Annotated in this window: 65 protein-coding genes (2 of these 65 only partly in view); 47 read left to right on the top strand and 18 right to left on the bottom strand. The window is 70.2% G+C overall.

What is annotated here, in order from left to right:
* The 8 genes from rpsE to ABD709_RS01960 form a co-directional block, all read left to right on the top strand.
* On the top strand, positions 1–265 hold the 3' end of the coding sequence (gene rpsE, locus ABD709_RS01925) for a 30S ribosomal protein S5 (protein ID WP_344772099.1). 383 nt of this gene lie to the left of the window's left edge; 265 of the gene's 648 nt are visible here — the last part of the coding sequence; its start codon lies beyond the left edge, outside the window; it ends in the stop codon at positions 263–265.
* Positions 265–453, top strand: a complete 189-nt coding sequence (gene rpmD / locus ABD709_RS01930) for a 50S ribosomal protein L30 (protein WP_344772100.1) — start codon at positions 265–267, stop codon at positions 451–453. Before rpsE ends, rpmD begins: the two co-directional genes overlap by 1 nt.
* Before the next feature lie 4 nt (positions 454–457).
* A complete protein-coding gene (rplO, locus tag ABD709_RS01935; RefSeq protein ID WP_344772101.1) occupies positions 458–898 on the top strand; it encodes a 50S ribosomal protein L15 in 441 nt (146 codons plus the stop codon).
* Positions 899–1,026: 128 nt separating this feature from the next.
* On the top strand, positions 1,027–2,331 hold the full coding sequence (gene secY / locus ABD709_RS01940) for a preprotein translocase subunit SecY (protein WP_344772102.1): 1,305 nt from the start codon (positions 1,027–1,029) through the stop codon (positions 2,329–2,331).
* Positions 2,328–2,903, top strand: a complete 576-nt coding sequence (locus ABD709_RS01945) for an adenylate kinase (protein ID WP_344772103.1) — start codon at positions 2,328–2,330, stop codon at positions 2,901–2,903. The genes secY and ABD709_RS01945 overlap by 4 nt, the downstream gene beginning before the upstream one ends.
* Positions 2,904–2,956: 53 nt before the next feature.
* On the top strand, positions 2,957–3,781 hold the full coding sequence (gene map, locus ABD709_RS01950; protein ID WP_344772104.1) for a type I methionyl aminopeptidase: 825 nt from the start codon (positions 2,957–2,959) through the stop codon (positions 3,779–3,781).
* Positions 3,782–3,967: 186 nt separating this feature from the next.
* Positions 3,968–4,996, top strand: coding sequence for a TerC family protein (locus ABD709_RS01955; RefSeq protein ID WP_344772105.1), 1,029 nt, complete (start codon positions 3,968–3,970; stop codon positions 4,994–4,996).
* A gap of 43 nt (positions 4,997–5,039) precedes the next feature.
* Complete coding sequence (locus ABD709_RS01960) at positions 5,040–7,499, top strand: FHA domain-containing protein (protein WP_344772106.1); 2,460 nt, start codon at positions 5,040–5,042, stop codon at positions 7,497–7,499.
* Between the two features lie 7 nt (positions 7,500–7,506).
* Here ABD709_RS01960 and ABD709_RS01965 read toward each other — a convergent pair whose 3' ends face one another.
* Entirely contained in the window at positions 7,507–8,307 is an 801-nt protein-coding gene (locus ABD709_RS01965; protein ID WP_344772107.1) for a MerR family transcriptional regulator, read from the bottom strand.
* Between the two features lie 79 nt (positions 8,308–8,386).
* Between ABD709_RS01965 and ABD709_RS01970 the strand changes: the two genes are divergently transcribed.
* The 12 genes from ABD709_RS01970 (at position 8,387) to ABD709_RS02025 (ending at position 17,228) form a co-directional block, all read left to right on the top strand.
* Positions 8,387–9,844: an MFS transporter gene (locus tag ABD709_RS01970; protein ID WP_344772108.1), complete on the top strand. Its 1,458-nt coding sequence runs from the start codon at positions 8,387–8,389 to the stop codon at positions 9,842–9,844.
* Positions 9,841–10,899 carry an LLM class flavin-dependent oxidoreductase gene (locus ABD709_RS01975; RefSeq protein ID WP_344772109.1) on the top strand — a complete coding sequence of 353 codons (1,059 nt, stop codon included), beginning with the start codon at positions 9,841–9,843 and terminating at the stop codon, positions 10,897–10,899. The genes ABD709_RS01970 and ABD709_RS01975 overlap by 4 nt, the downstream gene beginning before the upstream one ends.
* A 182-nt stretch (positions 10,900–11,081) precedes the next feature.
* Positions 11,082–11,303, top strand: coding sequence for a translation initiation factor IF-1 (infA, locus tag ABD709_RS01980; protein ID WP_028656368.1), 222 nt, complete (start codon positions 11,082–11,084; stop codon positions 11,301–11,303).
* A gap of 26 nt (positions 11,304–11,329) precedes the next feature.
* Positions 11,330–11,443 (top strand): 50S ribosomal protein L36, encoded by a 114-nt coding sequence (gene rpmJ, locus ABD709_RS01985; RefSeq protein ID WP_004008316.1) that lies wholly within the window; start codon positions 11,330–11,332, stop codon positions 11,441–11,443.
* 186 nt (positions 11,444–11,629) lie between these two features.
* Positions 11,630–12,004: a 30S ribosomal protein S13 gene (gene rpsM / locus ABD709_RS01990; protein ID WP_344772110.1), complete on the top strand. Its 375-nt coding sequence runs from the start codon at positions 11,630–11,632 to the stop codon at positions 12,002–12,004.
* Between the two features lie 89 nt (positions 12,005–12,093).
* Positions 12,094–12,498 carry a 30S ribosomal protein S11 gene (gene rpsK / locus ABD709_RS01995; RefSeq protein ID WP_344772111.1) on the top strand — a complete coding sequence of 135 codons (405 nt, stop codon included), beginning with the start codon at positions 12,094–12,096 and terminating at the stop codon, positions 12,496–12,498.
* Between the two features lie 29 nt (positions 12,499–12,527).
* Positions 12,528–13,136 (top strand): 30S ribosomal protein S4, encoded by a 609-nt coding sequence (rpsD, locus tag ABD709_RS02000; RefSeq protein WP_344772112.1) that lies wholly within the window; start codon positions 12,528–12,530, stop codon positions 13,134–13,136.
* A 74-nt stretch (positions 13,137–13,210) separates the two neighbouring features.
* A complete protein-coding gene (locus ABD709_RS02005) occupies positions 13,211–14,233 on the top strand; it encodes a DNA-directed RNA polymerase subunit alpha (protein ID WP_344772113.1) in 1,023 nt (340 codons plus the stop codon).
* A gap of 69 nt (positions 14,234–14,302) precedes the next feature.
* A complete protein-coding gene (gene rplQ, locus ABD709_RS02010) occupies positions 14,303–14,935 on the top strand; it encodes a 50S ribosomal protein L17 (RefSeq protein WP_344772114.1) in 633 nt (210 codons plus the stop codon).
* Positions 14,936–15,064: 129 nt separating this feature from the next.
* A complete protein-coding gene (locus tag ABD709_RS02015; protein ID WP_344772115.1) occupies positions 15,065–16,075 on the top strand; it encodes a 4-hydroxy-3-methylbut-2-enyl diphosphate reductase in 1,011 nt (336 codons plus the stop codon).
* Between the two features lie 10 nt (positions 16,076–16,085).
* Positions 16,086–16,712 carry an L-threonylcarbamoyladenylate synthase gene (locus ABD709_RS02020; protein ID WP_344772116.1) on the top strand — a complete coding sequence of 209 codons (627 nt, stop codon included), beginning with the start codon at positions 16,086–16,088 and terminating at the stop codon, positions 16,710–16,712.
* A gap of 105 nt (positions 16,713–16,817) precedes the next feature.
* Positions 16,818–17,228 (top strand): hypothetical protein, encoded by a 411-nt coding sequence (locus ABD709_RS02025; protein WP_344772117.1) that lies wholly within the window; start codon positions 16,818–16,820, stop codon positions 17,226–17,228.
* A gap of 8 nt (positions 17,229–17,236) precedes the next feature.
* Here ABD709_RS02025 and ABD709_RS02030 read toward each other — a convergent pair whose 3' ends face one another.
* Together ABD709_RS02030 and ABD709_RS02035 are read right to left on the bottom strand one after the other, a co-directional pair.
* Entirely contained in the window at positions 17,237–17,641 is a 405-nt protein-coding gene (locus ABD709_RS02030; RefSeq protein WP_344772118.1) for a DUF6542 domain-containing protein, read from the bottom strand.
* Between the two features lie 62 nt (positions 17,642–17,703).
* Positions 17,704–18,786 (bottom strand): ABC transporter ATP-binding protein, encoded by a 1,083-nt coding sequence (locus tag ABD709_RS02035; protein ID WP_344772119.1) that lies wholly within the window; start codon positions 18,784–18,786, stop codon positions 17,704–17,706.
* Between the two features lie 89 nt (positions 18,787–18,875).
* Here ABD709_RS02035 and ABD709_RS02040 point away from each other — a divergent pair, with 89 nt between their 5' ends.
* The 9 genes from ABD709_RS02040 to ABD709_RS02080 all read left to right on the top strand — a co-directional run bounded on the left by ABD709_RS02040 (position 18,876) and on the right by ABD709_RS02080 (position 28,312).
* Positions 18,876–20,003, top strand: a complete 1,128-nt coding sequence (locus ABD709_RS02040) for an ROK family transcriptional regulator (RefSeq protein ID WP_344772120.1) — start codon at positions 18,876–18,878, stop codon at positions 20,001–20,003.
* Positions 20,004–20,059: 56 nt separating this feature from the next.
* The gene (locus ABD709_RS02045) at positions 20,060–21,334 is read left to right on the top strand and encodes an extracellular solute-binding protein (protein WP_344772121.1); all 1,275 of its coding nucleotides are present in this window, start codon (positions 20,060–20,062) and stop codon (positions 21,332–21,334) included.
* Between the two features lie 4 nt (positions 21,335–21,338).
* A complete protein-coding gene (locus ABD709_RS02050; RefSeq protein ID WP_344772122.1) occupies positions 21,339–22,331 on the top strand; it encodes a carbohydrate ABC transporter permease in 993 nt (330 codons plus the stop codon).
* Positions 22,331–23,173, top strand: coding sequence for a carbohydrate ABC transporter permease (locus tag ABD709_RS02055; protein WP_344772123.1), 843 nt, complete (start codon positions 22,331–22,333; stop codon positions 23,171–23,173). The genes ABD709_RS02050 and ABD709_RS02055 overlap by 1 nt, the downstream gene beginning before the upstream one ends.
* Positions 23,170–24,594: a glycoside hydrolase family 3 protein gene (locus tag ABD709_RS02060; RefSeq protein WP_344772124.1), complete on the top strand. Its 1,425-nt coding sequence runs from the start codon at positions 23,170–23,172 to the stop codon at positions 24,592–24,594. The genes ABD709_RS02055 and ABD709_RS02060 overlap by 4 nt, the downstream gene beginning before the upstream one ends.
* Complete coding sequence (locus tag ABD709_RS02065) at positions 24,591–25,502, top strand: ROK family protein (protein WP_344772125.1); 912 nt, start codon at positions 24,591–24,593, stop codon at positions 25,500–25,502. The genes ABD709_RS02060 and ABD709_RS02065 overlap by 4 nt, the downstream gene beginning before the upstream one ends.
* On the top strand, positions 25,499–26,620 hold the full coding sequence (nagA, locus tag ABD709_RS02070) for an N-acetylglucosamine-6-phosphate deacetylase (protein ID WP_344772126.1): 1,122 nt from the start codon (positions 25,499–25,501) through the stop codon (positions 26,618–26,620). The genes ABD709_RS02065 and nagA overlap by 4 nt, the downstream gene beginning before the upstream one ends.
* Positions 26,620–27,405 (top strand): glucosamine-6-phosphate deaminase, encoded by a 786-nt coding sequence (locus ABD709_RS02075; RefSeq protein WP_344772127.1) that lies wholly within the window; start codon positions 26,620–26,622, stop codon positions 27,403–27,405. The genes nagA and ABD709_RS02075 overlap by 1 nt, the downstream gene beginning before the upstream one ends.
* Positions 27,406–27,487: 82 nt before the next feature.
* Positions 27,488–28,312: a formate/nitrite transporter family protein gene (locus ABD709_RS02080; RefSeq protein WP_344772128.1), complete on the top strand. Its 825-nt coding sequence runs from the start codon at positions 27,488–27,490 to the stop codon at positions 28,310–28,312.
* Positions 28,313–28,321: 9 nt separating this feature from the next.
* On the opposite strand, the gene ABD709_RS02085 is transcribed toward ABD709_RS02080, so the two are convergent.
* Both ABD709_RS02085 and ABD709_RS02090 read right to left on the bottom strand, forming a co-directional pair.
* Positions 28,322–29,110 carry an exodeoxyribonuclease III gene (locus ABD709_RS02085; RefSeq protein ID WP_344772129.1) on the bottom strand — a complete coding sequence of 263 codons (789 nt, stop codon included), beginning with the start codon at positions 29,108–29,110 and terminating at the stop codon, positions 28,322–28,324.
* A gap of 27 nt (positions 29,111–29,137) precedes the next feature.
* Positions 29,138–29,773, bottom strand: coding sequence for a hemerythrin domain-containing protein (locus ABD709_RS02090; protein ID WP_344772130.1), 636 nt, complete (start codon positions 29,771–29,773; stop codon positions 29,138–29,140).
* Positions 29,774–29,812: 39 nt separating this feature from the next.
* On the opposite strand from ABD709_RS02090, the gene ABD709_RS02095 reads away from it, so the two are divergent.
* Both ABD709_RS02095 and ychF read left to right on the top strand, forming a co-directional pair.
* On the top strand, positions 29,813–30,046 hold the full coding sequence (locus ABD709_RS02095; protein WP_344772131.1) for a hypothetical protein: 234 nt from the start codon (positions 29,813–29,815) through the stop codon (positions 30,044–30,046).
* Between the two features lie 49 nt (positions 30,047–30,095).
* Positions 30,096–31,172 (top strand): redox-regulated ATPase YchF, encoded by a 1,077-nt coding sequence (ychF, locus tag ABD709_RS02100; RefSeq protein WP_344772132.1) that lies wholly within the window; start codon positions 30,096–30,098, stop codon positions 31,170–31,172.
* Between the two features lie 240 nt (positions 31,173–31,412).
* Here ychF and ABD709_RS02105 read toward each other — a convergent pair whose 3' ends face one another.
* The 6 genes from ABD709_RS02105 to ABD709_RS02130 form a co-directional block, all read right to left on the bottom strand.
* Positions 31,413–31,739, bottom strand: coding sequence for a hypothetical protein (locus tag ABD709_RS02105; protein WP_344772133.1), 327 nt, complete (start codon positions 31,737–31,739; stop codon positions 31,413–31,415).
* Positions 31,740–31,939: 200 nt separating this feature from the next.
* Positions 31,940–33,421: a type I restriction-modification system subunit M gene (locus tag ABD709_RS02110; protein WP_344772134.1), complete on the bottom strand. Its 1,482-nt coding sequence runs from the start codon at positions 33,419–33,421 to the stop codon at positions 31,940–31,942.
* Between the two features lie 5 nt (positions 33,422–33,426).
* Complete coding sequence (locus ABD709_RS02115) at positions 33,427–33,861, bottom strand: PIN domain-containing protein (protein WP_344772135.1); 435 nt, start codon at positions 33,859–33,861, stop codon at positions 33,427–33,429.
* The gene (locus tag ABD709_RS02120) at positions 33,862–34,806 is read right to left on the bottom strand and encodes a hypothetical protein (RefSeq protein WP_344772136.1); all 945 of its coding nucleotides are present in this window, start codon (positions 34,804–34,806) and stop codon (positions 33,862–33,864) included. It lies immediately after the preceding gene.
* Positions 34,807–36,042, bottom strand: coding sequence for a restriction endonuclease subunit S (locus ABD709_RS02125; RefSeq protein WP_344772137.1), 1,236 nt, complete (start codon positions 36,040–36,042; stop codon positions 34,807–34,809).
* A complete protein-coding gene (locus tag ABD709_RS02130) occupies positions 36,039–38,828 on the bottom strand; it encodes a type I restriction endonuclease subunit R (protein WP_344772138.1) in 2,790 nt (929 codons plus the stop codon). The genes ABD709_RS02125 and ABD709_RS02130 overlap by 4 nt, the downstream gene beginning before the upstream one ends.
* Positions 38,829–38,863: 35 nt before the next feature.
* Here ABD709_RS02130 and ABD709_RS02135 point away from each other — a divergent pair, with 35 nt between their 5' ends.
* The 5 genes from ABD709_RS02135 (at position 38,864) to ABD709_RS02155 (ending at position 43,128) form a co-directional block, all read left to right on the top strand.
* Positions 38,864–39,196: a DUF3024 domain-containing protein gene (locus tag ABD709_RS02135; protein WP_344772139.1), complete on the top strand. Its 333-nt coding sequence runs from the start codon at positions 38,864–38,866 to the stop codon at positions 39,194–39,196.
* Positions 39,197–39,267: 71 nt separating this feature from the next.
* On the top strand, positions 39,268–39,897 hold the full coding sequence (locus tag ABD709_RS02140; protein ID WP_344772140.1) for a helix-turn-helix domain-containing protein: 630 nt from the start codon (positions 39,268–39,270) through the stop codon (positions 39,895–39,897).
* A gap of 19 nt (positions 39,898–39,916) precedes the next feature.
* Positions 39,917–40,612 (top strand): nucleotidyl transferase AbiEii/AbiGii toxin family protein, encoded by a 696-nt coding sequence (locus ABD709_RS02145; protein WP_344772141.1) that lies wholly within the window; start codon positions 39,917–39,919, stop codon positions 40,610–40,612.
* A 339-nt stretch (positions 40,613–40,951) separates the two neighbouring features.
* Positions 40,952–42,607, top strand: a complete 1,656-nt coding sequence (locus ABD709_RS02150) for a putative bifunctional diguanylate cyclase/phosphodiesterase (protein ID WP_344772142.1) — start codon at positions 40,952–40,954, stop codon at positions 42,605–42,607.
* Complete coding sequence (locus tag ABD709_RS02155) at positions 42,604–43,128, top strand: hypothetical protein (protein ID WP_344772143.1); 525 nt, start codon at positions 42,604–42,606, stop codon at positions 43,126–43,128. The genes ABD709_RS02150 and ABD709_RS02155 overlap by 4 nt, the downstream gene beginning before the upstream one ends.
* Here the strand turns inward: ABD709_RS02155 and ABD709_RS02160 are convergent.
* Together ABD709_RS02160 and ABD709_RS02165 are read right to left on the bottom strand one after the other, a co-directional pair.
* Entirely contained in the window at positions 43,094–43,345 is a 252-nt protein-coding gene (locus ABD709_RS02160; RefSeq protein WP_344772144.1) for a hypothetical protein, read from the bottom strand. The two genes, ABD709_RS02155 and ABD709_RS02160, sit on opposite strands and share 35 nt — an antisense overlap.
* A 216-nt stretch (positions 43,346–43,561) precedes the next feature.
* The gene (locus ABD709_RS02165) at positions 43,562–43,789 is read right to left on the bottom strand and encodes a hypothetical protein (protein WP_344772145.1); all 228 of its coding nucleotides are present in this window, start codon (positions 43,787–43,789) and stop codon (positions 43,562–43,564) included.
* A 251-nt stretch (positions 43,790–44,040) separates the two neighbouring features.
* Between ABD709_RS02165 and ABD709_RS02170 the strand changes: the two genes are divergently transcribed.
* Entirely contained in the window at positions 44,041–44,970 is a 930-nt protein-coding gene (locus ABD709_RS02170) for an EamA family transporter (RefSeq protein WP_344772146.1), read from the top strand.
* On the opposite strand, the gene ABD709_RS02175 is transcribed toward ABD709_RS02170, so the two are convergent.
* Entirely contained in the window at positions 44,967–45,596 is a 630-nt protein-coding gene (locus ABD709_RS02175; protein ID WP_344772147.1) for a TetR/AcrR family transcriptional regulator, read from the bottom strand. The two genes, ABD709_RS02170 and ABD709_RS02175, sit on opposite strands and share 4 nt — an antisense overlap.
* A gap of 103 nt (positions 45,597–45,699) precedes the next feature.
* On the opposite strand from ABD709_RS02175, the gene ABD709_RS02180 reads away from it, so the two are divergent.
* From ABD709_RS02180 to ABD709_RS02190, 3 genes are read left to right on the top strand one after another with little or no spacing between them, the layout of a single operon-like run.
* Complete coding sequence (locus tag ABD709_RS02180) at positions 45,700–46,758, top strand: oxygenase MpaB family protein (RefSeq protein WP_344772148.1); 1,059 nt, start codon at positions 45,700–45,702, stop codon at positions 46,756–46,758.
* Entirely contained in the window at positions 46,755–46,964 is a 210-nt protein-coding gene (locus tag ABD709_RS02185; RefSeq protein WP_344772149.1) for a hypothetical protein, read from the top strand. The genes ABD709_RS02180 and ABD709_RS02185 overlap by 4 nt, the downstream gene beginning before the upstream one ends.
* Before the next feature lie 43 nt (positions 46,965–47,007).
* The gene (locus ABD709_RS02190) at positions 47,008–47,826 is read left to right on the top strand and encodes a thioesterase family protein (protein WP_344772150.1); all 819 of its coding nucleotides are present in this window, start codon (positions 47,008–47,010) and stop codon (positions 47,824–47,826) included.
* Positions 47,827–47,829: 3 nt separating this feature from the next.
* Here ABD709_RS02190 and ABD709_RS02195 read toward each other — a convergent pair whose 3' ends face one another.
* Positions 47,830–48,885, bottom strand: coding sequence for a hypothetical protein (locus ABD709_RS02195; RefSeq protein ID WP_344772151.1), 1,056 nt, complete (start codon positions 48,883–48,885; stop codon positions 47,830–47,832).
* Between the two features lie 18 nt (positions 48,886–48,903).
* On the opposite strand from ABD709_RS02195, the gene ABD709_RS02200 reads away from it, so the two are divergent.
* On the top strand, positions 48,904–49,110 hold the full coding sequence (locus ABD709_RS02200; RefSeq protein WP_344772152.1) for a hypothetical protein: 207 nt from the start codon (positions 48,904–48,906) through the stop codon (positions 49,108–49,110).
* Between the two features lie 3 nt (positions 49,111–49,113).
* On the opposite strand, the gene ABD709_RS02205 is transcribed toward ABD709_RS02200, so the two are convergent.
* On the bottom strand, positions 49,114–49,377 hold the full coding sequence (locus ABD709_RS02205; RefSeq protein ID WP_344772153.1) for a hypothetical protein: 264 nt from the start codon (positions 49,375–49,377) through the stop codon (positions 49,114–49,116).
* A gap of 116 nt (positions 49,378–49,493) precedes the next feature.
* On the opposite strand from ABD709_RS02205, the gene mshB reads away from it, so the two are divergent.
* From mshB to ABD709_RS02220, 3 genes are read left to right on the top strand one after another with little or no spacing between them, the layout of a single operon-like run.
* Positions 49,494–50,447 carry an N-acetyl-1-D-myo-inositol-2-amino-2-deoxy-alpha-D-glucopyranoside deacetylase gene (gene mshB / locus ABD709_RS02210; protein ID WP_344772154.1) on the top strand — a complete coding sequence of 318 codons (954 nt, stop codon included), beginning with the start codon at positions 49,494–49,496 and terminating at the stop codon, positions 50,445–50,447.
* A gap of 2 nt (positions 50,448–50,449) precedes the next feature.
* Positions 50,450–50,785 (top strand): hypothetical protein, encoded by a 336-nt coding sequence (locus tag ABD709_RS02215; protein ID WP_344772155.1) that lies wholly within the window; start codon positions 50,450–50,452, stop codon positions 50,783–50,785.
* Between the two features lie 9 nt (positions 50,786–50,794).
* Positions 50,795–51,883, top strand: a complete 1,089-nt coding sequence (locus ABD709_RS02220) for a peptidoglycan binding domain-containing protein (RefSeq protein WP_344772156.1) — start codon at positions 50,795–50,797, stop codon at positions 51,881–51,883.
* Between the two features lie 155 nt (positions 51,884–52,038).
* On the opposite strand, the gene ABD709_RS02225 is transcribed toward ABD709_RS02220, so the two are convergent.
* Positions 52,039–52,356, bottom strand: a complete 318-nt coding sequence (locus tag ABD709_RS02225; protein WP_344772157.1) for a GIY-YIG nuclease family protein — start codon at positions 52,354–52,356, stop codon at positions 52,039–52,041.
* 181 nt (positions 52,357–52,537) lie between these two features.
* On the opposite strand from ABD709_RS02225, the gene ABD709_RS02230 reads away from it, so the two are divergent.
* Positions 52,538–53,092: a 2'-5' RNA ligase family protein gene (locus ABD709_RS02230; protein WP_344772158.1), complete on the top strand. Its 555-nt coding sequence runs from the start codon at positions 52,538–52,540 to the stop codon at positions 53,090–53,092.
* Here ABD709_RS02230 and ABD709_RS02235 read toward each other — a convergent pair.
* Positions 53,089–53,598: a hypothetical protein gene (locus ABD709_RS02235; RefSeq protein ID WP_344772159.1), complete on the bottom strand. Its 510-nt coding sequence runs from the start codon at positions 53,596–53,598 to the stop codon at positions 53,089–53,091. The two genes, ABD709_RS02230 and ABD709_RS02235, sit on opposite strands and share 4 nt — an antisense overlap.
* A gap of 54 nt (positions 53,599–53,652) precedes the next feature.
* On the opposite strand from ABD709_RS02235, the gene ABD709_RS02240 reads away from it, so the two are divergent.
* Positions 53,653–54,072, top strand: coding sequence for a Zn-ribbon domain-containing OB-fold protein (locus tag ABD709_RS02240; protein ID WP_344772160.1), 420 nt, complete (start codon positions 53,653–53,655; stop codon positions 54,070–54,072).
* Positions 54,069–54,473 carry the start of a lipid-transfer protein gene (locus tag ABD709_RS02245; protein ID WP_344772161.1) on the top strand. Its footprint extends 783 nt past the window's final position, so the window shows 405 of its 1,188 coding nt (coding positions 1–405); its start codon is at positions 54,069–54,071; its stop codon lies off the right edge, out of view. The genes ABD709_RS02240 and ABD709_RS02245 overlap by 4 nt, the downstream gene beginning before the upstream one ends.

The following is a 54,473-nucleotide window of genomic DNA, read 5'->3' on the forward strand; positions in this document are numbered from 1 at the left end:
TGGCCCGGTGCGCGCCGTCCTGGAGTGCGCAGGCATCCACGACGTGCTCAGCAAGTCGCTGGGCTCGTCCAACCAGATCAACATCGTGCACGCGACCGTCGCGGCGCTCCAGATGCTGGAGCAGCCCGAGGCCGTCGCCGCGCGGCGCGGTCTGCCGGTCGAGGACGTCGCTCCGGCGGCCCTGCTCAAGGCGAAGGCCGAGGGCGAGGCCGAGGCGAAGGACAAGCGGGCCGACCAGGCCGCGCTGGCCGGAGGGAACGTCTGATGGCGCAGCTCAAGGTCCAGCAGAAGAAGTCGTCGATCGGGCGGAAGGCCAACCAGCGGGAGACCCTGCGCAGCCTCGGCCTGAAGAAGATCGGTGACGTCGTCGTCAAGGAGGACCGGCCCGAGATCCGCGGCATGGTCCACACCGTCCGTCACCTGGTGACGGTCGAGGTCGTCGGAGAGGAGTGACACGATGACGCTCAAGCTTCACCACCTGCGCCCGGCACCCGGTGCGAAGACCGCCAAGACCCGCGTGGGTCGCGGTGAGGGCTCGAAGGGCAAGACCTCGGGTCGTGGCACCAAGGGCACCAAGGCCCGTTACCAGGTCCCGGTGGCGTTCGAGGGTGGCCAGATGCCCATCCACATGCGCCTCCCGAAGCTCAAGGGCTTCAAGAACCCGTTCAAGGTGACTTACCAGGTCGTCAACCTCGACCGGATCAGCGAGCTGTTCCCCGACGGTGGCGACGTCACCCCGGCCGAGCTCGTCGCGCGCGGCGCGGTCCGCAAGGGCCAGCCCGTCAAGGTCCTCGGCCAGGGCGACCTGACCGTCAAGGTCGCGGTCAGCGCGGAAGCGTTCTCGACCTCCGCCAAGGAGAAGATCGAGGCGGCCGGCGGCTCCGTCACTGTCCTGTGACATCGCGGGCATGACCTTCGACAAGGGCGCGGTCCGGTCCCAGTGGCCGACCGCGCCCTTGTCACACCCCTGTTAGGCTTCCCGACGGCCCTGCTGCGTCGACCGGCCCTGTCAGAAAGAGGACCTGAGTGCTCACCGCGTTCGTGAACGCCTTCCGGACCCCGGACCTTCGGCGCAAGCTCCTGTTCGTCCTGATGATCATCGTGATCTTCCGGGCCGGCTCCCAGATCCCCGCACCGGGCGTCAACGTCTCCAACGTCCAGGGCTGCCTCAACGCGGCGCAGAACGGCGACAGCGCCGGGATCTACAACCTGATCAACCTGTTCTCCGGTGGCGCGCTGCTCCAGCTGACCATCTTCGCGCTGGGGATCATGCCCTACATCACCGCGAGCATCATCCTGCAGCTGCTGGTGGTGGTGATCCCGCGGCTGGAGGCCCTCAAGAAGGAGGGCCAGGCGGGCCAGACCAAGATCACCCAGTACACCCGCTACCTCACCCTGGGCCTCGCGCTGCTGCAGGCCACCGGCATCGTCGCGCTGGCCCGCTCGGGCAACCTGCTCCAGGGCTGCCAGGACCCGCTGCTGCACAGCAACGACACCAAGACGTTCCTCGTCATGGTCGTGACCATGACCGCCGGCACCGCCGTCATCATGTGGCTCGGTGAGCTGATCACCGAGCGCGGCATCGGCAACGGCATGTCGATCCTCATCTTCACCCAGGTCGTCGCGACCTTCCCCGTCACGCTCTGGCAGGTCGGCAAGACCCAGGGCTGGTGGACGTTCAGCATCGTGATCCTGATCGGCCTGGTGCTGGTCGCAGCGGTCATCTTCATCGAGCAGGCCCAGCGCCGGATCCCGGTGCAGTACGCCCGCCGGATGGTGGGCCGCAAGATGTTCGGCGGCAGCTCGACGTACATCCCGCTGAAGGTCAACCAGGCCGGCATCATCCCGGTCATCTTCGCTTCGTCGCTGCTCTACCTGCCGGCGATGGCGGTGCAGTTCAACCAGAACAGCAACGCCGCCTGGGTCAAGTGGATCTCCGACTACTTCGTCCGCGGCGAGCACCCGCTCTACATGGCGTCGTACTTCCTGCTCATCATCTTCTTCACCTACTTCTACGTGTCGATCACCTTCAACCCTGAAGAGGTGGCGGACAACATGAAGAAGTACGGCGGCTTCATCCCCGGGATCCGGGCGGGCAAGCCGACCCAGGACTACCTGTCCTACGTCCTTTCCCGCATCACGCTGCCGGGAGCTCTCTACCTGGGTCTGATCTCGCTCATCCCGCTGGTCGCACTGGTGCTGATCAACGTGAGCCAGAGGTTCCCGTTCGGCGGTACGTCCATCCTCATCATGGTCGGCGTCGCCCTCGACACGGTGAAGCAGATCGAGAGCCAGCTCCAGCAGCGCAACTACGAAGGATTCTTGCGATGAGGCTGCTGCTCATGGGCCCTCCGGGTGCCGGGAAGGGCACCCAAGCGAAGTTCGTCGCCGACCACTTCGGGATCCCCGCGATCTCGACCGGCGACATCTTCCGCGCCAACGTCTCCGAGGGCACCCCGCTGGGTGTCGAGGCGAAGAAGTACATGGACGCTGGCGAGTACGTCCCCGACGAGGTCACCAACCTGATGGTGCGCAACCGGATCGACGAGCCCGACGCCGAGCCCGGCTTCCTGCTCGACGGCTACCCGCGGACGCTCGCCCAGGTCGAGGAGCTCGACGGGATGATCAAGCACACCGGCCACCGCCTCGACGCGGTCGTCGTGATCGCCGCCGACTCCGAGGAGCTCGTCTCCCGGCTGCTGCACCGTGCGCAGACCGAGGGGCGTGCCGACGACACCGAGGACGTCATCCGGCGCCGCCAGGAGCTCTACCTCGAGGAGACCGAGCCCCTGATCGCGGTCTACCAGGAGCGCGGCCTGGTCCACGAGGTCGACGGCATGGGCGAGGTCGAGGACGTCACGAAGCGCATCTTCGACGCCCTCGACGTCGTCGCGCAGTCCTAAGGGCCGAGCGTGGCGCAGTGCCGGGTCTCCCGGCGGCAAGACCGTCCCGCCTGATGTTCGGGTCCGGGCTGGAGATCAAGACGCCCGACGAGGTCCTCGTCATGCGCGAGGCCGGTCTGGTCGTGGGTCGCACGCTCGAGCTGCTGCGGGGCGCCGTACGGCCTGGCATCACCACCGCCGAGCTGGATCGGCTCGCCGAGGAGCACATCCGCGACTGCGGCGCGGTCCCGTCGTTCCTCGGGTACGGCGATCCGCCCTTCCCCGCCACGATCTGCACCTCGGTGGACGACGAGGTCGTGCACGGCATCCCCGGCTCGCGCGAGCTGGTCGAGGGTGACGTGGTGTCGATCGACTGCGGTGCGATCGTCGACGGCTGGCACGGCGACGCGGCGATCACGGTGCCGGTCGGCGAGATCGCCGACGACGTCGCGGAGCTGCTCCGGGTGACCGAGGAGGCGCTGTGGCGCGGCCTCGCGGCCGCCCGCCTCGGCGGTCGGGTCGGCGACATCTCGCACGCCGTCGAGAGCCACGTCCGGTCCCAGGGCGGCTACGGCATCGTCGAGGGCTACACCGGGCACGGCATCGGCAGCGAGATGCACCTGAACCCCGACGTCCCCAACTACGGCAAGCCGGGCCGGGGGCCCCGCCTCCGGCGCGGCCTCGCGCTCGCCGTCGAGCCGATGATCACTCTCGGCAGCCCGGAGACCGATCTTCTCGACGACGACTGGACGGTCGTCTCCTCCGACGGCTCCTGGGCGGCGCACTTCGAGCACACCCTCGCGCTCACCGCCGACGGCGTGTGGGTGCTCACCGCCGAGGACGGCGGCCGGGAGCGGCTCGAGGCGCTCGGCGCGGCGTACGGCGGTCCCGCTGCCTGACCGGGCGCCCGGATGACCGGCCGGGCGGCCACTCGTGCGAGAATGGACGGGTCGAGGGGAGTACTCCTTCGCCGCGGGGTCGTCATCACGACCGGGTTGTTCGCCGGTCCGGGTCCGCGGGTCGTCCGTCCGGGCGGCGGAAGAGACCTCGGGTGTACATCCGACCCCGAGCCCTGAGGACCTCCCGTGGACGTCACCACCATCGAGTGGACCCTGACCATCGCCGTCACCGTCGGCGTGCTCCTGTTCGACGTCGTCGTCATCGCCCGCGACCCCCGCGAGCCGACGCTCAAGGAGTGCGCGATCGCGCTCGTGTTCTACATCGGCGCCGCGGTGGCGTTCGGCGTGTGGACCCTCGTCCACCACGGCCACGACTACGGCGTGCAGTTCTTCGCCGGGTGGCTGACCGAGTACAGCCTCTCCGCCGACAACCTCTTCGTGTTCATCGTGCTGATGACGACGCTGAAGGTGCCGCGGCGCTACCAGCAGGAGGCGCTGCTGGTCGGGATCATCCTGGCCTTGGTGTTCCGCGGCGTGTTCATCGCGCTCGGCTACACCCTGATCGACACCTTCTCGTTCGTCTTCTACGTGTTCGGGGCCTTCCTCGTCTACACGGCGGCCAAGCTCCTCGGCGACTACGCCCGCGACGAGGACGACCACGCGGAGGAGAGCCGGATCGTGCGATTCGCGCAGCAGCGGCTGCGGACCGGGACGCGCTACGAGGGACTGCGGCTCTGGTACCACGAGAACGGCGCCCGGGTGTTCTCGCCGATCCTCATCGTGATCGTCGCGCTCGGGTTCACCGACCTGCTGTTCGCGCTGGACTCGATCCCGGCGATCTTCGGCATCACCCAGGAGCCCTACCTGGTGCTCGCCGCCAACGTGTTCGCGCTGATGGGGCTGCGCCAGCTCTACTTCCTGCTCGGCGGCCTGCTCAAGCGGCTGGTGTACCTGTCCCTCGGCCTGTCCTTCATCCTCGCGTTCATCGGCGTGAAGCTGGTGCTGCACGCGCTGCACGAGAACGAGCTGCCGTTCGTCAACGGCGGCGAGCCGGTGGACGTGCCGGAGATCTCCTCGCTGCTCAGCCTCGCGGTCATCCTCACGACGCTCGTGGTGACCACCGTCGCGAGCCTGCTGCGCACGTCGGGCATGCCCGCAGAAGTGGTCCCTTCGGACGATCTCGATGAGACCCCGGGTTCCGACTGGCGGCACTAGGGTAAAACGCCATCGACCAGACCCGAGCCGACGACGAGGAAAAGTGGACCGACTGCAGGTGCAATGGGCCGGCTCGACCCGGACGTTCGACGGTGACCGCGTCGTCATCGGCCGCGACCTCGGCTGCGACGTGCCGATCGCGGACGCGCGGGCGTCGCGGCACCACGCCATCCTCCAGCGCGAGAACGGCGCCTGGGTCGCGGTCGACTCGAGCACCAACGGCACCTTCGTCGGCGGGCAGCGGATCACCCGGCTGCCGCTCGGGCCCGCGCCGACCAGCCTCAACCTCGGTGGGCCCGACGGCGAGCCGGTCGTCGTGGCCGTCCTCCCGGCACCCTCCCGGCCCGCGCCCGCGCCCGCGTCACCGGCTGCGCAGCAGCCGGTCGCGGGGGACTGGTGGCGCAACCTGCCGCCGCCGCAGCTGCCCGCAGGAGCCAGGTCCGCGGACGCCTGGCAGCCGCAGCACGTCGTACCTCCGGGGCAGCTGGCGCACGGGCAGTCCGTGGTGCTGCCGCAGCAGGTCCAGGCCGGTCGGAGCCTGAGCATCGGCCGCGACCACAGCAACGACGTCGTCCTCGACGACCCCCTGATCAGCCGCCGGCACGCCGTGCTCGACCCGGGCACCCCGCAGACGCCGGCCGTGCTGCACGACCTCGGCAGCTTCAACGGCTCGTTCGTCGACGGCCGCCGGGTGCAGGGCAGCGCGCCGCTCCAGGTCGGGGCCGAGGTGATCTTCGGCAACCAGACCTTCCGGTGGGACGGCACGCAGCTGCTCGCCTCCGCGACCACCCACGAGTTCACGCTGTACGCCGACGGCCTGACCACCGTGCTGCCCGACGGCCGACAGCTGCTGCAGAACGCTTCTTTCCAGCTCGGACCGTCCAGCCTGACCGCCGTCATCGGGCCCTCCGGCGCCGGCAAGTCGACGATGCTCGGCGCGCTCACCGGACTTCGGCCGGCGACCCATGGCCGGGTGATCTGGCAGGGCCACGACCTCTACGCGCACTACGACCAGCTGCGGTTCCAGATCGGGCTGGTGCCGCAGCAGGACATCCAGCACCCGCAGCTGAAGGTGAAGCAGGCGCTGGGCTACGCCGCGCGGCTGCGGCTGCCTCCGGACACCACCTCTCAGGAGCGGGACGCCCGGGTGCACGCCGTCGCCCAGCAGCTGCAGCTGACCGAGCGGCTCGACAACCGGATCGGCACCCAGCTCTCCGGCGGCCAGCGCAAGCGCGTCTCGATCGCGACCGAGCTGCTGACCGCGCCGCCGCTGCTGTTCCTCGACGAGCCCACGTCCGGGCTCGACCCGGGTCTCGACCTGGAGGTGATGAAGCAGCTGCGCGGGCTCGCCGACGACGGCCGCGTCGTCATGGTCGTCACCCACTCGGTGCTGGCGCTGGACCTCTGCGACAACGTGATGGTGCTGGCGCCCGGGGGCCGCATCGCCTACTTCGGGCCGCCGGCGGGCGTGCTCGCGCACTTCGGCAGGGCCAGCTATCCCGAGGTCTTCGACCTGCTCGACGACCCCGACCTGTGGCAGCGCATCCCCGCGCCGCGGCAGTCGGTCGACACCGCGTCGATGCCCGCCGTGGCGGCGCCGGTGCCGGCCCCGCCTCGCCAGTCGCTGGGCCGGCAGCTCGGGACGCTGGTCGCACGCAACGCGGCGGTCGTCGTCGCCGACCGCCTGCTGCTCGGGATGCTCCTGCTGCTGCCGCTGATCCTCGGCGGGCTCAGCCGGCTGGTGCCCGGCAAGGCCGGGCTCTCCCTCGACGACACCCGGTTCTGTCCACCCGGGACGCAGATGGTCCCGCGCGGCTGCCTGCGCCCGGACGGTGCGGTCACCGCGCTGCTGTTCAAGCAGCAGGAGTCGACCCAGCGGCTCATCGTCCTGATCGTCGCGGCGTGCCTGATGGGGACCGCGATAGCCATCCGCGAGCTCGTGGCCGAGCGGCCGATCTTCCGGCGCGAGTACGCCGTCGGCCTGTCCCCGACCGTCTACTTCGCCAGCAAGGTCTTCGTGCTGGGCAGCGCGGCCTTCTTCCAGGGCCTGGTCGTCACCGTCATCGCGACCGTCGGGCTGCCGGGTGCGGACGGGCGGGTCGGCACCCTGCGGATCGCGATCACGATCGCCTCGCTGGCGTTCACGATGGCGGTCGCAGGTCTCGCGCTGTCCGCCCTGGTCACCAGCACCGAGCAGACGATGCCCGCGCTGGTCGGCGTGATCATGGTCGAGCTGGTGCTCTCCGGCGCGCTCTTCCAGGTCAACGGCCGGGTGCTGCTCGAGCAGGTCGCGTGGCTGTCGCCGTCGCGGTGGGCCTACGCGGCCTGCGCGTCGGCCATGGGACTGGTGCGCGGTCAGGCCGACCGGGGCGAGAAGGACTGGATCGCCCTGGCGGGACCGTCCCACTGGCTGATGGACATGTTCGTCCTCGGCGTGCTGTGCCTGCTCACGCTGGTCGTCGGGCTGCTGCTGGTGCGACGCAGCGCCACCTCCGACAAGTGACCGGCGCTCAGCCGACCGGCCAGCCGACCTCGGTGACGTGGTCGAGCAGGTCGTCGGCCGTCCCGCGCGGCAGGTAGCGCTCCCGCACCGGGCCGTCCGCCGTACGCGCCTGCTCCGCGACCCACAGGCCGACGGCGCTGTAGGCCTGGTCGAGATCGACCATCGGGCCGTCGTACTGCGTGACGGCGAGCCGTGCGGCCGGGATCTCGGTCAGCTCGACCCGGCCCCGCGGCAAGGGGCCGGGCTCGACGGGGACGAACGCGACCAGCTCACCGACCTCCTCGGTGAATGCCGGTGTCGGGAAGAGGGCGCCGTCCGGGCCCGTGCGGCGCAGCCCCGAGGAGCGCAGCGTCCGGTGCAGCTCGGCGAACGCGTCGAGCCACCAGGCCACCCAGTCCTGCGCCTGCACGGTCTCGCGCACGGCCAGCGCGGTGGTGGCGGGATCGTCGCGGTAGGTGACCTGGCCGGGACCGGGGGTGGTCAGCATCCGGCGCAGCGAGTCCACGGTCTCCTGGGTCTCGCGGAGCTGGGCGCTCATCCGGTCCAGGTGCGCGGCGACGGCGTCGTTGAGCGTGGTGCGGTCGGGTGCCGTGAGGACCGTGCGGACGCCGTCCACCGGCATGTCGAGCGCCCGCAGCCGCCGGATCAGGTGCGCGGTCGCGACCTGGTCGGTCGCGTAGTAGCGGTAGCCGCTGTGCTCGTCGACGCGGGCGGGCACCAGCAGCCCGACGTCGTGGTAGTGGCGCAGCGCCTTGACCGACAGGAAGGTCATCCGCGAGAAGTCCCCGATGCTCAGGAGGTCCGTCATGCGGCAAGCCTCCACCCTCCGGTAAGGGGAGGGTCAACGGGCTTGACCCTCCGGTTGGGGGAGACCCGAGAACGGTGTCATGACCACACGCACTCTCGATCCCACCACTGCTCCGACCCGTCGTGGCCGGACACCCGCGCTCAGCGAGTGGCTGCCGCTGGCAGTCCTCCTCGGCGGCACGTTCCTCGTCGTCCTCGACTTCTTCATCGTCAACGTCGGCCTGCCCGAGATCCAGCGCGACCTCGGCGCCGGTGACACCGCGCTGGAGTGGCTGGTGGCCGGCTACGGGCTCAGCTTCGGTGGCCTGCTGATGGCCGCCAGCCGGCTGGGGGAGCGCTGGGGCAGGCACCGGATGTACGCCGCCGGCGTGCTCGTCTTCGTGCTCGCCTCGACGGCCTGCGGACTGGCGCGCGGAGTCGAGGTGCTGGTCGTCGCCCGGATCGCCCAGGGGTTGGGCGCCGCGATGCTCGCGCCGATGGTCCTCGCGCTTCTCGGCGACGTGTACGACGGCCCGCGGCGGCTGCGGGCGCTCGCGGCGTACTCGACCGTGATGGGCGTCGCCGCCGCGTGCGGCCAGCTCGTCGGCGGCGCACTGATCGCCGCCGACCCGGCGGGCCTCGGCTGGCGCTCGATCTTCCTGGTGAACCTGCCGCTCGGGCTCGTCGTGCTGGCCGGTGCCGCGCGGGTGCTCCCCCGGAACGCGGGTGACCGCGACAGCCGGGTCGACGTCCCCGGCCTGGTGCTGGTGACCGCGGCCACCACGGCCGTGATCCTCCCGCTCCTCGAGGGGCGCCGGCTGGGCTGGCCGGAGTGGACCTGGGGCAGCCTCGCGCTGGGCGGCGTGCTCGCGCTGGTGCTGGTGCGCCGTACGCGCTCCCTCGCCCAGCGGGGCGCTGCGCCGCTGTTCCATCCGGCGGCCTTCGGCAGCGGCCTCGTGCGCCGCGGGCTCGTCGGGCAGGCGCTGCTGTTCTGCGGCATGGCGTCCTACTTCATGGTGCTCGCCCTCTACCTGCAGGTCGGCCGGGGCCTGGGCCCGCTGCCGTCGGGGCTGGTGTTCACGCCCATGGCGCTGGCCTACATGGTCGGCACCCGTCGGGCGGCCCCGCTCGTGGCGCGGTTCGGCGGCGGGGCCGTCGTCGGCGGTGCGGCCGCCTTCACGTGCGGGCACCTGCTGGTGCTGCTGGCCGTCGGCTCGATCGGCACCGGCGGCGACGTGCTGTGGCTCGTTCCGGGGCTGGTCGTGGCGGGCGCCGGCATGGGCGTGTGCCTGAGCGCCCTGGTGGGCTCGGTGATGGGCGCGGTGGAGCCGCGGCACGCCGCGACCGTCAGCGGTGCGCTCTCGACGGTCCAGCAGCTCGGCAACGCGGTCGGGGTGGCGCTCATCGGCATCGTCTACTTCGGTGCCACGGCCAGGGGCGCCGACGTCGCCTTCGAGCGGAGCCTGTGGTGGCTGGCGGCCGGCACCACGGCGCTCGCGGTGCTCGCGACCCGGCTCACCGGGAATGCCGGCCGGGTGTCCCGCCTTGACCAGGGGTGACCGATCTCGCCCTCTCCGTGCTCGACCTGGTGCCGGTGCGCACCGACCAGACGACGGGGGACGCGATCCGCGCGTCGTTGTCGCTCGCGCGGGTCGCGGACCGGCTCGGCTACCGCCGGTACTGGCTCGCGGAGCACCACAACATGCCCGCGGTGGCGGCCACGAACCCACCGGTGCTCATCGGCATGGTCGCCGCGGGCACCGAGCGGATCCGGGTCGGGTCGGGCGGCGTGATGCTGCCCAACCACGCGCCGCTGGTGGTGGCCGAGCAGTTCGCGCTGCTCGAGGCGGCGTACCCCGGCCGGATCGACCTCGGCATCGGCCGCGCGCCGGGCACCGACCCGGTCACCAGCTGGGCGCTGCGGCACGGCGCAGGCGGGGTGTCCGACGAGGCCGTCAGCCACTTCCCGGAGTACGTCGACAACGTGCTCGCGATGATGGAGCCCGACGGTGTGGGGCTCGCCCTGCGCGGCAGCACCCACGTCCTGAAGGCGACGCCGGCCGCGGGCTCGGTGCCCATGATCTGGCTGCTCGGCTCCTCGGACTACTCGGCCCGGCTCGCGGCGGAGAAGGGGATGCCCTACGTCTTCGCGCACCACTTCTCCGGCCGCGGCACCGCGGAGGCGCTGGAGCTCTACCGCAGCACCTTCAAGCCCTCGCCCGAGCTGGCCGAGCCGCGGACGTTCCTCACCGTCAACGCCGCCGTCGCCGACTCGGCGGAGGAGGCCGAGCGGCTCGCCGCGCCGCAGCTGCTCCAGATGGTCGCGCTCCGGACCGGGCAGCAGCTCACGCCGCAGCCGCTGGTCGAGGAGGCCCGGGTGCGGCTCGCCGAGGGCCTCGCGCCCGGCCACCAGCAGCTGCTCGACTCGATGCGCAGCCGCTGGGTCGTCGGGGACGCGGACCAGGCGCGTGCGGAGCTCGAGGAGCTGGCGGCGACGTACGACGTCGACGAGGTGATGGTCAACCCCGTCGGCGGAGCCGTGGCCGGCACCCCCTCCGACGCGGCACCCGCCCGGGAGAGGACCTTGGAGCTCTTGTCGATTGGGAGATCGTGAAGAGGTCTGACTAGACTGGCATGTCGGCCCAACGTGGGTCTGTGTCGTCGTGCTCGCGGCTGCCCGTCTCCAGGTGCTCCTGGGGGAGGGATTTGAGCACGTCGCCATGGCTGCACGAGGTCCACCGCGCCAGCGGAGGTTCCCGGGCCGGCCGGAAGACAGCACCCAACCAGAAGGACGGCATGGCGAAGAAAGAAGGCGTCATCGAGATGGAGGGCTCCGTCGTGGAGGCCCTTCCTAACGCGATGTTCCGCGTGGAGCTGAGCAACGGCCACAAGGTCCTTGCTCATATCAGCGGGAAGATGCGCCAGCACTACATCCGGATCCTCCCTGAGGACCGGGTCGTCGTGGAGCTTTCGCCGTACGACCTCTCTCGCGGGCGCATCGTCTACCGCTACAAGTGACCCGCCGCAACAGAAAGGGCTGACTCATGAAGGTCAACCCGAGCGTGAAGCCGATCTGTGACAAGTGCAAGGTGATCCGTCGCCACGGCCGCGTCATGGTGATCTGCGAGAACCCGCGCCACAAGCAGCGCCAGGGCTGAGCCCACCGGCTCGACCACCGACTGGTGCCCAACTGAATACACCTCAACCACGTGATCGCTTAGGTCTCGAGGCTCGACCAACGGGCTGAGACCGAACCACCTCCGGAACGGATGGCCGGAGCTGAGATCAGACATCTCAGACGCATCACGACCAGACCACCGTGAAACCCGAAGGGACCGCCATTCATGGCACGCCTCGTTGGTGTCGACCTCCCGCGTGACAAGCGCATCGAGGTCGCTCTCACCTACATCTACGGCATCGGCCGTACCCGCGCCCAGCAGCTGCTGGCCGCGACCGGGGTCAACCCGGACCTCCGCGTCCACGAGCTGGGCGACGAGGAGCTGGTCAAGCTCCGTGACGAGATCGAAGCCAACTTCAAGATCGAGGGTGACCTCCGTCGCGAGGTCCAGGCCGACATCCGTCGCAAGATCGAGATCGGCAGCTACCAGGGTCGCCGTCACCGCATGGGCCTTCCGGTCCGCGGTCAGCGCACCAAGACCAACGCTCGTACCCGCAAGGGCCCGAAGCGCACGGTTGCCGGCAAGAAGAAGGCCAAGTGATCTGACCGGTGATTGAGGAGGTCGCGCAGCGACCGTCCCGAAATCCGATCTCACTGACCTCCGACCAGCTTTACTCAAGGAGATAACGCATGCCTCCCAAGGCTCGCGCAGGCGCCGCGAAGAAGGTGCGCCGCAAGGAGAAGAAGAACGTCGCTCAGGGCGAGGCCCACATCAAGAGCACGTTCAACAACACGATCGTCACGATCACCGACCCGACCGGTGCGGTGATCTCGTGGGCGTCCGCCGGCACCGTCGGCTTCAAGGGCTCCCGCAAGTCCACCCCGTACGCCGCGCAGATGGCCGCCGAGGCCGCGGGGCGCCGGGCGATGGAGCACGGCATGAAGAAGATCGACGTCTTCGTCAAGGGCCCGGGCTCGGGTCGCGAGACGGCGATCCGGTCCCTGGGTGCGATCGGCCTCGAGGTCGGCACCATCCAGGACGTCACCCCCACCCCGCACAACGGTTGCCGCCCGCCCAAGCGCCGGCGCGTCTGACCCGAGACTGAGAAAGAGAGCGTAGGAACATGGCCCGCTACACCGGCCCCATGACCAAGAAGTCGCGCCGTCTCGGTGTCGACCTCATCGGCGGCGACGCCGCCTTCGAGAAGCGCCCCTACCCGCCGGGCCAGCACGGCCGCGCGCGGATCAAGGAGAGCGAGTACCGCAACCAGCTGCAGGAGAAGCAGAAGGCCCGCTTCACCTACGGCGTGCTCGAGAAGCAGTTCCACCGTTACTACGAGGAGGCCGCTCGTCGCCAGGGCAAGACCGGTGACAACCTCCTCCAGCTGCTGGAGTGCCGCCTCGACAACGTCGTCTACCGCGCCGGCTTCGCCCGGACCCGCCGGCACGCTCGCCAGCTCGTGGCCCACGGTCACTTCCTGGTGAACGGCCACAAGGTCGACATCCCGTCGTTCCAGGTGTCGCAGTACGACATCATCGACGTCCGGGAGAAGTCGCTCGAGATGACGCCGTTCATCGTCGCCCGTGAGACTCACGGCGAGCGGATCGTGCCGGCCTGGCTCGAGGCCCTGCCGTCGCGGATGCGGATCCTGGTGCACCAGCTGCCGGTGCGCGAGCAGATCGACATCCCGGTCCAGGAGCAGCTGATCGTGGAGTACTACTCCAAGAAGTAGTTCGCCGTCCCTCTCCCCACCAGCACCACGTCTGGGCCCTCATATAGCGGTCGGCCCGGAAAGGAAAGAACACAGTGCTCATCGCACAGCGCCCCGCCCTTTCGGAGGACTCGGTCGACCAGTTCCGGTCGAGGTTCGTCATCGAGCCGCTGGAGCCGGGTTTCGGCTACACGCTCGGCAACTCGCTCCGCCGTACCCTCCTGTCGTCGATCCCCGGTGCCTCGGTCACGAGCATCAAGATCGACAGCGTCCTGCACGAGTTCTCGACCGTCGAGGGCGTGAAGGAGGACGTCACCGAGATCATCTTGAACCTCAAGGGTCTCGTGGTCTCCTCCGAGCACGACGAGCCGGTCACCATGTACCTGCGCAAGTCGGGTGCCGGTGACGTGACGGCCGCCGACATCGCGCCCCCGGCCGGTGTCGAGGTCCACAACCCCGACCTGAAGATCGCGACCCTGTCCGACAACGGCAAGCTCGAGATGGAGCTCGTCGTCGAGCGCGGCCGCGGCTACGTCTCGGCCGTGCAGAACAAGGGTGCCGACAACGAGATCGGCCGGATCCCGGTCGACTCGATCTACAGCCCGGTCCTCAAGGTGACCTACAAGGTCGAGGCCACCCGTGTCGAGCAGCGCACCGACTTCGACAAGCTGATCATCGACGTCGAGACCAAGCCGTCGATCCTGCCGCGCGACGCCATCGCGTCGGCCGGCAAGACGCTGGTCGAGCTGTTCGGCCTGGCCCGCGAGCTCAACGTCGAGGCCGAGGGCATCGACATCGGCCCGTCGCCCGTCGACGAGCAGCTCGCTGCCGACCTCGCCCTTCCGGTCGAGGACCTGCAGCTCACGGTGCGGTCCTACAACTGCCTCAAGCGCGAGGGCATCCACACCGTGGGTGAGCTCATCAGCCGCTCGGAGCAGGACCTGCTCGACATCCGCAACTTCGGTGCGAAGTCGATCGACGAGGTCAAGGCCAAGCTGCACGAGATGGGTCTGTCCCTCAAGGACAGCGCGCCCGGCTTCGACCCGCACGCGGCCCTGGCGGCGTACGGCGACGACGAGGGCGACGAGACCACCTACCTCGAGACCGACGAGTTCTGATCGATTCCGGGACCACCCGGAAGCCACTACCCCGGTACCTAGCACGGCCGGGGAGAAACGAGAGAAGCAATGCCCAAGCCCAAGAAGGGTCCCCGCCTCGGCGGTAGCCCGGCCCACCAGCGGCTGATCCTCCGCAACCTGGCGACCCAGCTGTTCGAGCACGGTCGGATCACCACGACCGAGGCCAAGGCCCGCACCCTGCGGCCCTACGCCGAGAAGCTGATCACCAAGGCGAAGAAGGCCCACCTGGGTGAGAACCCGCTGCACCAGCGCCGCGAGGTCCTCAAGGCGATCACCGACAAGGGCGTGGTCCACCACCTCTTCACCGAGATCGCGCCGACCTTCTCCGAGCGTCCGGGCGGCTACACCCGGATCACGAAGATCGGTCCGCGCCACGGCGACAACGCGCCGATGGCCGTGATCGAGATCGTGAGCGAGGCCTACAAGCCGGCGGCGGCCAAGCCGAAGGCGAAGAAGGCCGCCGACCAGCCCGCCACGCCGGCTCCGACCGCCGTCGAGGAGCCGCCGACCGAGCTCGCCGAGGAGGCGTCGCCGGAGGGCAGCGTCGTGGCGGACGAGGCTCCGGAGGTCGAGGCCACCGAGCCCGAGGTCGAGGCCACCGAGCCCGAGGTCGAGGCCACCGAGCCCGAGGTCGAGGAGACCGCCGCGGAGCCGGAGTCCGACAAGGACTCCGACGCCTGAATCATCGCCGAGTCGGCAGAAACTTGGGCCCCGCGCCCACAAGTTTCTGCCGACTCGGCGCGTTTTTCTCCAAGTTCCTGCCGACTCGGCGAATTCGGGCGGGGACGACGCGACCGTAGACTCGAGGGCATGAGCAGCAGCACCACCGACCTGGGCACGCCCCGCTTCCTGTCCGCGGAGGACGCGGAGCGGCAGGTGCTGCTCGCGGACCCGCGCGGCTACTGCGCCGGTGTGGACCGCGCGGTGGTGACCGTCGAGCAGGCGCTCGACCTCTACGGCGCCCCCGTCTACGTCCGCAAGCAGATCGTGCACAACAAGCACGTCGTGTCGAACCTCGAGAAGCGCGGCGCGGTCTTCGTCGAGGAGCTCGACGAGGTCCCCGAGGGCCAGACCGTGGTCTTCTCCGCGCACGGGGTCTCCCCGGCCGTGCACGCGCAGGCGGCCGAGCGCGGCCTGAAGACCATCGACGCCACCTGCCCGCTGGTCACCAAGGTCCACCACGAGGCCCGGCGGTTCGACCGCGAGGGCTACACGATCCTGCTGATCGGCCACGCCGGCCACGAGGAGGTCGAGGGCACGGCGGGGGAGGCCCCCGAGAAGACCGTGCTCGTCGAGCACCCCGACGACGTCGACGGCCTGGAGCTCCCCGCCGATGCCAAGCTCGCGTGGCTCTCGCAGACCACGCTCAGCGTGGACGAGACGATGGAGACCGTACGGCGACTCCGCGCGAAGTTCCCGCAGCTGGAGGACCCGCCGAGCGACGACATCTGCTACGCCACCCAGAACCGGCAGGTGGCGGTCAAGGAGATCGGCGCCGACGCCGACCTGGTGATCGTCGTGGGGTCCGGCAACTCCTCCAACTCGGTCCGCCTGGTCGAGGTCGCGCTCGAGGCGGGCGCCAAGGCGGCCTACCGCGTGGACGACGCCTCCGAGATCGACGAGGCGTGGCTCGAGGGCGTCGACAAGGTCAGCGTCACCTCGGGCGCCTCGGTGCCCGACGACCTGGTCCAGGGCGTGCTCGGCTACCTCGCCGAGCACGGCTACCCCGACGGCCGTGCGGTGCTCACGGCCGAGGAGTCGCTCACCTTCGCCCTGCCGAAGGAGCTGCGCCGCGACCTCAAGGCCGCGGGCCGGATCTGATCCCGCTGCGATGGCGCGCTTCCTCGACGTACACCCGGACAACCCGCAGCCGCGGCTGCTGCAGCAGGTGGTCGACGCGCTGCACGACGACGCGCTGATCGCCTACCCGACGGACTCCGGCTACGCGCTCGGCTGCCGGATCGGCAATCGCGACGGCCGCGACCGGATCCTGCGGATCCGCGGTCTGGACGACCGGCACCACTTCACGCTGGTGTGCCGGGACTTCTCCCAGCTGGGCCAGCTCGTGCACGTCGACAACGCGGCGTTCCGTGCGATCCGCGCGGCGACGCCGGGGCCCTTCACGTTCATCCTGCCCGCGATGCCGGAGGTGCCGCGCCGGCTGATGCACCCGAAGAAGCGCACGGTGGGCGTCCGCATCCCCGACCACGTCCTCGTCCGCGAGCTGCTGGACCTGCTCGGGGAGCCACTGCTGTCGAGCTCCCTGATCCTGCCGGGCGAGACCGAGCCGCGGACCATGGGCTGGGAGATCAAGGAGGACCTCGACCACGACGTGGACGTCGTCATCGAGGCCGGTGAGACGCCGGCCGAGCCGACGACGGTCATCGACTGGTCCGAGGGCTATCCCGAGGTCGTGCGGAAGGGTGCCGGCGACCCGCACCTGGTCGGCGCCGACTGATTATCGACCCGTCGGTCTAGACCGGGGTTTTGCCGGCTCCCGGGCGCGGTATGTGATGGCAGCCCCGTGCACCCGCCGGGCGCCAACTACCCGTCAGGAGAGCGGATGCTTCCCACAGTCAAGATCTGCGCGGCCAGCCTCGTCGCCGCCGGAACCGTGATCGCCGGTGCCACCATCCCCGCCCACGCGGCCGGATCCGTGGAGAGCACCGTCACGGTCACGGGGTTCGACGGTTCCGACGTCGACCACGTCAAGTTCTTCGGCAAGGTGAAGTCCGACAAGGCGATCTGCGAGGCGGGTCGCCACGTGGTCCTCCGCCAGACGGACGACGGCGTCCGTGCCGGTGCGGACACCACCAATGCCAACGGCAGGTGGTCGATCGTCTTCGACGGCAACAAGATCAACCCCGGCCACTTCAAGGCGATCGTGGACCGGAAGGTCGTCAAGAAGGGCGGCCACCGGATTGTCTGCGCCGCCGACACCGTCAAGTACGACGGCGCCGTCCCCCAGGGCTGACCGCGGCCTCAGCGCTGTGCGTCGGCGACCCGCCGACGCACAGCGAGCAGGCCCAGGCAGAGGAAGTAACCGGTCACCAGCGCCACGCCGTGGCGCGAGAGCCCGGACACCGTCGCCTGGACCACGCCGTCGTGGGGGCTGGCCACCGCCTCGGGCTCGGCGATCGCAAGCAGCAGCACCGTCGTGAGCATCGCCAGCGGCGGCAGCACCCCGACCACGAAGAAGTCGGAGGGCCGTACGGCGAGCGCCGCGCCCACGCACAGGGTGACGAAGGCCAGGTCGAAGAACAGGCCGAGCGGGTGCGAGAGCAGCACGTCGACGACCATCGCGGTGAGCAGCAGCGCGACGAGCAGAGCCGCGACCTCGTTCCCGGGCTCGCGGCCCTCCTCCCAGATGGTCGGCGCATGATTCATCGCAGCTCCACGCTAGGCGCGCCACCGGCCTTCGTGGGCGCGGCACGCCGTACGCAGAGTGGTCAGGCGCCGAGCCTGAGCCCGGTCGCCGTGTCGAAGACGTGCACCGCGCCCGGTCGGACGGCGACGTGGACGATGCCGTCGGCGGGCACGGCGTCGCGCCGGGGCAGCCGTACGACGACCGGCACGGCCGTGCCGTCGAGCCCGGCCTCGCCGTAGGCGAAGCTGTCCGAGCCGAGCTCCTCGACCAGGTCGACCCGTACGGCGAGCCCGTCGCCGGCGCCGACCAGCTCCCACCCCTCGGGCCGTACGCCGACCGTGACCAGCGCCGGCAGGGGCTGCTGGCCCACGACGGCGCCGAGCGGGACGTCCTGTCCGCCGAGCCGGACGGACCCGCCGTCGCTCGGCATCGCGAACAGGTTCATCGGGGGCGAGCCGATGAAGCCCGCGACGAACAGGTTGGCCGGGCGGTCGTAGAGCGCCAGCGGCGTGTCGACCTGCTGGATCTCGCCCTCGTCCATGACCGCGACCCGGTCGCCCATGGTCATGGCCTCGACCTGGTCGTGGGTGACGTAGACCGTGGTGACGCCGAGCGAGCGCTGCAGCCGGGCGATCTCGCCGCGGGTGCGCACCCGCATCTTCGCGTCGAGGTTGGAGAGCGGCTCGTCCATGCAGAACACCTGCGGCTGGCGCACGATCGCCCGCGCCATCGCCACCCGCTGCCGCTGACCGCCCGAGAGCGCCTTCGGCCGGCGGTCGAGGTACTCGGTCAGGCCGAGCATCTCGGCAGCGGCAGCGACGCGCTGCTCGCGCTCGGGTCGAGGGACCTTGGCCATCCGCAGCGCGAAGCCGATGTTGTCGCGCACCGACTTGTGGGGGTAGAGCGCATAGCTCTGGAAGACCATCGCGATGTCGCGGTCCTTCGGTGGGAGCTCGGTGACGTCCCGCGGGCCGATGAGGATCCGGCCGTCGTCGACCTGCTCGAGGCCGGCGAGCATCCGCAGCGTCGTCGACTTGCCGCACCCGGACGGCCCGACGAGCACGAGGAGCTCCCCGTCGCGGACCTCCAGCTCGATGCCGGGGACGGCCGGGCGGTCGGCGCCGGCGTACCACCGCTGGGCCCGGTCGAGGGTGATGGTGGCCATCGCGTTCTCCTTGCCTGAGCGGGGTCGACGTGACCCAGATCTCTCCGAACGCTTGCCACCGTATATGTAAGTATGCTGAACTAACAAACATGTCCGGACGCAGCCCGCTCGACCGCCCGCTCCGCGGCCGCACCAAGCTCCAGCGTGCGGACTCCCGCCGGCACCACCGGTCCATGCTGCTCCAGCACCTGTTCGCCGCCGGCCCGGCCAGCCGCGCGGACCTCGCCCGCAGCAGCGGGCTGACCCGGGTGACGGTCTCCGACCTCGTCGCCGAGCTGCTGCAGGAAGGACTGGTCGCCGAGCTCGGCGCCCCCACCGAGAACCGGGTCGGCAAGCCGCCCACGATGGTCGGGCTGGTGCCGGACGCGAAGCACGTGGTGGCCGTCGACCTCTCGGTGGACGACCAGGTCGCCGGCGCCGTCCTCACCCTGACCGGCGAGGTGATCAGCCGCGACGCCCGCCCGCTCCGGGGGCTGCGCGGCGCGGAGGCGCTGGCGGTCGTCCGCGACTTCGCCGGCGGCCTCACCGCCTCGAGCTCACGGCCGGTCCTCGGCGTCGGGGTCGCGACCCCCGGCGTGGTCTCCCGCGAGGGTGACGTGCTCGCCGCCCCCAACCTGGACTGGTTCGACGTGCCGCTGGCCGAGGCGCTGACGAAGGCGCTGGACGTCCCGGTGTACGTCGCCAACGACGCGAACACGGCGGTGATGGGGGAGTACACGTTCGGCGGTGGAGCCGAGGGCGGCCTGATGCTGCTCCGGCTCAGCACCGGTGTGGGCGCCGGTGTGGTGCTGGGCGGCACCCTCGTCCACGGACGCGGCGGAGCGGCCGGCGAGATCGGCCACGTCACCGTCGACCCCGACGGGGACGAGTGCGCGTGCGGGCGGCGCGGCTGCCTGGAGACCTTCGTGGCCGTGCCGCGGCTGCGCCGCCGGATCGCCCGCGGCGAGGCGACCGCCGACGTGATCGCCGACGCCGGCCGCCGCCTCGGTACGGCGCTCGCGCCCGTCGTGGCGACCCTCAATCTCGGCGAGGTGGTCCTCAGTGGACCGTCCGACCTCGTCGCTCCGCTCGCCGAGGTGGCCGCGGCCGCCGTACGGGAGCGGGTCATGCCGGTGTCCGCGGACGACTTCGACGTCCGCGTCACCAAGCTCGGGGACGACGGAGTCCTGGTCGGTGCGACCGGGCTGGTCCTCGCCGGCGAGCTCGGGGTGTCCTGACGCCCCTCCACCACGGTCCCCCAACGGGTCCGTCCGAGAAGTGAAGGAACGAAGCGGTGCGCATCTACAAGACAGTGGCCGTCGCGGCCGTGACCGCCCTGCTGGGCGTCACCAGCGCGTGTGGCTCCGACGACAGCGGCGACGCTAAGGGCGGGGGTCCGGAGAAGGCCGACATCGTGGTCTGGCTCAACGGTGCGGACACCCCGCAGGACGCCCGTGACTGGTTGAAGAAGACCTTCGAGGACGACCACCCCGGTTCCACGCTCACCATCGAGGAGCAGGACTGGGACGGGCTGGTCGAGCGGCTCACCACGGCACTGACCTCGGCGGACCAGACGCCCGACGTGGTCGAGGTGGGCAACACCCAGGCGCCCACCTTCACGACGGTCGGCGCGTTCAGCGACCTCACCGACCAGCTGTCCGACCTCGGCGGGGACGACCTGCTGCCGGGCTTCGTCGACGGCGCGACCGTGGACGGCAAGACCTACGCGGTGCCCTACTACGCGGGGTCGACGTACGTCTTCTACCGCAAGGACCTGCTCGCCGACGCCGGCCTGGAAGTGCCGACGACGATGGACGAGTTCGTCGACACCGCGATCAAGCTCAAGCAGGCCAGCGACGACCCGAACTTCTCGGGCTACTGGCTGCCCGGCCAGGACTGGCGCGACGGCGCCGCGTTCCTCTGGGACGCCGGAGGCGACTTCGCCGTCCAGGACGGCGACGGGTGGAAGGGCGACCTGTCCGCGCCGGAGTCGATCGACGGGCTCACCACCGTGCAGCAGGTCTTCCAGCAGGCGTCGGGCGCACCGGCGGACGCCAACGAGGCCGACCCGGTCACGCCGTTCTGCGCCGGCCAGATCGGCATGATGTCGCGGCCGGGCTGGGTGATGGGGATGCTCACCGACCCGAAGTCGGGGTGCCCCGACCTCGCCAAGAAGATCGGCGTCTTCGCGCTGCCGGGCTCCGACGGGCAGCCCGCTCCGGTGCTGCTGGGCGGTTCCGACATCGCGATCTCGGCGAAGTCGCCCAACCAGGACCTCGCCCAGGACGCCGTCGCGCTGATGCTGAGCGACGACTACCAGAAGATCCTGGCGGCCAACGGCCTCACCCCGGCGCGGCAGTCGCTCGCCTCCGAGCTGGGCGACGATGAATTCGCCCACGCGACGATCGAGGCCGCGTCGAACGCCAAGCTGACCCCGGCCGCGCAGAACTGGGCCTCGGTCGAGGGCAGCAGGATCCTGGAGGACCTGTTCAGCCAGATCGCCCAGGGCGGCGACGTCGAGCAGCTCGCCTCCGACGCCGATCAGAAGATCGAGGGCGAGCTGAACTGAGGCCATGAGCACGAGTACGGCGCCCGCCCGGCGCGACCCCAGCGCCGGCGGTGCGCCGTACCGTGAGCGGACCGACCACCCCGAGGAGACCCCGATGTCCGGCCGGCCCCGCGCGCGGCGTACCCCGCTGCCCTACGGCCTGGTGCTGCCGGCGGCCGCGCTGCTGCTGCTCGCCCTCGGCTATCCGCTGGGCCGGCAGGTGGTGCTGTCGCTGCAGGACTTCGGCCTGGCGCAGCAGTTCGGGCAGCCGCCGGACTGGGTGGGCCTGGACAACTACACCCAGCTGGTGAGCGACCCCTACACCTGGCAGGTCGTGCTCCGGACGGTGGTGTTCTGCTTCGTGAACGCCGGCCTGACGTTCGGGATCGGGCTGGGCATCGCGCTGCTGATGACCCGCATGCACGGGATCGTCCGGGTCGCCACCCAGGTCGGGCTGCTGGTGGCATGGGCGATGCCGGTGGTGGCGGCGCTGACGGTCTGGCAGTTCCTGTTCGACACCGAGTACGGCGTCGTCAACTGGCTGCTGACTCGCGCCGGCGGCGACTTCGACCACCACTCGTGGCTGCTGCACCCGCTCTCGTTCTACGCGGTCGCGACCCTGGTCGTCGTGTGGATGAGCGTGCCGTTCGTGGTGTTCACCCTGTACGCCGGCCTCACCCAGGTGCCCGAGGACGTGCTCGAGGCCGCCGAGATCGACGGCGCCGGGGCGTGGCAGCGGTTCGTCCACGTCGTGCTGCCGGCCGTGCGGCCGGTGCTGCTGGTGGTCGGGCTGCTGCAGGTGATCTGGGACCTGCGGGTCTTCACCCAGATCTACACGCTGCAGAAGGCCGGCGGCGTCACCCACGACACGAACCTGCTCGGGACCTACATCTACGCCCTCGGGATCAAGGGCGGCCACTTCGGGACGGCAGCGGCCGCCGCGATGTTCATGCTCGTGCTCACCGTGGCGCTCACGGCGCCGTACATCCGGATGATGCTGAGGCAGGAGGAGGACTGATGGCTCGTCGTACCTCACCCGCGGTGCGGGTCGTCGCCGACGTCGTCGGCATCGCCGTCCTGCTGACCTGCCTCTTCCCGGTGTACTGGATGGTGAGCCGGTCCTTCCTGCCGCGCAACGAGATCCGCAGCCCCGACCCGGTCTGGCTGCCGTTCGGCGGGAACCTGGACAACTACGGGAGGGTCTTCGCCGGCCACGCCTTCGCGGACGCGCTGGTCTCCAGCCTCAGCGTCACCCTGCTCACGGTCGTCGCCGCGCTCTTCTTCGCTTTCCTCGCCGCGGTGGCGGTCAGCCGGTTCCGGTTCCGCGGCCGCCGGACCTTCATCCTCGCGCTGCTGCTGATCCAGATGATCCCCGCGGAGGGACTGTTCATCAGCCAGTACAAGATGCTCGAGGGGATGAGCCTGCTCAACTCGGTGCTCGGCCTCACGCTGGTGTACGTCGCGAGCGTCCTCCCGTTCACGGTGTGGACCCTGCGCGGGTTCGTCGAGGGCGTCCCGCGCGAGCTCGAGGAGGCCGCGATGATGGACGGCTGCTCGCGGTTCCAGGCGTTCTTCCGGGTGACCCTGCCGCTGCTCGCGCCCGGGCTGGTGGCCACCGGGGTGTTCGGCTTCATCCAGGCGTGGAACGAGTTCACGCTCGCGCTCGTGGTGATGACCGATCCCGGCAAGCAGACCCTCCCGGTGTGGCTCGTCGGGTTCGCGGAGTCCCGCACCCGCGGCGTCGACTGGGGCGCGATCATGGCCGCCTCGACGCTGATCACGATCCCCGTGATCGTCTTCTTCCTGCTGATCCAGCGCCGGATGGTGTCGGGGCTGACAGCGGGGGCGGTGAAGGGATGACCGCACCTGTCGAGGAGCAGGCCCTGCGGGTGCTGCTCCCGTCCTTCCGCGGCCCCGAGCTCCCCCCGGAGTGGGCCCGGCTGCTCGCCGACGGAGCCGGAGGGATCTGCCTGTTCGGGTCGAACCTCACCGGTCGCACCGAGGACGCCGCGGCCCTGACCGCTGCCATCCACGCGGCCCGCCCCGGCGCGCTCGTCGCCGTCGACGAGGAGGGCGGCGACGTCACCCGCCTCCACGTCCGCACCGGCAGCCCGGTGCTCGGTGCCGCCGCGCTCGGTGCGATCGACGACCTCGCGCTCACCGAGGCCGTCGGCAGCATGGTCGGCGCGGACCTCGCCGCGGTCGGCATCGACCTCGACCTGGGCCCGGTCGCCGACGTCAACAGCAACCCGGACAACCCGGTGATCGGCACCCGCAGCTTCGGCGCGGACGCCGACCTCGTGGCCCGCCACGTCGCCGGGTGGGTCGGCGGGCTCCAGGCGCACGGCGTCGCGGCCTGCGTGAAGCACTTCCCCGGGCACGGGGACACCGCGCAGGACAGCCATCTTGCGCTCCCGGTCGTGGACGCGCCGCTCGCCGCCCTGGCCGAGCGCGAGCTGGTGCCGTTCGCCGGCGCGGTCGCGGAGGGCGCGGCGGCCGTGATGACCTCGCACATCCTGCTGCCCGCGATCGACGACCTCCTCCCGGCGACGCTGGCCCCGGCGGTGCTGGAGATCCTGCGGGATCGGCTCGGTTTCCAGGGCGCGATCGTGAGCGACGCGCTGGACATGGTCGGCGCCTCGGCCGGTCGCGGGATCCCCGAGGCCGCGGTGCTCGCGCTCGCGGCCGGCTGCGACCTCCTCTGCATCGGTCCGCTCGAGGACGAGCCCGGGATCCGACGCATCCAGGCCGCGATCGTCGAGGCGGTGCGCACCGGCCGGTTGCCGGCTGCGCGGCTCGCCGACGCCGTCGCCCGTGTCGACCGCCTGGCAACGCACCTGACGGATCCGTCCCCTTCGAGGACAGCTCCGGACGAGAACGTCAGGTGCGCGGGACTGACGGAGGCGGCGCGGGGGGCGTTCGTCGTGGAGGGGGAGCTCCCGGACCTCGCCGGAGCACGGGTGGTGAGCGTCGGTACGCCGGCCAACATCGCCGTCGGCGAGGGCCCGTGGGGCCTCGAGCCCGACGTCGTCGTACCGCCGGGGGACGTGCTGCCCGCCGGGCCGGTCGTGGTGCAGGTGCGCGACGCGCACCGCCGGCCCGAGGTCGGTGCCATGCTGCAGGCGGTGGAGGGACCGGCGGTCGTGGTCGAGTGGGGCTGGCCGGGGGAGCGCACGGGATGGGCGGACCGGCCGCACCCGCGGATCTGCACCCGGGGGAGCTCCCGCCCGGCGGTGCGGGCGGTCGAGGGAATCATGCGAGAGGCAGGGTGGGACAGGTGAGCGCGGCGACGATGGTGGGCCTCGACATCGGGGCGACCAAGGTCCTGGGAGTCGCGACCGACGGCGACGGCCGGGTGCTGGCCGAGGTCCTCACCACCACGCCGCTCGGTGCCGATGCGGTGGTGGCGGCTGCAGCAGACGTCGTGACCGAGCTGCGAGCGCGGACCGGCCACCGGCTGGAGGGGACCGTCGGCGTCGGCATCCCCGGCATCGTCGACGTCGCGCGCGGCGCGGTGAAGCACGCGGTCAACCTCGGCGTCGAGGAGGAGTGGCTGCCGCTGGCCGACCTGCTCTCGGTCGCCACCGGCGCACCGGTGGTCGTCGACAACGACGTCAATGCCGCGGCGCTGGGTGCCGCCCACGTCACCGGACACCAGGACCTGGTCTACCTCAGCATCGGCACCGGGCTCGCCGCGGCGTCGATCCTCGACGGCCGGCTCCGCCGTGGAGCCCACGCCGCCGCGGGGGAGATCGGGCACATCTCCGTCGACCCCGCGGGCCGTCCCTGCCGGTGCGGACAGGTCGGCTGCCTGGAGATCGCGGCCTCCGGGTCGGCGGTCGCCGAGCTGTGGCCCGCGACCGACGTACCCCCGGCGCGGGCGCTGTTCGACGCGGCCGCCGCCGGTGACGCCAAGGCCGTGCGGGTGCGGGACGCGTTCGCCGCCCGGGTGGCCGATGCCGTGCGCCTGGTCGCCCTGACCGTGGACCCCGAGGTGGTCCTGCTCGGCGGTGGCGTCGCGCAGGTGGGGGAGGATCTGCGGGTCGCGGTCGCCCGGGCCCTCGCCGTTCAGGCCACGGCGTCGCCGTTCCTGCGCTCGCTGGAGCTCCCGTCGCGACTCGAGCTCGTGCCGTCCGACGTGCCCGTCGCGGCGGTCGGAGCGGCGCTGCTCGGCCGGGTCTCCCCGTGAGCGACCTCCTGGTCCGAGGGGGCAGGACCGCCACGGGCGACGCGGTCGACGTGGCGATCGTCGACGGGGTCGTCGTCGCGGACTCCGCGCCTGGCGCCACGACCCTCGACGCCACCGGCCTCGTCGTGGTGCCCGGCCTGATCGACCTGCAGGTCAACGGCGCGGCGGGCATCGACCTGACCCTCGAGCCGCACCGGCTCTGGGAGCTCGCAGCGCTGCTGCCGGAGTACGGCGTCACCGCGTTCCTGCCGACGGTGATCACCTCCTCCCCGGAGGCCCGCGAGACGGCGCTGGCGACCTATCGCGCCGGACCGCCCCCGGGCTGGGCCGGCGCGGTACCGCTCGGCGTGCACCTCGAGGGACCGATGATCGCGCCGGCGCGCAAGGGCGCCCACCCCGAGCGGTGGCTGCGCGACCCGTCCGCGGAGCTCGTGGCGGGGTGGTCGCGCGAAGCGGGCGTCGCGATGGTCACCCTCGCCCCCGAGCTGCCCGGCGCCCTGGACGTGGTCGAGCGGCTCGTCGGGCGTGGTGTGCTGGTCTCGGTCGGCCACACCGCCGCCCCGGCCGACCAGGTCACCGCCGCCACCGATCGAGGCGTGCGGCTCGTGACCCACCTCGGCAACGCCATGCCCCCGATCGGTGCGCGGGAGCCCGGCGCCGCCGGCACCGCCCTGGCGGATCGCCGCCTGGTGGCCGGCGTCATCGCCGACGGCCACCACCTCCACCCGGCCACTCTCGCCGTCTTCTGGCGCGCGCTCGGCCCGACCCGGTTCCTGTCCGTCACCGACTGCACCGCCGCTCTCGGCCTGCCGGACGGACCGGCCCGGCTGGGCGACCAGCACGTCGAGGTCCGCGACGGAGCCGTCCGCCTGGACGACGGCACGCTCGCAGGCTCGGCAGCGTCGCTCTCCCAGTGCCTCCGGGTCCTCCGTGAGACGACCGGCTGCACCCAGGCCGAGGCCGTCACGACCTGCACCGCGACCGCCGCCGGGTTGATGGGCGAGGACCAGCGCGGCCGGATCGAGGCCGGCGCGCGCGGTGACCTCACCCTGCTCGACGATCGCCTCGACGTGGTCGCCACGGTGGTCGGGGGCCGCGTGCTCCACCGGAGGTCGTAGTGGAGGTCGTCCCGCTCCCCAGCGTCGAGGACGTCGCCGTGCTCGCGGCGGACACCGTCGAGGCACTCGTCCGGACCAGGCCCGCCGCGGTGCTCGGCCTCGCCACCGGCTCCACGCCGCTCCCGACCTACCGCGAGCTGATCCGCCGGCACCGCGCCGGCACCGCGCCGGCGTACGACGACGTCCGCTGCTTCACCCTCGACGAGTACGTCGGCCTGCCCGCCGGCCACCCGGAGAGCTACCGGTCGACGATCGCGCGCGAGCTGACCGACGACCTGGGGATCGCCGAGGACCGGGTGCAGGGACCCGACCCGTCGCCCGAGGGGCTGGCCACGGCCGGCGAGCGCTACGAGGACGCCCTTCGCGAAGCCGGTGGCGTCGACCTGCAGGTGCTCGGCATCGGCTCCGACGGCCACCTCGCCTTCAACGAGCCCGGCTCCTCGCTGGGCTCGTCGACCCGGATCAAGACGCTCACCGAGCGGACCCGACGGGACAACGCCCGGTTCTTCGGAGGCCCCGAGGAGGTGCCCCGGCACGTGCTGACGCAGGGCCTCGGCACGATCCTGCGGGCCCGGCACCTGCTGCTGCTCGCGACGGGTGCCGGCAAGGCCGAGGCGCTCGCTGCCGCCGTCGAGGGACCGCTCACCGCGCAGTGCCCCGCGTCGGTGCTCCAGCTCCACCCGCACGTCTCGGTGCTCGCCGACGAGGCCGCGGCCGCCGGCCTCGCGCGCCTGGAGCACTACTGCGACGTCTACGCCGCCAAGCCGGCCTGGCAGCGCCTCTGACCTCCCGGGGTCCTCCGGAGGATGGGAACCGCCGTAGCGGGCACCACCGGGTCACCGAGGCGACGGACGACGGGCGGAACCAGTGGACGACGAGACCGAGCACGCCACCGACGACCGCCGTTCGCTCGGCGACACCGACGGGCCGATGGAGGACGTCCTCGAGGAGTCCTTCACCCGCCAGGTCGAGGAGGGCATGCAGCGGCTGAGCCGGCCGTGGCGAGAGGTCCTGGTCACCGGGTTCGTCGGTGGCACCGAGGTCTCCATCGGGGTGCTGTCGATGCTCGTGGTGCTCCACGAGACCGGCTCGCAGCTCCTTGCCGGCATCGCCTTCTCCGTCGGCTTCATCGCGCTCCTGCTCGGCCGCACCGAGCTGTTCACCGAAGGCTTCCTGGTCCCGGTCGTGACCGTGGTGGCCAAGCGGGCGAAGGCCCGTCAGCTCGCGAAGCTGTGGTCGGGCACGCTCGTGGCGAACTTGCTCGGAGGCTGGCTCATCATGTGGCTGGTCGTGTGGGGCTACCCCTCGCTCAACGCCCAGCTGGTCGAGTCCGCCGCCCACTACGCGACCGCACCGCTCAACGGCGAGACGATCGTGCTCTCGGTGCTCGGTGGCGCGGTGATGACCCTGCTGACCCGCATGCAGCACGGGACCGACGACATGACGGCGAAGATCGTCGCGGCCGTGATCGCCGGGTACCTGCTCGCCGGCACCGAGATGTTCCACTCGATCCTGGACTCGCTGCTGATCTTCGGCGCGCTGCACACCGGGGACGCGCCCTTCGGCTACGGCGACTGGCTCGCGTTCGTCGTCCCGGTGCTGCTCGGCAACATGGCGGGCGGGCTGGGGCTCGTGACGCTGCTCAGGCTGATCCGCAGCAAGGAGCGCCTCGAGGAGGAGCGGAGCAGCTGATCGGCGAGGTCAGTCCAGGTCGACGACCACGGGCGCGTGGTCGGAGGGGGAGCCGGTGCCCTGGGCCGGGTCGCGCTCGTCGCGGTCGATGAAGGCACCGGTCACCCGGTCCGCGAAGGAGGGCGAGCCGAGGACGAAGTCGATCCGCAGTCCGCGGTTCCGCTCGAACCGCTGCCGGTAGTAGTCCCAGTAGGTGTAGACGCCGGGACCCGGGCAGTAGGGGCGCACCACGTCGGCGTACCCGTCGTCGAGGAACCGCTGGAACGCCGCCCGCTCGGCAGGGGTCACGTGGGTGGAGTTCTTGAACTGCTCGGGGGCGAACACGTCCTCGTCGGTCGGGCACACGTTCCAGTCGCCCACGAGCGCGGTCTGCTCGCCGAGCCACGCCTGGGCGGCATCGCGCAGCCGGTCCATCCAGTCGAGCTTGTAGACGTAGTGCGGGTCGTCCGGCTTGCGGCCGTTGGGGATGTAGAGGCTCCAGAGACGTACGCCGCCGCAGGTCGCGCCCACCGCCCGGGCCTCCGCGGCGAGCGGCTCACCCCAGCCGGGCATGCCGGGAAAGCCGACGGCGACGTCCTCGATCCCGACCCGGCTGATGATCGCCACGCCGTTCCACTGGTCGACCCCGGCGGCCGCGATCTCGTACCCCCGCGCCTGCAGCCCCATCAGCGGCAGCTGGTCCTCGCGCGCCTTGGTCTCCTGCACGGCGAGCACGTCGATGTCGTGGCGGTCGAGGAAGGCCTCGACCCGGTCGATCCGCGAGCGCAGCGAGTTGACGTTCCAGGTGGCGATCCGCACGAGGACCGAGGCTATCCGCTGGTGCGGTCAGGCCCGCCAGACCGGGGCGACCTCGCGCCGGTAGCCACGCCCGAACAGCCCGCCGATCAGGAGCAGCACCGGTCCCGGCACCTGCTCCTTGATCGCCGCGGTCTCCTCGGGCGAGGCGCCGTCGCTGACCCAGGCGAAGAACCGGCCGGCCGCCATCGGCGAACGTTCCCGGCCGAACTTCCTACCCATCTCCTTGAGCGGCTCCGAGCCCTCGTTGGCGAGGAAGACCGGCTCGATCTCGGCCTCCTCGTGGGTCATGTGCGTCTCCATCACCGCCTGCAGCGACGCGACCGCCTCCCGGGCGACGTCCGCGTCCCCCTTGGTGGCGCTCACGGCGAAGGTCTTCACGGCGCCGCGCGCCTTCTCCAGCGCGGTGACCATCGCCTCGTGCTCGCCGTCGAGCTGGGTGATCAGCTCGTCGCTGACGCCCACGGCCCGCAGCGCCGGCCACGCGATCTCGTGCTCGCCGTGGTGGTGGTGGTCGAGCTCGGTGTCGAAGTTCTGCCACGCCCGCCCCAGGTCGGCGGCCCGTCGGGTGTCGCCGTCGGAGAAGCGGTCGAAGGCGTCGAGGAACCGAGCCAGGTCCCGCCGGAAGGCGCCGTGGATCGCCTTGTTCATGCTCATCTGGGCCATGGCCCGACAGTAGGCGGCGGAACTGGGTACCGGGTCGTTATGGCGCCAGGAATTGTCCTGATCATCATCGGTGCGATCTTCACGTTCGCGATCCGCTCCGACGGCACCTGGATCGACACCCGCGTGCTCGGCGTGATCCTGATGCTCGGCGGGGTCGGCTTCATCCTGCGGTCGCGGGTGAAGCGGCAGGAGGTCGTCACGCACGAGTACGAGTCCGCCGACGGCACCGTGGCCGCGGACGAGACGCGGGTCGTGGAGCGCCGCGTGGAGTGAGTCCTCGTGATTCGGGGCGCGGTGCGCTCCGCACCTAGACTCCGCCCACGTGGCACTCACCATCGGCATCGTCGGACTCCCCAACGCGGGCAAGTCGACGCTCTTCAACGCGCTGACCAAGAACGACGTGCTCGCGGCGAACTACCCGTTCGCGACGATCGAGCCCAACGTCGGCGTGGTCGGCGTACCCGATGCGCGGCTGCCCGTGCTCGCGGAGCTGTTCTCCTCCGAGCGGATTCTGCCCGCGACCGTGGAGTTCGTCGACATCGCGGGCATCGTCCGCGGTGCCTCCCAGGGTGAGGGCCTCGGCAACAAGTTCCTCGCGCACATCCGCGAGTCGGCCGCGATCTGCCAGGTGACGCGTGTCTTCCGCGACGAGGACGTCACCCACGTGGAGGGCGAGGTCAACCCGGGCAACGACATCTCCACCATCCAGACCGAGCTGGTCCTGGCCGACCTGGAGACGGTCGAGAAGGCGATCCCGCGGCTGGAGAAGGAGTCGCGGAAGGTCAAGGACCTGGTCGCGAACCTGGAGGCCGCCAGGGAGGCGCAGGCCGCGCTCGAGGCCGGTACGCCGATCATCGCCACCTCGATCGACCGCGCGGCCCTGCGCGAGCTCTCGCTGCTGACCGCCAAGCCGTTCATCTACGTGTTCAACTGCGACGCCGACGAGCTCCAGGACGAGGAGCTCAAGGACCGGATGCGCGAGCTCGTCGCCCCGTCCGAGGCGATCTTCCTCGACGCCAAGTTCGAGTCCGAGCTCATCGAGCTCGACGACGAGGAGGCGGTGGAGTTCCTCGCCGAGGCCGGCGTCACCGAGCCCGGCCTCGAGGTGCTCGCCCGGGTCGGCTTCGACACCCTCGGCCTGCAGACCTACCTCACCGCCGGCCCCAAGGAGTCGCGCGCCTGGACGGTCCGCAAGGGTGCTACCGCCCCCGAGGCCGCCGGCGTGATCCACACCGACTTCCAGAAGGGCTTCATCAAGGCCGAGATCGTCTCGTTCGACGACCTCGTCGCCGCCGGCTCGATGACCAAGGCCCGCGAGGCCGGCAAGGTCCGCATGGAGGGCAAGGACTACGTCATGCAGGACGGCGACGTGGTCGAGTTCCGCTTCAACGTAACCTGACAACGCTGCCGGGGCTGGATGGGGCGATGTGGAGAGCGCAATAGCAATCGCTTGGGAGTAGTCCAACCGACCCTGCTGGCCATCGCACACGTCAAATCACGCCCTGCGGGCTTGGCTTTGCTTAGGGTGGGCGGCGCGGCGCGACGCGAGCGACTCGCACCGCAAGGGAACAAGCAACCAAGCCCGCCGGGATGCCCGATGGACGGTCAGCCTGCAGCAGCCTGTCTGCAGCCAAGCGACCTAATCGACGACCACGAACTTTCGACGGTCGACGAGGATCGACTGGCGCACGAAGGGATCGCGGACCAACTCGCCGCACTCGTGCGCACCGTGAAGGCGCCGTCGAACATCGCGCTTTATGGACCCCCGTTCATACCGCCGACCTGTGAGACGCCGTCGGGGGGTAGCGACCAACCGCCGTGCGACGCCGCTGCCCTCGCCGAGGTAGTAGTCATCGGCCCGCGAGCGATCCCGCTCGACGTAGGCACGCGCGGCCTTCGCCGCGCCGCGGTAGAACTTCACCCCGCCATGCACCCGGACCACCGCCTCCACGACGTCCGTCGACAACCAACGGACCCCTAGAAATGCCGTGTGGGCCGCCCGATTACGGGCGACCCATCTACGAACCTTCGTAGCATGCGTGCCGTTGTGAAAGAAGGTGGTGTGGCAGGCAGGTGAGGGGTGACGAGCAGAGGATTTTGGGGACAGTGAAGAGCCAACGGTTGTAGATGAAGTCGAAGGTAGGAGGGTCGGGAAGAGCGAGAAGATCAGGACTCGGCGGAAGAGGCTTCAAGTGCGGCGGCGACGGCCTCGAACTCGACGAGCGCAGCGGTCAGGTCCTCGACGATCTCGCGGGCGATGACCTCGGGTGCCGGCAGGTTGTCGGCGTCCTCGAGTGATTCGTCCCGCAGCCAGGTGATGTCGAGGTTGGCCTTGTCGCGCGCAACGAGCTCGTCGTACTCAAAGGACTTCCACCGCTCGGACTCCACCCGCTCCGCGCGGTCCTTGCCGGACAGGTACAACGTCACGAAGTCATCGAGGTCTGCCCGGCGCAGCGGGTTCTGCTTGAGAGTGAAGTGCATGTTGGTCCGGAAGTCGTAGACCCACAGCTTCTGGGTCCAAGGCTGCTCGGCCGCCGGCTTCTTGTCGAAGAAGAGCACGTTCGCCTTCACCCCGGGTGCGTACCAGATGCCGGTGGGGAGCCGGATCATCGTGTGCAGATCGAAGTCCGCGAGCAGCTTGCGGCGCAGCGTCTCGCCGGCACCGCCCTCGAACAGCACGTTGTCGGGCAGGACGACCGCGGCGCGACCGTTGATGTCCAGGACCGTCATGATGTGTTGCAGGAAATTGAGCTGCTTGTTGGACGTCGTCACGACGAAGTCTTGGCGCTCGATGTCGCGGTCTTCGCGCACGGCCCGGCCGTCCGCGCCGACCATCGTGAGCGACGACTTGCGGCCGAAGGGCGGGTTCGTGAGCACGACGGACCAGCGCTGGCCGGGGTCGGCGATCAGGGAGTCGCGTACGTCGATGAGGGAGTCGCCGTTCGGTGTCCCGATGCCGTGCAGCAGCAGATTCATCGCGGCGAGCCGTGCGGTGCCGTCGACGAGCTCGTAGCCGGAGACGAACTCGTCGCGGAGGTGATCGCGCTCGGTCGGCGTGAGGCTGGCGGCGTCGCGGGAGGCGTGCTCGTGGGCGACCAGGAGGAAGCCGCCGGTGCCACAGGCAGGGTCGACGACCGTGTCAGTGGGTTTGGGGTCGATGACGTCGACGATCGCCCGGATCAGCTCGCGTGGCGTGAAGTACTGACCGGCGCCGGAGCCCTTGTCGGAAGCGCCCTTCGAGAGCAGTTCCTCGTATGCGTCGCCCTTGAGGTCGGTGCCAGAGGCTGACCAGTTCTCCTGGTCGATGAGGTCGACGATGAGTCGCTTGAGCTTGGCGGGGTCCTGGATCCGGTTCTGGGCCTTCCGGAAGATCGTGCCGAGCGTCCCCGGCTGTTGTGCAAGACCGACCAGAATCTGGGTGTAGGTGACCTCCAGGTCGGTGCCTTCAGCGTCGAGGAGCCTCTGCCAGGAGTATTCGGGCGGCACGACCTGCTGCGGGTTCAGCCTCCGGGTGGCCCGCTCGTGCGCCATCTTGAGGAACAGCAGGTAGGTCAGCTGCTCGGTGTACTCGATGACGCCCACGCCGTCGTCACGCAGGACGTTGCAGTACGACCACAGCTTGTCGACGAGGCGGCGCGAATCAGACACGAGCGTCAGCCTTCCATCAGCAGGGAAAGGCCCGGAGCACCCTGGTAGATGCCATCGCCGCTCATCAGGGGTAGCCCCTTGGCGACCGCGCAGGCAGCGACCCAGCGATCGGCCGTGTGGACCTTGGCGTGCAGCGCGTGGCCTGCGCGAAGGCACAGCGAGGTCAGCTCCGCATAGGAGTCGATGACCTCGCGGTCGGCGGGGATGGTGGGTACGGCGTCCAACTTCGCCAGGGCAGTCTGGCGCCGGCTGTCCCCCCAGTTTCCGGCTCGAAGACCCGCGAGTACCTCGGCGCGAGTCTGGAAGGAGATGAGCACTCGGTCCCCCGCCAGGGCCTCGAGCCACGTGGTGACAGGAAGTCCACGACGCTCGGCGCGCTCAGGGTCGGTGTAGAGAGCGCTGTACACGTCAGTGTCAAGGACGACGTTCTTGGGCGCCACTCAGAGCCCCATCGCCTCGAAGAACGAATCGAACTCCGCGTCGGTCAGGCCCTCGATGCCCCCTGGCTCGACCCCAGGGGCACTCGCGAGGATCTCGTCGAGCGACACTGCCGCCGGCACGACGCTCCCGTTCAGCGGGTCCGGGGCAGCGATGACGGCGGCGTCGTGGATGTGGGTGAGGCGTCCCCGTGCGTCGCGCTCGGGGGCACCTGTCACCGTCACGTAGCTGCCGATGAGCCGGCTCACCTCGGCGTCGTTGGACACCTTCGGCAACGCGACCTGGTGGCCGACGTCGTCCTGCACCTGGAGGCGGTGCGTGTTGAGGTTCACCGCGTAGAGCCTCCCGGCGACGGTGATGAAGTCGGGACTCGACGTTGGATCGACGCGCCAGGTCTCGCGGTGAGTCTCTTCGGTCTTGAAACGGCGGTGTGCCTTCCCGGCGACCTTGAACTCGACCTCGGGCGCCGCCTGCTGCAGGGCAGCGGTGAGGTCCGCAGCAGCGAGCGAGAGGGAGTCGCCGACCCAACTGGGACGCTGGTCGAGCGCGATCGACTCGACGAGGGCGGCGAACTTCTCGTCGAAGGCCTGCTCATCGGCGAGGTCGAACTCCAGAGCGTCGCCCGCGCCGGTCCTGCGCGCGAGCACAGAGGTGCTCCCAGGAGCCAACCCGATGGTGAGCTTCGCGACCCGTTGGGTCCTCTTCGGCGCCCGGCCGACCGGTTCCGCGTCGGTCTCGACACGCCCGATCTTGGTTGCGATCTCCTTCAGGCTCGTGACTATGGCGAGGAGCTGCTCGGCTTCGAGTTCGCCGTCGGGCGCGCTCGCGCCGATGAGGCGGAACTCGAACTGCGTGGTCATGCGGATCACCTCCCTCGGGCGTCGAGCGTGTCGGCTTTCATCTGACCATTGTGCCGTCGACGAGGAACAACTGGACCTGCTTGCCACTCACGCGCCGATCATGTCCTCGGCCGCCGACAGATCGGACTCGGCGCCGTTGAGGCGGCCGGAGAAGGCGGTGGCGAGAAGGGACCGACGGAGGGTAGAGGTCCGATCTGCCTGATTTTCGAGTGTGACCTTGAGTCGACTCACTTCCTCGTTGAGCTCCCGGCACCGTGCGACTGCAGCCTGTTGGACGTCGGCGGGTGGCAACTCCAGCGGGAGAGTCGCGAGGCGCGCACGTCCCAAGTGGTTGATACCGACGCCGCGCGATGCAGGCATGAACCGACCCGCGCGGGCTTCGGCCAGCAAGTACGCCTGCACAAAGTCGGGGTTGGCTGAATGGCATCGAACTCGGAGGAGCGTGTTCTGGAAACAAACGTCAGCTGGGATTCCGCGATAGGTCACGGACTTACCCACCTCTGCAGGACTCCCGGAAGCCTCGGTGAGCAGAATGTCTCCGTTGCGGAGGCGGTATGTCTCCTCCTCTGCCTCGGTGAACTGCATCTCCTTGATGTCGTCGAGTCGCAGCCGTCCCCAATCAACGTTCGCTGCACGGAGATACGGACGCATCCGATTGCCAGAGTGGTTCTTCGGTGAGCGCTGCCGGCCCAATCGAACCTCAGCAATCGACTGCAGTTCGACCCGCGCGGCCCCGGCAAGTCCGTGGGTGCTCTGCCATAGTCCAGATGTGAGTAGGGATTCGCAGCGCCGGAGCCCGACGCGCAAGCCTCGTGCGGCGGCGTCGAGGCGGGAGAGGTGATCCTCGAGGATCTCGACGATGCGACGCTGATCGTCGAGCGAAGGAAGATAGTGGATCGGGATCCTTCGAACATCTGCGACGTTGAGGTGTAGCACGGTCGAGCCTGCGGAATTTTCCTTGATCCAGGTTTGAGAATGGGGAGACATCAAGGCGTACAGCAGGAACCGATGGTCGACCTTTTGGTGGTCGAGGCGCATTAGAACCGTGCGCTGTCCGAGGCACACCCGAACGTCGCCGGGGACCATGCCGACCTCGCCCATGGGTGCCTCCCGGGAAAAGATCAGGTCACCGACCCCTGGTGTGGCCCGTCGTGTCCACGAGACATAGGTCTCCTTCGAGATCGGCTTGGCGCGCGCGAGATCGATCCGACCATGGCGGACGGCGCTGGTTCCCACTGAGAACCCGTAGGGGACCTCTTCAGTCTTCGGCGCCGTCCGATGCTCGCAGTCGATGACCTTTGCGATGTCGCCGAGAACCTTCATGCAGTGAGCTCCGAGTTCAGTTCGTCGATGAGTTCGGCCGCGCGGTCGCCCAGGTCGCGCAGGGCGCCGTCTGTGCCACCGCGCTCAATGAAGGGGGCGTCATCGAGATCCTCAGAGCGGATGCCGGCAGAGTTCGCGATCACCTCGACCATGTTGTCGAGCCACCAGCGCTCTGCGTCCGAGAATGTCACGCCGGCTTGCTCCTGCTGAGCCAGCCAGGCGGCGTATCTCTCCTGGACTCGTTCGACGTAGGGGACGAGCTTGTCGTCGACCCCGACGGTGAAGCGGACCAGCGAGACGAGGTCGGTCAACATGCGGTGGTGGTTTCGTGACGGGCGCTGCGCGCCCTCCTCAACCACCGAGGCTTGGTACTCGGGGTCCAAGGCGACGTACGCGTTCCAGATGATGTCGGGCGTCCAGTTGTAGGGCGGTCGGGCGATGCGGTCCGCAAGCTCCTTGATGTCGCTAAACGAGATTCGCCGTTCCTTTGCTTCGGTGAGGAGCTGGATGGCGGTGATCTCGGCGCGGTGCTCGTCGAGGTAGGCGCGCCAGGACTCGACGACGGACGTTGCTTTGTTGGAGTCGACCACGCCGTACGCGTCGAGCAGGACGTCGGCGGAAACCTCGTCGACCACGCGGTCGTGGGTGCGGCGGAGCTCGAGGATGCGGGCTCGCAGGTCAGGGTTCGATGCGAGTGGCTTCACGGCGTCGATGATCAGCTGCTGACGGACCGCGTCCGGGTCCTCGGCACCCTCGATGGCTTCGGCCTGCCGGTCGGGGTCGACGGCATCGACGAGGTGGCGGACCACCTTCCGCACAGACCCGCCGGCGACGGAGTCGAGCTCGGAGCGCTCCTCGGGAGTCAGCTGGTGTTCGAGGGCGGCGAGCCGTGATGCGAGGGTTGCCGCCTCGTCTTCGGTGATGGTCAGGTTGGCGGCCTTCTCCAGCAGCTTCTGGAGGCTGACCGACTTCTCGCGGTTGAGCGGCGGCTCGACGAAGTCGTGCTCGGTGACCCCGATCGCATCGATGAGCACGAAGCGGGTCTTCTGCTTGGCGTCGGGGGTGACTGCCTGGAAGTCGGCTGACGGGATAGTGCGAGCACCACGACCCTTCATCTGCTCGAAGTATTGCGGCGAGCGCACGTCGCGCATAAAGAACACGCACTCCAGCGGCTTCACGTCAGTTCCCGTGGCGATCATGTCGACGGTGACCGCGATCCGGAGAGCCGGGCTAGTGCGGAAGGCGGCGAGCTGCTGGTCGGCGTTGCGGGCTGTGTAGGTGATCTTGGCGGCGAAGTCGTTGCCCTTGCCGAACACCTCGCGCACCTGGGTGACGATCTCCTCCGCGTGGGCGTCGTCCTTCGCGAAGATGAGGGTCTTCGGCACGGTCGACCGTCCCGGGAAGATCTCGGTGAAGAGCTTGTCCCGGAACGTCTCCAGCACGGTGCGGATCTGGTCGGTCGCGGTCACCGCGCGGTCGAGCTGGCCGCTGGTGTACTCGAGGTCCTCGTCCAGCGCCTCGTAGCGCTGGGCGCGTGTGCGCCGGTCGACCTTCGGGACGACCGTCCCGGCCTCGATCGTCGAGCCCTGGTCGCTGATCTGCGTCTTGATCCGGTAGATCTCGAAGTCGACGTTGACGTTGTCGGCCACCGACTGCGGGTAGGTGTACTCCGAAACGAGGTTCTGCTTGAAGAACCCGAAGGTCTGCTTCCCGGGAGTCGCGGTGAGGCCCACGACGTGGGCGTCGAAGTACTCCAGGACACCGCGCCACTGGCCGTAGATCGAACGATGTGCCTCGTCGACAACGATCAGGTCGAACGTCTCCGGTGGGATGTCGGCGTTGTAGGCGACGGTGACTGGGGCGTCGGGCACCCAGCCGTCCAGCTCGGGGTCGTCGCTCTCGCCGACCTCCTCGTTGCGCAGCGCTTTGAAGACGCGCTGGATGGTCGAGATCGCGAGGGCCGTCGACTCCGGCATCGGGCCGCGGTTGAGCCGGTTCACGTTGTAGAGCTCAGTGAAGCGGCGGCCGTCGTCGGGGGTGCGGTAGTTCTCGAACTCGGCCATCGTCTGCTTGGCCAGGTTATTGCGGTCGACGAGGAACAGGATGCGGTCGAAGCCGCCGAACTTCAGCAGCCGGTAGGAGAGAGTCACCGCCGCGTAGGTCTTGCCGGCACCCGTGGCCATCTGGACGAGGCTCCGGTCATACCGCTGCTCGCGCAGGCTCTGTTCGACGCCGTTGATGGCCTCGATCTGCGCTGGCCGAAGGGGAGCGGTGTCCAGCGGCGGCATGGCGGTGACCTTGCCTCGCCAGGTGGGGTGTTCCTCGTCCTTCCCTCGCAGGGTCTTGGCGAGGGTGGCCGCCTTAGGGAAGTTGAAGATCCGGCGAGCCCGCGGCTCGGGGTCGAAGCCGTTGGTGAAGTGGGTCTCGGTGCCACTGGCCTCGAAGACGAACGGGAGCCGGCCGTCTTTGGTCAGCGCTGCGAGCTTGACGTCGGGCGGGAGGCCGTCGGCGTACATCGCGGACTGCCACTCGACTCCCGACAGGGGAGTGCCCTCCGGCTTGGCCTCGATCACACCGACGACCCTCTGGTCGACGTAGAGCAGGTAGTCGGCTCGACCGTGCCCGGTCGCCATCGTCGCCTCGCGACGCGCGACGCCCTGCGCCGCGAACAGGTTGAGCGACCTGCTGTCCTGCACCGACCAGCCCGCGTCGGTGAGCTGTCGGTCGATCAATACGCGGGCACGCGCCTCCGCGGCAAGGCGGTTGGCGTCGTCCCCGAGGTTCATGATGCCTCGTAGGTTATGCGCTATGGACTGGTGTGATGGCACTTCCAGAGACTGACCTGCACCGCATCCGGCTGTGGGCACGAGAGCGGGTGCCCGAGCACCTGTGGGACGAGCTGAAGGTCGAGGCCGACGTCTCCGACCGACACGTCGACATCGTCGAGGTGCGGCCACCGTGGGACGGCGTCGGCGAGCACACCCGGTTCCCGATCGCGCGCCTGCGCTACACGAAGTCGACCGGCCAATGGGCGATCTACTGGCGCGATCGCAACCTCAAGTTCCACGAGTACAAGCGCAAGCGCCCGACCAAGAACGTCCAGGCGCTCCTCGATCACATCGAGACCAGCGGTGACCCGATCTTCTGGGGGTAGTGAGCTCGAGCCCAGAGCGTGTCTCCGGCGGCGCAGTGGGCTTCGCCATCCGACTACACGAGACGGTCGGAATGGGCGATGGCGACACGGTCGACACGACCGGGACCACTGGGGCTTCGTTCCGCGTGGACGAGATCGTCAGCGGGCACGGCGCGCTGGGCGGGTCCCGCCTGACTGTGAGATCGCGTGAATCGTTTCTCATTATTGACTTGAGGGACAGAATGACTAAAATGAGAAACATGCCAGCCCCTAGCCCGTACACGAGCCCCGAGCAACAGGCGGACCTCGAACGCCTAGGCGCCCGGCTGCGCGAACGCCGAAAGGCCCTCGGTGTCACCGTAGTCGCCTGTGCCGAAGCTGCTGGCGTTTCGCGTGTCACCATGCACAGGATCGAGGCAGGCAACCCCTCGGTCACGATCGGCGCCTACGTCAACGTTGCCGCCGCACTCGGACTTCACCTCGTCGTCCCGATCCTCGACGCTCCAGCAGCGGAACCGGCGACGATCACGGTCGGCGACTACCCCGGCCTGCGCACGCTGGCATGGCAGACCGACGCCGGCACCACCATCACCGAGACGGAGGCACTCAACCTCTACGAACGCGGCTGGCGACACCTCAACCAGGAAGCCCTCACCGATCACGAGAAGGCGTTCATCCAGCACCTCGCGGACACCTACAGCAACGGGAGGCTCCTTGTTTAGGCGTCTGCACCATCAACAGGTGGCCGAGGCGCTGTCGATGCTCGACGCACCGCTCCTGGCAGAGCACAACTGCTGGTTCGGAGGCGGGACCGCGATCGTCCTTGCCAACGGTGAGTTCCGCGAATCGGTTGACATTGACTTCCTGGTCTCCGACCCGCAGTCCTACCGCGCGCTGCGCCAGATGGTCAGGGACCACGGGCTCGGCGCTCTCGCTACACGCGAACTGGAGTTAGGTCGAACACCCTCTGTTGACGGTTACGGGATCAGGACCTCGGTGCTCGTTGCGGGGATTGCGATCAAGTTCGAGATCATCCATGAAGGCCGCATCGACCTCGACACTCCCGCCCCGGACGATGAGATCTGCGGGTTACGGATCCTGACGCGAACCGACCAGGTCGCAACCAAGCTGCTCGCCAACGACGACCGTTGGGCGGACACGTCGACGTTCAGCCGCGATCTCATCGACCTGGCCATGATGAAGCCCGACACCGCCGCACTGAACGCCGGCGCGCGCAAGGCAGTCGATGCCTACGGCAAGACGGTGGGCGAGAGCCTCAACAACGCAGTCACCTACCTCCGAGATCGCCCACAACGTCTCGACGAATACATCCGCGCACTCAAGATCGACGCGCCCCGAGCAGCTGTCTGGCAGAGCATCCGCGATCTTTCCGCAAGGTCCGCGAAGATCGAAGGTCTGGGTCGGGGCTCGGACTAGCCTGGAGCGTCCAGCGGTCCGCAAATAGTCCGCAAGAAGTCCAGCGGAGACCGATTCTCGCCAACGGCGTCCAACTGTCCCGCGAACGCGTTTCCGCAGGTCAGACCGTGTTTTCCGGCATCAATCGGCGATGGCCAACGACTACCAAAACCCCCGGTTTTCGTTCCGCTTCAACGTGTGAGCAGCACCTCCCGCCGCTGTCGACACTTCGCGAATCTGGTCCTTTCGGGCCATGAACCGCGCTCTTTCGGGTGATGACCCGAAGGCCGTTGCGGCGAGAGGCTCGACGTACGCGAATGGGGCGCGTCGCTGACCCGACGTCAGAAGGGGAAAGTCGACATGGCCTGGTGGCAGCTGGCCGCGTTCACCAACGGGATCATCGGCCTCGCCTACCTGGCGATCACGTGGACCATCCTGAGAGGGCTTCGCGACACCGCGCAGATGGGGACCAACCGTCTGGCGCTCGCGACCGCCGGCATCTTCTTCACCTGCGCGGTCCACCACGGGTCGCACACCCTGCACATGCTCCTGCCCATCGTCGGATGGGGGGTCGCCGAGGGCCGGGACATGCGGCAGGCGTTCGACACCAGCATGGTGCTGTGGGACGTCGTCGGCGCGGTGGTCGCGACCTACTACCTGACCCTGCGCCGCAGCTACGGCCGCCTGCTGACCAGTCCGCAGATGTTCGAGGACCGCGTGCGCGAGGAAGCCGCCGAGCGGCTGCAGGTGCAGGCCTACACCGACACTCTCACCGCGCTGCCCAACCGCGCCGCGTTCAACGAGCGCATGCGGGACCTCGCCGCCCGGGGCGCCACCCCCTCACTGGTGTTCCTCGACCTGGACAGGTTCAAGGTCGTCAACGACACGCTCGGCCACAGCGTGGGCGATGAGCTGCTCGTCGCCGCCGCCGTCAGGCTGGAGAGCGGCCTCGGCGATGGTGATGAGATCTTCCGGCTCGGCGGGGACGAGTTCACCGTCATCTGCGGGGGAACCCGGGACGCGACGGCAGCGACGGCCGAGCGGATGCTGGCAGCCCTGGCCGAGCCCTTCTTCGTCGGCGGCAAGGAGCTCTACACGGGGGCGAGCCTCGGCGTCGCCCACTGCGAGGAGCCGGCCGACGTCCCCCACCTGACGACCTGGGCGGACACCGCGATGTACGACGCGAAGGGGAGAGGGCGGAACGCGATCAGTGTCTTCGACCCGAGCATGTCGGACAAGGGCCTCCGACTGACCCTGGCCAACGACATCACGCGGGCGCTCAAGCACGGTGAGCTGCGCCTGGAGCTGCAACCGATCCTGAACCTGGCGACGCGCAGGATCGAGGGGGCCGAGGCGCTGATCCGCTGGGACCACCCGGAGCGCGGCCCGATCGCCCCGGACGACTTCATCCCCTTCGCCGAGGAGACCGGGCAAATCGTGCCCATCGGCCGCTGGGTGCTGCACGAGGCCTGCCGCCTTGCGGCGCAGTCGTCCTCTCTGAGCGACGGTCCCTTCATCACCATCAACGTCTCCACCACCGAGATCGAGCGGAACGACTTCGTCGCGGAGGTCGTCGCGAGCCTCGCCGGGAGTGGCCTCCAACCGCACCGGTTGTGGCTGGAGGTGACAGAGCGTGCCGGCGGCGCCGACGTCGCCGTGCTCCACGACCGGCTGACCGAGCTGGCCGGGCTCGGAGTCAGAACGGCGCTCGACGACTTCGGCACGGGTTGGTCGTCACTGACGCACCTGAACCGGCTGCCGATCGGGATGATCAAGGTCGACAGGGAGATGACCACCGGGGTTCCGGGCAGCAAGGCGGACACCGTGGCCGGCTCGGTGGTGCGGCTGGGCCGGGAGCTGAGCATGAAGACCCTGGCGGAGGGCATCGAGACCCGGGAGCAGTTCGAGCGCATGCGGGAGCTCGGGTGCAACCTCGGTCAGGGGTTCTTCCTCGGCCGCCCAGCGCCACCCGAGGGATTCCTGCGATCCGTCACGGCCGCGACGGGGCGCCCATGAGCGAGTTCCTCGCCCGGCACGGCGCCCACATCCTCGTCCTGGGTGGCCCGGTCGTGCTGCTGGCCGGGCTGTTCGCGATGTTGGAGCTGACGCGGCCCGACCGCCCGAGAAGGGACGCCGCCATCCCGACGAGGTTGCTCGCTCTCACCTGGGCCGCGGCGGCGACGATCCACGTGGCCGTCATCGCGGAGCACTTCGAGGAAGCGACCGTGCTCGGCGTGTTCTTCTCCTTGCTGAGCACGGCTCAGTACGTCTATGCCCTCGCTGTGGTCCTCCGCGCGAGCAGACGGCTGCTCCTGGTCGGCATGGTCGCCAACACCTCGGTGATCGTTCTCTGGGCCTACACGCGCGCCGTTGCGGTCCCCTTCGGTCTCGGACCCCGGGAGCCCGCGGGCGCCGCAGACCTCGCGGCGACCGCACTGGAGCTCTGCGCCGTGCTGCTGACGTGGACCGTCCTCCGCCGTCCGAGAGGGACCGGTGGGCCCGCTAGGCCGCTGGCTCGGGCTCAGGCATCCGGTTGACGACCAGCAGGCACACGTGCACCGCGCCGTCGTCCGTCGGCACCGCGGCCGAGGAGACCTCGATGCCCATCTCCGAGGCGACCTCGCGACCTAGGCGGCCGAGCTGCGCACAACGCTCGGAGTCGTCCAGCGCGACGGTCTCGTGGTACTGGCCGTACTCCAGCAGGGCGTGAGCGAGCGCGATCCTCGTCAGGTCGTCGTGTGCAGCGGTCGCCATCACAGACCCTCTTCCTCGCTCGCACGAGCGTCCCGGTTCCCACTCGGTATCTGTCGCGAAGCACCCGATCCGTTACATCGACGGACGTCGGACAGGTCACAGGTTAGAGAGACACGCGTCCTGGGTAACTCAACTGGTCGGAAGCCCGTCCTTGGCGGGTTGCCCGCCGCCCCGTCTGACGCGTGTAGGGCGGGGCGGCGCCTTGCCCTCAGTCGCTCAGGAGTCCGTCTCTGCCTGCGGGACGAGGGCGGTCGCGCCGGGTTCGAAGTCGAGCGCGGGAAGCCACTCGGTGACCTCGCGCCCGTCCACCTCGTGGGTGACCAGGCCCTCGAGGACCATTCCCCGGCGACGCCACTTGACGACGCGGCGGGGCTCCGGCGCAGCTTGTTCCGGCGGGTTGATCAAGATTTTCTGCACGCCTGGTGAGGCGAGGTCGTCCGACATCGGATCCGATCCTCAATGAAGCCCGAGGCTCCGGTTGTACCCCCGTTGGGGGGCGTTGGGTGCCGGGGATCGGGGCGTGAAGCCGGTCGGCGACGTGGTTCTTCCACGGTACGCCATTCGGTGCGAAGTGCAACCTGAACGCACTCTGCTGCCAGATTCCGTCGACTCCCGGCCATTCTCGGCGGACCTGCAATATCCGGTTGCCGCACCCGGTTCCGGCTGCCGAGGATGCGCGGACAGGAGGCGACGACATGGGCACGAAGGCACGGCTGGCGCTGGTCGCTGTGGCGCTCGGGATCGTCTACGTCGTCTGGGGCTCGACCTACCTCGCCATCCGGGTCGCCGTCCGGGAGATGCCTCCGCTGGTCGGGATGGGCAGCCGCTTCCTCACGGCCGGCCTGCTGCTCGGTGCACTGCTGACGGCGCGCGGGATCGACATCCGGGTCTCGCGCAAGCAGCTCGCCGGCGCCGCGCTGGTCGGCCTGCTGCTGCCGCTGCTGGGCAACGGCCTGGTGGCCATCGGAGAGGAGTCGGGCGCTCCGAGCGGCATCGCCGCCCTGCTCGTCGCGGCGGTGCCGCTCTACGTCGCGGTCTACCGGTTCCTCGCGGGCGACCGGCCCCGGCTGCTGTCCGTGCTGGGCGTGGTGCTCGGCTTCGGCGGCCTGGCCTGGTTGGTGCTGGCCGGCCGCGACCAGGGGCACGTCCCGCTCGGCGGTGCGCTCATCATCTTGGCGGCGAGCGCGTTCTGGGGCTTCGGGTCCTGGGTGCAGCCCCGTCTGCACCTGCCGGAGAACGCGTTCGTGCTCAGCGTCCACGAGATGTGGACGGGCGGATCGATGATGATCGCGGTCGGCCTGCTCAGGGGAGAGCGGCCGCACCTCCTGGCGTACGGCGGGCACACCTGGCTCGCGTGGGGCTACCTGGTGGTGTTCGGGTCGATGATCGCCTACACGGCGTACGCCTGGGTGCTGGCGAACGCGCGGATCGGCCTGGTCGCCACCTATGCCTACGTCAACCCGCTGGTCGCGGTGCTGCTGGGCTGGCTGATCCTCGACGAGCCGATCACCCGTGGGATCGTGACGGGCGGCCTGGTCATCATCGCCGCGGTGGCGATCGTCATCACGGTGGAAAGCCGTCCGAGAGCGAGGAGGGTCGAACCCGTGCTCGAGGCTGCTGCCTAGGAGCGCCCGAGGGCGCCGCGCACGAGGTCCTCGATGAGGCGGGCGAGCTCGTCGTCGTCGACCGACTCCGGCTCGAGCAGCAGCCGCCGGCCGAAGTGGTGGGCCACCGCCACCAGTGCCTCGGCGGCCAGCAGGTCGCGGGCGCCGGCGGGGGAGCCCTCCTTCCGCGGGAACATCGCGGCGATGCTGTCGCGCACCACCCGCCTGCTCTGCTCGATCCGCTGGAGCACCACCTCGGGCGTGTGCGCTCCGGTCAGCAGGATCGGCGCCCACGTGTCGGGGTGCTCGCGGACCGTCGTGGTCCAGGCTCGGGTCACGTCTCGGGCGAGGTGCTCGTTGGCGGCCGAGGCGTCCGGCGGGAAGGCGGCGAGCAGCTGCGCCACCGCCTCCTTCTGGGTGCGCTCGAGCAGCTCCGCGAGCAGCTCGGGAAGCTTGGCGTAGGCGCCGTACACCACGGGCTTGGTGACGCCGGCCTCCTTCGCGATGGCCTCCACGGTCAGGCCGGCGTACCCGTCCCGGCTGATCAGCCGGAGCGCCGCGTCGAGCAGCTGCTGGCGGCGTACGTCGAGCGGCACGCGCGCCGCGTAGGCACGGCGCTTCCGCGTCCCCGCCGCTGCCTTGGTCACCGCCCGAAGCGTAGTGGCGCCCATTCCCAGGACCTCCTTGACACGAATGCTACGACCGCGTAGAAAATTACTACGCAGCCGTAGTAAAGGGAAGAGGAGAGCGATGAGGAGTCGAGGCAACCGGACCGTCGAGCCGGCCGAGGACTACGGGTTCTTCGGGCCGGACTCGGTGACCTGGAAGGTCTGGAGCTACCCGACCTCGCTGACCGTCGGGTTCATCCGCTCGGTGGTCGTCGAGGAGCTCGACCCGGACCTGGTCGCGGCCGTCGACAAGACCCACGACATCTACAAGCGACCGCGGACCCGCTACGACCGCACCCTGCGCTACTTCTCGATGGTCGCGTTCGGCGGCTCGCGGGAGACGGCCAAGGCGGCCGACGTCCTGGTGAAGATCCACTCCAAGGCGATCGGCACCGAGCCCTACGCCGGTGGCCGGTACGACGCGAACGCGCCGCACTCCCAGCTGTGGATCCACCTCACCGCGTGGCACTCGATCCTCTACGCCTACGAGCGGTACGGCCCCGGCAAGCTCCCGCCCGAGGAGGAGGCTCAGTACTGGGCCGAGTGCGCGGTCGCCGCCGAGCTGCAGACCTGCGACCCGGCCGACGTGCCGCGGACCCGGGAGGGGATCACGGTCTACTTCGAGCAGATGCGACCGTTGCTGTCCGGCTCGCCGATCGCCGTGCAGGCGATGCGGCACCTGCTCAACGGCGGGCTGCTGGTCTCGCCGCTGCCGCGCTGGCTGCTGCCGGTCTCGGTCGTCAACAACCTCGTGCTGCGGGCAGGGGTCGTCGCGACCCTGCCGCGCTGGATGCGGGAGATGGGCGGGATCCGGCAGCCGCGGGTGGTCGACGCGCTCGTCCGGCCGGTGCTGTGGCTGGTGTTCCGGATGTCCCGGCTGAACACCGATCTCCAGCTGCAGTTCCTGCGCGGCATCTCGCCGGGCACCGTGCCGATCGTCGAGCCGGTGCTCCGAGGCATCCCGCCGCGCAACCCCGAGGTGCTGACGCCGGCCGAGGCCCGGGCCCGCTACGGCTACGACAGGCCCGTCGAGGCGCACCTCGAGTGGCGCGCCCAGCAGCGCGACCGGGTCTTCGGTGCCGGCGAGGCGCCCAGCGACGCCGGTCTGCACGAGTCCGAGCCGATCCTAGGGCGGCTGTGAGCGATAACGAGAGCCCCGAGGTCTCGGTACGCGGCCTGCTGATGACGGTCGTCGTCCTCGTCGGGAGCGGCGCCTATCTCGCGGCCGGCGTCGCCTACGCGAGCTCGGAGTCGGTGGACATCGCGGGGCTCACCGGCGCCGCCTACTACATCGCCTGGGCGATGCAGGTGCTCGCCTGGCCACTGCTGCTCTGGACCCACAGCTGAGCCTGGCGCTCCGAGGGTCGGCCGGCGTGGTTAGGGTCTCGCCATGGGTCAGGACGCACCTACCACCGAGTTCGACCGGGACGTCGCCGTCGAGCCGACCGGCGAGGGCCGCTACCGCACCGAGCTCTCCGACCGGTGGCGCGTGGGCGGTGGCCTCAACGGCGGCTTCCAGCTCGCCCTGCTCGGCTCGGCGATCCGAGCTGAGCTGAGCGCGCAGCCGGACCCGATCGCGATCAGCGCCTACTACGTCTCCCCGGCGGTGGCCGGCGACGCCGAGGTCACCGTCGACCTCCGCCGTCGCGGTCGGCGTACGTCGACCGTGGCTGCCGAGCTCCGCCAGGGCGACGCGGTCCGCATGACCGCGCTGGCGACGTACGGCGACCTGCGCGCCTTCCCCGACGACGTGAAGCTCTCCGACGAGCCGCTCCGGCTGCCGCCGCGCGAGGAGTGCGTGCCGGGCTCGCTGGCGCCGCCCGAGGTCAAGGAGATGGCGCCGTTTATCGAGCGGTTCGAGCTGCTCTTCCACCCCGACCAGGTCGGGTGGGCCGGCGGCCGGCCCAGCGGCGGCGCCGAGCTCAGCGGCTGGTTCCGCCTGCGCGACGACCGCGAGCCCGATCCCATCGCCCTGCTGCTCGCGGTCGACGCACTCCCGCCCGTCACCTTCGAGCTCGGGCTGCCGGGCTGGGCGCCGACGGTCGAGCTCTCCGCCCACGTGCGCGCCCTCCCCGAGCCCGGCTGGCTGCGGGTGCGGCACCGCACCCGGTTCGTCGCCGGCGGCATGTTCGAGGAGGACTGTGAGGTCTGGGACGCCGCCGACCGGCTGGTGGCGCAGAGCCGTCAGCTCGCGCTGCTGCCGCAGTAGCTCTCAGGACGGGAGCGACGTCCGCTTCATCGCGTAGATCCACCGCTTGCGGGGGTGCTCGGTCACCGACCAGAGCAGGTCGCTGCTCGGCCACCAGACGATGTCCTCCGGGCCGGGCGGCGTCGACCACCGGTGCGCGCGGAACGCGCCCGGGCGGCCGGCGTACATCGTGCCGGGCTTGCGCGAGCCCTGCGAGGCGGTCACGTAGTAGCTGCCCGCCGCGACGACCGCGCCCTGCATCCGGACTGCGCCGCGGTCGTCGACCACCGGTCGCGCCAACCCGTCCTCGGCGGTCGCGAGCAGCCCGGTCTCCGCGTCGGTGGGGAACCGCGCGAGCCGGTGCGTCTGCCGGGCCGAGCCGTACTCGCCGGCGACCAGCACCGGCGGCTCGGTGGTGCGGTCCAGCGACAGGAACGAGTAGCGCATCTTCTCGAAGCCCTTGTCCGCCGTGGCCTCGTAGGCGAACCGCACGGGCAGGACGTAGCGGTGGCCGAAGGTCTCGATGCCCGCACCGTCGGGCACCCGCATCAGGTCGTCGAACAGGCAGGTGAAGAACCCGCGTCCAGTGGCGGCGACGTGAAGGTAGCGGCCGTGCCAGACGATGCCGCCCGCGTGGATCGCGAGCGGCTTCAGCCCGGGTCTGCCGCCCTTGCCAGTGGGCTCGGCCAGCAGCACGTGCTGGTAGCCGCGCGACTCCAGGTCGACGAGGCTCACCCGCGAGCCGGCGCCCGCCTTGCTGTACCAGGACACGACCAGTGCGTCCCGGTCGACGCCGGTGCGCACCGACGTCGATATGCCCTGCGGCCACCAGTGCGGGTCGCGCCGGTCGGCGGCCTCCCACGTCAGCGCCGTCGTGACCTTCCGCCCGAGCAGCCGCGGCGTGGGCGCGAAGGTACGGCGCACGCGGTGCGGGAGATCCGCGAGCACTCCCTCGACGCCGACCCGTGCACCGCCGTGCGCCTCGACCAGAGCGGTGACCGCATCGATCTCGTCGGCGTTGTCGTCGGTGCGGGCCAGGTGCATCCCGGTTCCGGGCTCGGTTGGCTCCTCGTGCGCCACGCCCGCGATAGTAGAGGCATGCGCGGCATCTTCTTCGAGGAGGACGACGCCCGGGCGGCGGCCCTCGCGCTCACCGGCGACGGGTACGAGGCCGCCGTCGTCCGCGAGCGCCTGCACGGCGAGGACGACGACATGGACCACCCGTGGGCCGTCCTCACCGACGCCCCCGAGGTGCGGCTCGAGCTGCTCGTCGAGGCCTACGACGGCTGGCTCGATCGCGACTGACCGTCAGCCCTCCGGCAGGCAGCACGCCGGCCCGCCGCCGTCGTTCTCGAACCCGGGGACGGCCGACGCGCTCGGCACCGGTGCTGGGCAGGCTGCGACCCCGCGTGGGAGCGACAGGTGCTCAGGGTCGCGCGTCGCGACGAACGCGTCGGGATCGAAGTCGTCGCCGAGCTTCCACACGACCGCTCGACCGCCGTCGTCGGAGTCCCAGGTCGCCGTCGCCTCCCACTCGACGTGGAACTCGTTGAAGGGCGCGTCCGGGGTCACCTGGAAGTACGGCGTCAGCTCGGTGCCCCAGCCGACCGTCCTGATGAGGCGGCGAGCGGGACGAGCCGCCCGGGCCGGGAGCCGAGACTCACGGGCACATCATTACGCTTCACGACATGGCCGAAACCGAGGGCGCTCACGCGCTCCGCCTGCTCCTCGTGCACGCCCATCCCGACGACGAGACGATCGGGCAGGGCGCGACGATGGCGAAGTACGTCGCCGACGGCCGCGGCGTCACGCTGGTGACCTGCACGGCGGGGGAGATGGGCGAGATCCTGGTCCCCGAGCTGGAGCACCTCGCGGCCGACAGGGAGGACGGCCTCGGCGAGCACCGCCGCGGCGAGCTCGACGAGGCGATGGCGGTCCTCGGCGTCACCGACCACCGGTTCCTCGGGGGGTTCGGGACCTACCGCGACTCGGGCATGAAGTGGCACCCCGACGACACCGTCGGTCATGCCCTGCCTCTCGACGACATCCACGACAACGCCTTCTGGCATGCCGATCTCACCGAGGCGGCCGACCACCTGGTGCCGGTGATCCGCGAGGTCCGGCCGCAGGTGCTGGTGACCTACGACCAGTTCGGCGGCTACGGGCACCCCGACCACATCCAGGCCCACCGCGTCGCGATGTACGGCGCGATGCTGGCCGCCGTGCCGTCCTACCGCAGGGACCTCGGCGAGGCCTGGGACATCCCGAAGATCTACTGGGGCGGGCTGAGCCAGGGCCGGATCCGGGAGGCGCTGCGGCGCATGCGCGACGCGGGGGAGGAGAGCCCGTTCGACGGGCTGGACCCCGACGGTCCGCTGCCGATGTTCGTGCCCGACGAGGACATCACCACCGAGGTCGACGCGTCGGCGTACGGCGAGCGGAAGCTCGAGGCGCTCGCCAAGCACGCCACGCAGATCAAGACCGACGGCCCGTTCTTCGCGCTCTCCAACAACCAGGGAGCGCCGGCGATGGGCGTCGAGGAGTACCGACTGGTCAAGGGCAGGCTCGGCCCGCTGGGCGAGAACGGCCGCGAGAGCGACCTGTTCGCCGGCCTCGACGGCGTCGACGGCGTCGGCGGCTGAGGATGTCCGTCCCCGTCGGGGTCGCCGTGGCGGCCGCGTCGCTCGTCGGCGGGGTGGTGGTGGGGACCTTCTCCGTGGTCGTGCACGGCTGGACCTGGGGGCTGGTCCTCGCCCTCGCCGCGACCGCCGCGACGCTGCCCGCGCTGCCCGCCGGGTGGGCCCGGCTGCCGTTCGCGCTGGGCTGGACGGCGGCGGTCGGGCTGCTCTCGATCGCCCGGCCCGAGGGCGACTTCCTGGTCGCCCAGGACACCCGCGGCGTCGTGCTCGTGGTGAGCGCGCCGGCGGTGATCGCGGCCGGCTTCGTCGGGTTGCTCAATCGCAGGGCCGCACCGCCCTAACCTGTCCGCGTGACGTTCTGGGACGACCCCGGCCAGGGGGCGGAGGAGCCGTCCCCGGGCAAGCGCGAGCGCGCCGGCGGCTGGGTCGTCATCGCCGTCGTGCTGTTCCTGGTGCTGGTCGTCGGCGGGGCGTACGCCACGACGGCTGCGGTCAACGGCGACAAGGTGCCGCTGGGCACGACGGTGTCCGGCGTCGACATCGGCGGCCTGTCCCGTGCGGACGCCCGCTCGAAGCTCGCGGACTTCTTCGACAAGCGGGACCGCGCACAGCTGCGGGTCAGCGTCTCCGCCCGCCTCGGCGAGGGCCGGACCGTGCGGACGAGTCTGGCGAAGGTCGGCTTCTCCCTCGACTACGACGCCACGCTGGACGACGCCGGTGCGGTCCAGGCGTGGACGCCGGCGCGACAGTGGGACTACTTCACCGGCGGCCAGGACGTCGCTCCCGTCGTCGAGATCGACGAGCACCGCCTCCGTGCCCAGCTGGTCCGCCTCGCGCAAGGACTGCGTACGCCGCCGCGCAACGGCAGGGTCGTCATCACCCGGCACGGAGTCAGCTCGGTCGACGCCGAGTCCGGGCAGGAGATCGACATCGACGCCGCCGGGCACACGCTGTCGGAGGCCTTCGCCAGCGGGGACCGCTCGGTGCAGCTCGCCGTGGTGCCGGCGCGACCCGACATCGACGACGCCGACGTGCAGCGGGCGCTGAGGACCTTCGCCAACCCGGCGATGTCGAGCGCGGTCACGCTGCGGGTCGGCCGTTACGTCGTACGGCTCCGGCCCCAGCAGTTCGGTGCCGCCCTCTCGATGGTGCCGCAGGAGGGCGTGCTCCAGCCGCACGTGGACACCACCCGGCTCACCATGCTCGTCGACACCGCCCTGTCCCGGGTCGTGCCGCCCACCACGAGCGGCCCGCACCGCCAGGGCGTCCCCGGCCCGCTGCCGGCCTATGACCCCACCGAGCTCGTCACCGCCTTCCTCCGGACTCTGACCCAGCCGGAGGGCCACCGCGACGCCGGCGTGGACGTCCAGCCCGGACAGCAGCCCTCCCCGACCTCGACCGCGTCACCAGAGGGAACCCCCGGCACGAAGGGCCCCTAGCCGGCTCCGTTGGGCGTATCGAGACCAGGTCTGGTGGTCTCGATACGCCGCCTCGTTCCTCGGCGGCTACTCGACCGGCGGGGATCGCGTCGACGGTCGGGAGCTCTCGTTGGTCGAGTAGGCCTCGCGAGGGACGAGCGAGGCCGTATCGAGACCTACTCGGTGCCGCCGTGGGTGTCTCGCTCCGGCCGTCGGCTGAAGTCCTTCTTGGCGAGGGCCGGAAGAGCGTCGTACTCGCCGCGGATCAGCGCCTCGCGCTTCGCTCGCGACCAGTTCTGGATGCGCTTCTCCCAGAAGAACGCGGCTCCGACGTTGCTGTGCTCCGCGCTCCACACGAGCTCGACAGGCCGACGACGACGGGTGTAGGCAGCGCCGACGCCTTCCTGGTGTTCCCACACGCGCTTGGCGAGGTCGCGCGTGCTGCCGACGTAGTAGGAGCCGTCACAGCAGCGCAGCATGTAGACAAATGGCATGCGCTCAGCCTCGGTCACCGAGCCGTCAGAATCGAAGCGCAATCCACAGGGGTCTCGACACGCCGCCTCGTTCCTAGGCGGCTACTCGACCGGCGAAACCCTTCCGCTGGCGCGTGGGGACCTGCAACGCTCAGGTCCCACGGCTGGCCGCCGATGGACCACCTGAGGAGGTGTGCCGACGATGATGCTGTCCGCTGGGTTCCTGCCGTCGGAGCCGGTGATCGAGGAGCTGCGCGAGCTGACCGGACGCCTCGGCGTGATGGGGATGACCCCGGTGCCGCCCGATCACCTCTACGTGCTCATCACCCGGTTCGGCAACCTCACCGAGGACGTCGGCACCCGGCTGGCGCGGGCGCTGGCGTCCGAGCTCGCCGACGCGCCGCGCGCCGAGGTGCGGTTCGGCGCACCGCGGATGACCGTGAGCGGTGAGGTCGTCGTCGGGCTCGAGGGTGACCTCGAGACGGTGTGGGACCTCGCGCGTGCCGTGCCGATGATCGCCGAGCACCGACGGCTGTACGTCGACCGCCGTGTCTTCCGCCCCGAGCTCGTCCTCGCGAGCAGCACCCTCGACCCGGGCTCGCCCATCGTCGAGCGGCTGCTCGCCGGCACCGCGCACTGGTCGAGCAGGGCCTGGGAGACCGACGGCATCTCGCTGATGCGCACTCGCTGGCAGGCCGGCGACGACCGCAGCGAGGAGTTCCTCTTCATCCCGTTCTCCGAGCGCGTGTCGTCCTAGCTCGCGGCGGCGTAGACCGCGAGGCCGACGAACGCCCCGCAGGCGCCGAGGCCGACGTACATCCCCCACCAGGACAGGTCCGACCGCTTCGTCCTCAGCGTCGTGACCAGTGAGCTCCCCATCACCCACCAGGCCGGCAGCGCCATCACCTCGAACAGCACGCCCGGCACGGTGAAGCCCCACTCGCCGTCCCTGATCCCGTACTGCAGGAAGTTGAAGCCGAGCGACGTGAACAGCACGGCCCACATCGGGACGAGGAGGTTCGGCGCCTTGAGGCCGGTCGCGAAGGCCGAGCCCGCCATCGCGGCGATGAGCATCACCGGGATGCCCACGCCGATCAGCCAGCTGCCGCCGGGGCACGGCGTGGAGATCTGGTACGGCGTGCTCCCGCTCGCGCAGCTGCCCCCCACGTCCAGCACCGCTCGCATGGACACGAACGCCCACGTCAGCCCCATCCCGAGCAGCACCACGCAGACGGCAGTACCGATCACGTTGCGGTAGGACACGGCGCTCACGCTAGAGTGAGAACACGTTCTAGTTCTGGAAATTGCGAGGGATCGATGTCCACACCCGCTGTCGACGGCTGGTTCGTCACCGGCACGGACGCCGCGCTGCTCGGCACGCGCTGCACGACGTGCGGCAACGTGGTCTTCCCACCCGCGGCGGGCTTCTGCCGCAACCCGGCCTGCAGCGGCGAGGAGCACGAGGTCGTCCCGCTGTCCCGGCGCGGCCGGGTGTGGAGCTACACCGACGCCCAGTACCAACCTCCCGCGCCCTACGTCGCCCCGGAGCCCTTCCACCCGTTCGCCCTGGCGGCCGTCGAGCTGCCGGAGGGTCTGGTGGTGCTCGGGCAGGTCGCGGCGGGCCACGGCGTCTCCGACCTCACCGTCGGTGCGGAGGTCGAGCTGGTCGTGGAGACGCTCTACACCGACGACTCCGGCGAGCGGACGATCTGGCGCTGGAAGCCGGTGGAAGCATGAGCGGGGTCGCCGTCGTCGGCGTGGGCATGCACCCGTGGGGCAAGTGGGGCCGCAGCTTCGTGGAGTACGGCGTCCACGCCGCCCGGGCCGCACTCGCGGACGCGGAGATCCCCTGGACCGACGTCGACCTGGTCGTCGGCGGCGAAACGGTGCGCAACGGCTACGCCGGATACGTCGCCGGCTCGACCTTCGCGCAGGCCCTCGGCTGGAACGGCGCGCGGATCGCGACGTCGTACGCCGCCTGCGCCACCGGCGCCCAGGCCATCGACACGGCCCGTGCGCGCATCCTCGCCGGACTCAGCGACGTGGCACTGGTGGTCGGCGCCGACACGACCCCCAAGGGGTTCCTCGCGCCGAACGCGGGCGAGCGGTGGGACGACCCCGACTGGCTGCGGTTCCGG

Source organism: Nocardioides panacisoli (assembly GCF_039537325.1).
Classification (GTDB): domain Bacteria; phylum Actinomycetota; class Actinomycetes; order Propionibacteriales; family Nocardioidaceae; genus Nocardioides; species Nocardioides panacisoli.

Excerpts from the sequence above, each read along its gene's own strand:
- ABD709_RS02050 (WP_344772122.1), top strand. The coding sequence starts at position 21,339 with ATGAGCACGAGTACGGCGCCCGCCCGGCGCGACCCCAGCGCCGGCGGT.
- ABD709_RS02155 (WP_344772143.1), top strand. The coding sequence starts at position 42,604 with ATGAGCGAGTTCCTCGCCCGGCACGGCGCCCACATCCTCGTCCTGGGT.
- ABD709_RS02095 (WP_344772131.1), top strand. The coding sequence starts at position 29,813 with ATGGCGCCAGGAATTGTCCTGATCATCATCGGTGCGATCTTCACGTTC.
- rpsM (WP_344772110.1), top strand. The coding sequence starts at position 11,630 with ATGGCACGCCTCGTTGGTGTCGACCTCCCGCGTGACAAGCGCATCGAG.
- ABD709_RS02030 (WP_344772118.1), bottom strand. The coding sequence starts at position 17,641 with ATGAATCATGCGCCGACCATCTGGGAGGAGGGCCGCGAGCCCGGGAAC.
- ABD709_RS02215 (WP_344772155.1), top strand. The coding sequence starts at position 50,450 with ATGTCCGTCCCCGTCGGGGTCGCCGTGGCGGCCGCGTCGCTCGTCGGC.
- ABD709_RS02130 (WP_344772138.1), bottom strand. The coding sequence starts at position 38,828 with ATGAACCTCGGGGACGACGCCAACCGCCTTGCCGCGGAGGCGCGTGCC.
- ABD709_RS02060 (WP_344772124.1), top strand. The coding sequence starts at position 23,170 with ATGACCGCACCTGTCGAGGAGCAGGCCCTGCGGGTGCTGCTCCCGTCC.
- ABD709_RS02125 (WP_344772137.1), bottom strand. The coding sequence starts at position 36,042 with ATGAAGGTTCTCGGCGACATCGCAAAGGTCATCGACTGCGAGCATCGG.
- ABD709_RS02015 (WP_344772115.1), top strand. The coding sequence starts at position 15,065 with ATGAGCAGCAGCACCACCGACCTGGGCACGCCCCGCTTCCTGTCCGCG.
- ABD709_RS02200 (WP_344772152.1), top strand. The coding sequence starts at position 48,904 with ATGCGCGGCATCTTCTTCGAGGAGGACGACGCCCGGGCGGCGGCCCTC.
- ABD709_RS02035 (WP_344772119.1), bottom strand. The coding sequence starts at position 18,786 with ATGGCCACCATCACCCTCGACCGGGCCCAGCGGTGGTACGCCGGCGCC.
- ABD709_RS02150 (WP_344772142.1), top strand. The coding sequence starts at position 40,952 with ATGGCCTGGTGGCAGCTGGCCGCGTTCACCAACGGGATCATCGGCCTC.
- rpmJ (WP_004008316.1), top strand. The coding sequence starts at position 11,330 with ATGAAGGTCAACCCGAGCGTGAAGCCGATCTGTGACAAGTGCAAGGTG.
- rplO (WP_344772101.1), top strand. The coding sequence starts at position 458 with ATGACGCTCAAGCTTCACCACCTGCGCCCGGCACCCGGTGCGAAGACC.
- map (WP_344772104.1), top strand. The coding sequence starts at position 2,957 with ATGTTCGGGTCCGGGCTGGAGATCAAGACGCCCGACGAGGTCCTCGTC.
- ABD709_RS01945 (WP_344772103.1), top strand. The coding sequence starts at position 2,328 with ATGAGGCTGCTGCTCATGGGCCCTCCGGGTGCCGGGAAGGGCACCCAA.
- ABD709_RS01970 (WP_344772108.1), top strand. The coding sequence starts at position 8,387 with ATGACCACACGCACTCTCGATCCCACCACTGCTCCGACCCGTCGTGGC.
- ABD709_RS02165 (WP_344772145.1), bottom strand. The coding sequence starts at position 43,789 with ATGTCGGACGACCTCGCCTCACCAGGCGTGCAGAAAATCTTGATCAAC.
- ABD709_RS02140 (WP_344772140.1), top strand. The coding sequence starts at position 39,268 with ATGGGCGATGGCGACACGGTCGACACGACCGGGACCACTGGGGCTTCG.
- rpsK (WP_344772111.1), top strand. The coding sequence starts at position 12,094 with ATGCCTCCCAAGGCTCGCGCAGGCGCCGCGAAGAAGGTGCGCCGCAAG.
- ABD709_RS02040 (WP_344772120.1), top strand. The coding sequence starts at position 18,876 with ATGTCCGGACGCAGCCCGCTCGACCGCCCGCTCCGCGGCCGCACCAAG.
- rpmD (WP_344772100.1), top strand. The coding sequence starts at position 265 with ATGGCGCAGCTCAAGGTCCAGCAGAAGAAGTCGTCGATCGGGCGGAAG.
- ABD709_RS02055 (WP_344772123.1), top strand. The coding sequence starts at position 22,331 with ATGGCTCGTCGTACCTCACCCGCGGTGCGGGTCGTCGCCGACGTCGTC.
- mshB (WP_344772154.1), top strand. The coding sequence starts at position 49,494 with ATGGCCGAAACCGAGGGCGCTCACGCGCTCCGCCTGCTCCTCGTGCAC.
- rpsD (WP_344772112.1), top strand. The coding sequence starts at position 12,528 with ATGGCCCGCTACACCGGCCCCATGACCAAGAAGTCGCGCCGTCTCGGT.
- ABD709_RS02225 (WP_344772157.1), bottom strand. The coding sequence starts at position 52,356 with ATGCCATTTGTCTACATGCTGCGCTGCTGTGACGGCTCCTACTACGTC.
- ABD709_RS02170 (WP_344772146.1), top strand. The coding sequence starts at position 44,041 with ATGGGCACGAAGGCACGGCTGGCGCTGGTCGCTGTGGCGCTCGGGATC.
- ABD709_RS02160 (WP_344772144.1), bottom strand. The coding sequence starts at position 43,345 with ATGGCGACCGCTGCACACGACGACCTGACGAGGATCGCGCTCGCTCAC.
- ABD709_RS02240 (WP_344772160.1), top strand. The coding sequence starts at position 53,653 with ATGTCCACACCCGCTGTCGACGGCTGGTTCGTCACCGGCACGGACGCC.
- ABD709_RS02090 (WP_344772130.1), bottom strand. The coding sequence starts at position 29,773 with ATGGCCCAGATGAGCATGAACAAGGCGATCCACGGCGCCTTCCGGCGG.
- rplQ (WP_344772114.1), top strand. The coding sequence starts at position 14,303 with ATGCCCAAGCCCAAGAAGGGTCCCCGCCTCGGCGGTAGCCCGGCCCAC.
- ABD709_RS02020 (WP_344772116.1), top strand. The coding sequence starts at position 16,086 with ATGGCGCGCTTCCTCGACGTACACCCGGACAACCCGCAGCCGCGGCTG.
- ABD709_RS01965 (WP_344772107.1), bottom strand. The coding sequence starts at position 8,307 with ATGACGGACCTCCTGAGCATCGGGGACTTCTCGCGGATGACCTTCCTG.
- ABD709_RS02135 (WP_344772139.1), top strand. The coding sequence starts at position 38,864 with ATGGCACTTCCAGAGACTGACCTGCACCGCATCCGGCTGTGGGCACGA.
- ABD709_RS02190 (WP_344772150.1), top strand. The coding sequence starts at position 47,008 with ATGGGTCAGGACGCACCTACCACCGAGTTCGACCGGGACGTCGCCGTC.
- ABD709_RS02025 (WP_344772117.1), top strand. The coding sequence starts at position 16,818 with ATGCTTCCCACAGTCAAGATCTGCGCGGCCAGCCTCGTCGCCGCCGGA.
- ABD709_RS02230 (WP_344772158.1), top strand. The coding sequence starts at position 52,538 with ATGATGCTGTCCGCTGGGTTCCTGCCGTCGGAGCCGGTGATCGAGGAG.
- infA (WP_028656368.1), top strand. The coding sequence starts at position 11,082 with ATGGCGAAGAAAGAAGGCGTCATCGAGATGGAGGGCTCCGTCGTGGAG.
- ABD709_RS02180 (WP_344772148.1), top strand. The coding sequence starts at position 45,700 with ATGAGGAGTCGAGGCAACCGGACCGTCGAGCCGGCCGAGGACTACGGG.